This window comes from Roseobacter sp. MH60115, assembly GCF_015644665.1.
Classification (GTDB): domain Bacteria; phylum Pseudomonadota; class Alphaproteobacteria; order Rhodobacterales; family Rhodobacteraceae; genus Roseobacter.
Genome location: NZ_JADOBQ010000003.1, coordinates 446864 through 502509, shown reverse-complemented (window position 1 = coordinate 502509; position 55646 = coordinate 446864). Strand labels below are relative to the sequence as shown.

At 60.7% G+C, this 55646-nt stretch carries 55 protein-coding genes and 1 tRNA gene (2 of these 56 running past the window's edge); 32 read left to right on the top strand and 24 right to left on the bottom strand.

Features of this window, described 5'->3' with window-relative positions; translation table 11 throughout:
* The 4 genes from ISX84_RS12870 to ISX84_RS12855 all read left to right on the top strand — a co-directional run.
* On the top strand, positions 1–486 hold the 3' portion of the coding sequence (locus ISX84_RS12870; RefSeq protein ID WP_195820764.1) for a beta strand repeat-containing protein. It extends 2973 nt beyond the left edge of the window; the window shows 486 of its 3459 coding nt (coding positions 2974–3459); the start codon falls outside the window, past its left edge; its stop codon occupies positions 484–486.
* Positions 487–610: 124 nt separating this feature from the next.
* Positions 611–3046: a hypothetical protein gene (locus tag ISX84_RS12865; protein WP_195820763.1), complete on the top strand. Its 2436-nt coding sequence runs from the start codon at positions 611–613 to the stop codon at positions 3044–3046.
* A gap of 432 nt (positions 3047–3478) precedes the next feature.
* Positions 3479–5344, top strand: coding sequence for a type I secretion system permease/ATPase (locus ISX84_RS12860; protein WP_442800626.1), 1866 nt, complete (start codon positions 3479–3481; stop codon positions 5342–5344).
* Positions 5337–6677: an HlyD family type I secretion periplasmic adaptor subunit gene (locus tag ISX84_RS12855; protein WP_195820761.1), complete on the top strand. Its 1341-nt coding sequence runs from the start codon at positions 5337–5339 to the stop codon at positions 6675–6677. Before ISX84_RS12860 ends, ISX84_RS12855 begins: the two co-directional genes overlap by 8 nt.
* Positions 6678–7288: 611 nt before the next feature.
* Here ISX84_RS12855 and ISX84_RS12850 read toward each other — a convergent pair.
* Positions 7289–8149 (bottom strand): LysR family transcriptional regulator, encoded by an 861-nt coding sequence (locus ISX84_RS12850; protein WP_195820760.1) that lies wholly within the window; start codon positions 8147–8149, stop codon positions 7289–7291.
* A gap of 109 nt (positions 8150–8258) precedes the next feature.
* Here ISX84_RS12850 and ISX84_RS12845 point away from each other — a divergent pair, with 109 nt between their 5' ends.
* Positions 8259–8681 (top strand): globin domain-containing protein, encoded by a 423-nt coding sequence (locus ISX84_RS12845; protein WP_195820759.1) that lies wholly within the window; start codon positions 8259–8261, stop codon positions 8679–8681.
* A gap of 25 nt (positions 8682–8706) precedes the next feature.
* Entirely contained in the window at positions 8707–8994 is a 288-nt protein-coding gene (locus ISX84_RS12840; protein WP_195820758.1) for a DUF1330 domain-containing protein, read from the top strand.
* 260 nt (positions 8995–9254) lie between these two features.
* Here ISX84_RS12840 and ISX84_RS12835 read toward each other — a convergent pair whose 3' ends face one another.
* From ISX84_RS12835 to ISX84_RS12815, 5 genes are all read right to left on the bottom strand, one after another.
* Positions 9255–10310, bottom strand: a complete 1056-nt coding sequence (locus ISX84_RS12835; RefSeq protein ID WP_195820757.1) for an Ldh family oxidoreductase — start codon at positions 10308–10310, stop codon at positions 9255–9257.
* Positions 10303–11175, bottom strand: coding sequence for an ABC transporter permease (locus ISX84_RS12830; RefSeq protein WP_326838736.1), 873 nt, complete (start codon positions 11173–11175; stop codon positions 10303–10305). The genes ISX84_RS12835 and ISX84_RS12830 overlap by 8 nt, the downstream gene beginning before the upstream one ends.
* Positions 11172–11981 (bottom strand): ABC transporter ATP-binding protein, encoded by an 810-nt coding sequence (locus tag ISX84_RS12825; protein WP_195820756.1) that lies wholly within the window; start codon positions 11979–11981, stop codon positions 11172–11174. The genes ISX84_RS12830 and ISX84_RS12825 overlap by 4 nt, the downstream gene beginning before the upstream one ends.
* Complete coding sequence (locus tag ISX84_RS12820; RefSeq protein ID WP_195820755.1) at positions 11978–13003, bottom strand: ABC transporter substrate-binding protein; 1026 nt, start codon at positions 13001–13003, stop codon at positions 11978–11980. Before ISX84_RS12820 ends, ISX84_RS12825 begins: the two co-directional genes overlap by 4 nt.
* Before the next feature lie 62 nt (positions 13004–13065).
* Complete coding sequence (locus ISX84_RS12815; protein WP_195820754.1) at positions 13066–13959, bottom strand: fumarylacetoacetate hydrolase family protein; 894 nt, start codon at positions 13957–13959, stop codon at positions 13066–13068.
* Positions 13960–14133: 174 nt separating this feature from the next.
* On the opposite strand from ISX84_RS12815, the gene ISX84_RS12810 reads away from it, so the two are divergent.
* Positions 14134–14826 (top strand): FadR/GntR family transcriptional regulator, encoded by a 693-nt coding sequence (locus ISX84_RS12810; RefSeq protein WP_195820753.1) that lies wholly within the window; start codon positions 14134–14136, stop codon positions 14824–14826.
* Positions 14827–14907: 81 nt separating this feature from the next.
* On the opposite strand, the gene ISX84_RS12805 is transcribed toward ISX84_RS12810, so the two are convergent.
* From ISX84_RS12805 to ISX84_RS12795, 3 genes are all read right to left on the bottom strand, one after another.
* A complete protein-coding gene (locus ISX84_RS12805; RefSeq protein WP_195820752.1) occupies positions 14908–15591 on the bottom strand; it encodes a fumarylacetoacetate hydrolase family protein in 684 nt (227 codons plus the stop codon).
* A gap of 138 nt (positions 15592–15729) precedes the next feature.
* On the bottom strand, positions 15730–16416 hold the full coding sequence (locus ISX84_RS12800) for a GntR family transcriptional regulator (protein WP_195820751.1): 687 nt from the start codon (positions 16414–16416) through the stop codon (positions 15730–15732).
* 9 nt (positions 16417–16425) lie between these two features.
* Positions 16426–19341 carry an FAD-binding and (Fe-S)-binding domain-containing protein gene (locus ISX84_RS12795; RefSeq protein ID WP_195820750.1) on the bottom strand — a complete coding sequence of 972 codons (2916 nt, stop codon included), beginning with the start codon at positions 19339–19341 and terminating at the stop codon, positions 16426–16428.
* A gap of 123 nt (positions 19342–19464) precedes the next feature.
* Between ISX84_RS12795 and ISX84_RS12790 the strand changes: the two genes are divergently transcribed.
* From ISX84_RS12790 to ISX84_RS12760, 7 genes are all read left to right on the top strand, one after another.
* Positions 19465–20622: a pyridoxal-phosphate-dependent aminotransferase family protein gene (locus ISX84_RS12790; RefSeq protein WP_195820749.1), complete on the top strand. Its 1158-nt coding sequence runs from the start codon at positions 19465–19467 to the stop codon at positions 20620–20622.
* Between the two features lie 72 nt (positions 20623–20694).
* The gene (locus ISX84_RS12785; protein ID WP_195820748.1) at positions 20695–21675 is read left to right on the top strand and encodes a TRAP transporter substrate-binding protein; all 981 of its coding nucleotides are present in this window, start codon (positions 20695–20697) and stop codon (positions 21673–21675) included.
* A gap of 119 nt (positions 21676–21794) precedes the next feature.
* Positions 21795–22361 carry a TRAP transporter small permease gene (locus ISX84_RS12780; protein WP_195820747.1) on the top strand — a complete coding sequence of 189 codons (567 nt, stop codon included), beginning with the start codon at positions 21795–21797 and terminating at the stop codon, positions 22359–22361.
* A complete protein-coding gene (locus ISX84_RS12775) occupies positions 22361–23641 on the top strand; it encodes a TRAP transporter large permease (RefSeq protein ID WP_195820746.1) in 1281 nt (426 codons plus the stop codon). The genes ISX84_RS12780 and ISX84_RS12775 overlap by 1 nt, the downstream gene beginning before the upstream one ends.
* Complete coding sequence (locus ISX84_RS12770; protein ID WP_195820745.1) at positions 23638–24423, top strand: enoyl-CoA hydratase/isomerase family protein; 786 nt, start codon at positions 23638–23640, stop codon at positions 24421–24423. Before ISX84_RS12775 ends, ISX84_RS12770 begins: the two co-directional genes overlap by 4 nt.
* Positions 24420–25625 (top strand): CaiB/BaiF CoA transferase family protein, encoded by a 1206-nt coding sequence (locus tag ISX84_RS12765; RefSeq protein ID WP_195820744.1) that lies wholly within the window; start codon positions 24420–24422, stop codon positions 25623–25625. The genes ISX84_RS12770 and ISX84_RS12765 overlap by 4 nt, the downstream gene beginning before the upstream one ends.
* Before the next feature lie 277 nt (positions 25626–25902).
* Positions 25903–26190, top strand: a complete 288-nt coding sequence (locus tag ISX84_RS12760; RefSeq protein WP_195820743.1) for a hypothetical protein — start codon at positions 25903–25905, stop codon at positions 26188–26190.
* Positions 26191–27119: 929 nt separating this feature from the next.
* On the opposite strand, the gene ISX84_RS12755 is transcribed toward ISX84_RS12760, so the two are convergent.
* The 5 genes from ISX84_RS12755 to ISX84_RS12735 form a co-directional block, all read right to left on the bottom strand.
* Positions 27120–27194: transfer RNA gene (locus ISX84_RS12755), tRNA-Glu, on the bottom strand.
* 84 nt (positions 27195–27278) lie between these two features.
* Positions 27279–29024 (bottom strand): single-stranded-DNA-specific exonuclease RecJ, encoded by a 1746-nt coding sequence (gene recJ, locus ISX84_RS12750; protein WP_195820742.1) that lies wholly within the window; start codon positions 29022–29024, stop codon positions 27279–27281.
* A gap of 48 nt (positions 29025–29072) precedes the next feature.
* The gene (gene glpX, locus ISX84_RS12745; protein WP_195820741.1) at positions 29073–30038 is read right to left on the bottom strand and encodes a class II fructose-bisphosphatase; all 966 of its coding nucleotides are present in this window, start codon (positions 30036–30038) and stop codon (positions 29073–29075) included.
* A 71-nt stretch (positions 30039–30109) separates the two neighbouring features.
* Positions 30110–31396: a homoserine dehydrogenase gene (locus ISX84_RS12740; protein WP_195820740.1), complete on the bottom strand. Its 1287-nt coding sequence runs from the start codon at positions 31394–31396 to the stop codon at positions 30110–30112.
* An 85-nt stretch (positions 31397–31481) separates the two neighbouring features.
* The gene (locus ISX84_RS12735; RefSeq protein WP_195820739.1) at positions 31482–31766 is read right to left on the bottom strand and encodes a hypothetical protein; all 285 of its coding nucleotides are present in this window, start codon (positions 31764–31766) and stop codon (positions 31482–31484) included.
* 97 nt (positions 31767–31863) lie between these two features.
* Here ISX84_RS12735 and ISX84_RS12730 point away from each other — a divergent pair, with 97 nt between their 5' ends.
* Positions 31864–32466, top strand: a complete 603-nt coding sequence (locus ISX84_RS12730) for a TetR/AcrR family transcriptional regulator (RefSeq protein WP_195820738.1) — start codon at positions 31864–31866, stop codon at positions 32464–32466.
* 114 nt (positions 32467–32580) lie between these two features.
* Positions 32581–32790 carry a hypothetical protein gene (locus ISX84_RS12725; protein WP_195820737.1) on the top strand — a complete coding sequence of 70 codons (210 nt, stop codon included), beginning with the start codon at positions 32581–32583 and terminating at the stop codon, positions 32788–32790.
* 4 nt (positions 32791–32794) lie between these two features.
* Here the strand turns inward: ISX84_RS12725 and ISX84_RS12720 are convergent, their stop codons facing one another.
* The gene (locus ISX84_RS12720; RefSeq protein WP_326838735.1) at positions 32795–33946 is read right to left on the bottom strand and encodes a 4Fe-4S double cluster binding domain-containing protein; all 1152 of its coding nucleotides are present in this window, start codon (positions 33944–33946) and stop codon (positions 32795–32797) included.
* A 125-nt stretch (positions 33947–34071) separates the two neighbouring features.
* Here ISX84_RS12720 and ISX84_RS12715 point away from each other — a divergent pair, with 125 nt between their 5' ends.
* Complete coding sequence (locus tag ISX84_RS12715; RefSeq protein WP_195820735.1) at positions 34072–35016, top strand: NAD(P)-dependent oxidoreductase; 945 nt, start codon at positions 34072–34074, stop codon at positions 35014–35016.
* Between the two features lie 53 nt (positions 35017–35069).
* Here the strand turns inward: ISX84_RS12715 and serS are convergent, their stop codons facing one another.
* Both serS and ISX84_RS12705 read right to left on the bottom strand, forming a co-directional pair.
* On the bottom strand, positions 35070–36362 hold the full coding sequence (gene serS, locus ISX84_RS12710; RefSeq protein WP_195820734.1) for a serine--tRNA ligase: 1293 nt from the start codon (positions 36360–36362) through the stop codon (positions 35070–35072).
* Positions 36363–36438: 76 nt separating this feature from the next.
* On the bottom strand, positions 36439–37167 hold the full coding sequence (locus tag ISX84_RS12705; RefSeq protein ID WP_195820733.1) for a trypsin-like serine peptidase: 729 nt from the start codon (positions 37165–37167) through the stop codon (positions 36439–36441).
* 213 nt (positions 37168–37380) lie between these two features.
* Here ISX84_RS12705 and yajC point away from each other — a divergent pair, with 213 nt between their 5' ends.
* Genes yajC through ISX84_RS12655 form a run of 10 tightly spaced genes read left to right on the top strand, consistent with a single transcriptional unit; the run spans position 37381 to position 44269 of the window.
* Positions 37381–37659 carry a preprotein translocase subunit YajC gene (gene yajC, locus ISX84_RS12700; RefSeq protein WP_195820732.1) on the top strand — a complete coding sequence of 93 codons (279 nt, stop codon included), beginning with the start codon at positions 37381–37383 and terminating at the stop codon, positions 37657–37659.
* A 34-nt stretch (positions 37660–37693) separates the two neighbouring features.
* Positions 37694–39355, top strand: a complete 1662-nt coding sequence (gene secD / locus ISX84_RS12695; protein ID WP_195820731.1) for a protein translocase subunit SecD — start codon at positions 37694–37696, stop codon at positions 39353–39355.
* Position 39356: 1 nt separating this feature from the next.
* Positions 39357–40325, top strand: coding sequence for a protein translocase subunit SecF (gene secF / locus ISX84_RS12690; RefSeq protein ID WP_195820730.1), 969 nt, complete (start codon positions 39357–39359; stop codon positions 40323–40325).
* Positions 40318–41070, top strand: a complete 753-nt coding sequence (locus tag ISX84_RS12685; protein WP_195820729.1) for a sulfite exporter TauE/SafE family protein — start codon at positions 40318–40320, stop codon at positions 41068–41070. Before secF ends, ISX84_RS12685 begins: the two co-directional genes overlap by 8 nt.
* Before the next feature lie 9 nt (positions 41071–41079).
* Positions 41080–41433, top strand: a complete 354-nt coding sequence (locus tag ISX84_RS12680; RefSeq protein WP_195820728.1) for an Mth938-like domain-containing protein — start codon at positions 41080–41082, stop codon at positions 41431–41433.
* A 55-nt stretch (positions 41434–41488) separates the two neighbouring features.
* The gene (gene ccmA / locus ISX84_RS12675; RefSeq protein ID WP_195820727.1) at positions 41489–42106 is read left to right on the top strand and encodes a heme ABC exporter ATP-binding protein CcmA; all 618 of its coding nucleotides are present in this window, start codon (positions 41489–41491) and stop codon (positions 42104–42106) included.
* A complete protein-coding gene (gene ccmB, locus ISX84_RS12670) occupies positions 42103–42759 on the top strand; it encodes a heme exporter protein CcmB (RefSeq protein ID WP_195820726.1) in 657 nt (218 codons plus the stop codon). The genes ccmA and ccmB overlap by 4 nt, the downstream gene beginning before the upstream one ends.
* A gap of 58 nt (positions 42760–42817) precedes the next feature.
* Positions 42818–43579, top strand: coding sequence for a heme ABC transporter permease (locus tag ISX84_RS12665; RefSeq protein ID WP_442800623.1), 762 nt, complete (start codon positions 42818–42820; stop codon positions 43577–43579).
* On the top strand, positions 43579–43734 hold the full coding sequence (gene ccmD / locus ISX84_RS12660; RefSeq protein ID WP_195820724.1) for a heme exporter protein CcmD: 156 nt from the start codon (positions 43579–43581) through the stop codon (positions 43732–43734). The genes ISX84_RS12665 and ccmD overlap by 1 nt, the downstream gene beginning before the upstream one ends.
* On the top strand, positions 43727–44269 hold the full coding sequence (locus ISX84_RS12655; protein ID WP_195820723.1) for a DsbE family thiol:disulfide interchange protein: 543 nt from the start codon (positions 43727–43729) through the stop codon (positions 44267–44269). The genes ccmD and ISX84_RS12655 overlap by 8 nt, the downstream gene beginning before the upstream one ends.
* A 49-nt stretch (positions 44270–44318) precedes the next feature.
* On the opposite strand, the gene ISX84_RS12650 is transcribed toward ISX84_RS12655, so the two are convergent.
* Positions 44319–45197 carry a DMT family transporter gene (locus ISX84_RS12650; RefSeq protein ID WP_268247475.1) on the bottom strand — a complete coding sequence of 293 codons (879 nt, stop codon included), beginning with the start codon at positions 45195–45197 and terminating at the stop codon, positions 44319–44321.
* Positions 45198–45519: 322 nt separating this feature from the next.
* Here ISX84_RS12650 and ISX84_RS12645 point away from each other — a divergent pair, with 322 nt between their 5' ends.
* Positions 45520–45804, top strand: coding sequence for a hypothetical protein (locus ISX84_RS12645; protein WP_195820722.1), 285 nt, complete (start codon positions 45520–45522; stop codon positions 45802–45804).
* 86 nt (positions 45805–45890) lie between these two features.
* Here the strand turns inward: ISX84_RS12645 and acnA are convergent, their stop codons facing one another.
* On the bottom strand, positions 45891–48659 hold the full coding sequence (gene acnA / locus ISX84_RS12640; RefSeq protein ID WP_195820721.1) for an aconitate hydratase AcnA: 2769 nt from the start codon (positions 48657–48659) through the stop codon (positions 45891–45893).
* 229 nt (positions 48660–48888) lie between these two features.
* On the opposite strand from acnA, the gene ISX84_RS12635 reads away from it, so the two are divergent.
* Positions 48889–49584, top strand: a complete 696-nt coding sequence (locus ISX84_RS12635) for a DUF1223 domain-containing protein (RefSeq protein ID WP_195820720.1) — start codon at positions 48889–48891, stop codon at positions 49582–49584.
* A gap of 301 nt (positions 49585–49885) precedes the next feature.
* On the opposite strand, the gene ISX84_RS12630 is transcribed toward ISX84_RS12635, so the two are convergent.
* The 4 genes from ISX84_RS12630 to purB form a co-directional block, all read right to left on the bottom strand.
* A complete protein-coding gene (locus tag ISX84_RS12630) occupies positions 49886–50944 on the bottom strand; it encodes a flagellar motor switch protein FliG (protein ID WP_195820818.1) in 1059 nt (352 codons plus the stop codon).
* Positions 50945–51016: 72 nt separating this feature from the next.
* Positions 51017–51538 carry a tetratricopeptide repeat protein gene (locus ISX84_RS12625; RefSeq protein ID WP_195820719.1) on the bottom strand — a complete coding sequence of 174 codons (522 nt, stop codon included), beginning with the start codon at positions 51536–51538 and terminating at the stop codon, positions 51017–51019.
* 101 nt (positions 51539–51639) lie between these two features.
* Positions 51640–51801, bottom strand: a complete 162-nt coding sequence (locus ISX84_RS12620) for an adenylosuccinate lyase (protein ID WP_195820718.1) — start codon at positions 51799–51801, stop codon at positions 51640–51642.
* A gap of 96 nt (positions 51802–51897) precedes the next feature.
* Complete coding sequence (gene purB / locus ISX84_RS12615) at positions 51898–53202, bottom strand: adenylosuccinate lyase (RefSeq protein WP_195820717.1); 1305 nt, start codon at positions 53200–53202, stop codon at positions 51898–51900.
* An 83-nt stretch (positions 53203–53285) separates the two neighbouring features.
* Between purB and ISX84_RS12610 the strand changes: the two genes are divergently transcribed.
* The 3 genes from ISX84_RS12610 to ISX84_RS12600 all read left to right on the top strand — a co-directional run bounded on the left by ISX84_RS12610 (position 53286) and on the right by ISX84_RS12600 (position 54707).
* Positions 53286–53624, top strand: a complete 339-nt coding sequence (locus ISX84_RS12610) for a hypothetical protein (RefSeq protein WP_195820716.1) — start codon at positions 53286–53288, stop codon at positions 53622–53624.
* Entirely contained in the window at positions 53614–54027 is a 414-nt protein-coding gene (locus ISX84_RS12605) for a DUF6314 family protein (RefSeq protein WP_229884282.1), read from the top strand. Before ISX84_RS12610 ends, ISX84_RS12605 begins: the two co-directional genes overlap by 11 nt.
* Before the next feature lie 74 nt (positions 54028–54101).
* A complete protein-coding gene (locus ISX84_RS12600; RefSeq protein ID WP_195820714.1) occupies positions 54102–54707 on the top strand; it encodes a biotin transporter BioY in 606 nt (201 codons plus the stop codon).
* An 84-nt stretch (positions 54708–54791) separates the two neighbouring features.
* Here the strand turns inward: ISX84_RS12600 and ISX84_RS12595 are convergent, their stop codons facing one another.
* A protein-coding gene (locus ISX84_RS12595; protein WP_195820713.1) for a bifunctional alpha/beta hydrolase/OsmC family protein crosses the window boundary here: on the bottom strand, positions 54792–55646 show its 3' portion. The gene runs 360 nt beyond the window's last position; the window shows 855 of its 1215 coding nt (coding positions 361–1215); its start codon lies beyond the right edge, outside the window — the gene reads right to left on this strand; the stop codon is at positions 54792–54794.

The window sequence follows — 55646 nt, the reverse complement described above, 5'->3', positions numbered from 1 at the left end:
GCTCTGGCCGACTCCATGACCGACAATGATACCGACGTATCAACCGGTGCTGGTGGCGGCGCGGGCAACATGGCGGATGCGGCAAGCGATGCCTCTGCGACTGGTGATGCGATGGCCACCTCCGGTGACGGCGGTATGGGCGGCGCGGCAACAGGTGCCAGCGGTGCGTCCGGCCAGGCGATGGGCGGTACATCCACCGGCGGTGCGGCTGATGGCGGCACCAACACCGGCGGCATGGGCGGCACGGCAACCAACGGCGCCGGTGGCGCGGGCGGTGACGCCGGAAGCTGGGGATCGGGTAACGGTGACGACGGTTATGTCACTGGTGAATCCTACGCCTCAGCCGCGGCCCAAGTCGATGTGGCGGCCTTCAACCAAAGCATCGTGATGGGCGCCAACGTGTTGGGCAACACCGTCGACATGAACGTCGTCGGCGGCTCGTTCAGCTCGAACTACGTCGGCGACGACAGCAGCGACGGCTCCTAAGCCTCGATAGCAACGCCCAGGGCCGGGTCAAAGCGGCCCTGGGATATGACCAAAGTAATTTTAACGAGATGCAGGCGCGCATTTTTTCATCTGAGCCGCCAAAAATTCGGGGATGCAAACGGTAATGTCACTAGACCCAATCACCGAAAAAATCGCACATTTCATTGGTTCCTTTAACATGCTCGACGAGCAGGCGCGCATGCGTGCCGAATATGAAGAGTTTCGCGCCCTCCGCGCCGCCGAAGAAGAGGCGGCAAGACTGGAGTTGGCGACGGCCCATGCCAAACAATCGTACAAACTCAAAGACTATGACCCCGAACTGAAGTACAAGGTGCCTCCCCAGGCGCTGACGCCACCGGAGCGACATGCCGACACCGATCTACTGCCTCTGGATGTTGCGCCTGAAATCGGCCCGATCCCGATGTTCAAGGAGGCGGCTGAGTTCCCGATACTGGGCGTCCAACAGGGTGGCGCGGTCAGTTTGAACTTCAACCTGCCGCTGCCAGCGGCTGTGGCAACTGTCACCTATCAGGTGATCAAACTTTTCGACAATGACATTTTCGGCGAGGTGGCAGCCTATGGGGTGTTGCCGATTGCGCAACTGACACAGGCACTGGAACAGTTGGGTGTTCTGGCCGAAGACCTGAGCCTGATCCCCTTTGACCAGCTTTCGATCGACGCGGATTGGTTTGAAATCGTCGCGGACGTTTCACAGGCGGCGGCAGATGTGGTGCCGGGCTCCGACGGGCTGATGAGCGTCGCCCTCTTTCAGGGGGAGGCGGCGCAGGCGATGTATGTCAACGGCGTGGAAGTGGAGAGCCTTCCTGAATGGAAAGATATCGTCCCCGCCTATCATGCCGAGAGAATTGCACAGGCGGAGGAGGAGGATGCAGAGGCCGAAGAGATGGCCGCCAAAACGCATGGGCCTCACGATTTTGACCGTGATTTCGAGGAAGACGCGCCCAACCCTTTCAAAGTCGATGCCGGTCACGAAGTGGTTGCGGGGGCAAATACCCTGATCAACACCGTGGCGATCAGCTCCAGCTGGCTGGATGCGCCGGTGTTTGCGGTCTCCGGCGATGTCCTCAGGTTCGACGCCATTTCGCAGGTCAATATTCTCGTCGAAAATGATCTTTCATTTGGCGAGAAGGTTCTGGACGGAACCGCCTCCAAGACCATCAACGCCGCATCGATAGATGCAATGACCCGTGACGAGGCCAGAATCGCCGCTGCGGCAGAGGCGGAAGACGCCGGCCCATCTGACATCGAAACTGTCGAAGAAGACGCGAGAGCCGACAGTGGCAGTCCCGCGAATTGGGTTGTTGTGCGCCACGAGGGCGATATCGATCAATTCAACTGGGTCAAGCAGTACACGTTTTCGACTGATATGGATCAGGCTGTTCTCTCCTTTAGCGGGGCAGCAACGTTTCTGGGCCTGGGGGAAAACGCGATCGCGAATAGCTTTACCACCCAGCAGTTCGGTTTTGGATACGACCTGATTGTGGTTGGCGGTGACATGATCGACGTCAGCCTTGTCAATCAGCACAACGTGGTTCTCGACAGCGATACGCTTGCGGCCACGTCACCGGTCACCGCGCCTTCAGCGGGCGTTGCCCAGAGTAACGGTCTGCATCAGGCGGCATTGGCGCAGGGCGTGGCGAGTACGGGTGCTACTGCAGCCCCCGCGCACCCCATGAATTTCGACGTGGCCATGCATCCCACGGGTGCTCTGTCGACCCCTGCACCTGCCGAAACTACGGATATGGCTGCACAGGGTTCAGCGGACGGGTCCAGCCATCGCGATCCGCAAGGGCTGATAGAAGCCTCAACACATGCTGCTCCCGGGGAGAGTATGGCTCAGTTGTCGGCTCAGGGTTTGGTGTCCGAGAATTCGGATGACCCTGGGCCGCCACCTGATGTCGGGGAGCCGGCCGCAGAAACAAAGGGTTCATCCAGCGCTGATAACCTTCTCTACAACAAGGCCAGCATCGAAAAAATCGGCGTTGATATCGACGCCGAGGTTACACAGAATTTTGCAGACGCGATCAGCGCCTTGTCGGAGGGCGCAGAGGATGTCAGCGAGGCGATCGTCGAGGATGATCTCTTCAACGGGACAGAGCTGCTGCGCGTGCTCTATATCGACGGGGACTTCACCACCGTAAATGCGCTGGACCAGACCAATATCCTTGGGGATTCCGATCAGGTTCACATTGCCCGCGATGATTTTGCAGCCGCCCTACAGGAAGAGATCACGGTGACAACCGGGTCTAACATCGCAGCCAACTTTGCCGCGATCAGGGACAATGGCGTCGACAGCACGGTCATGGCGCAGGGCGATACCTATTCTGACGCGCTCATCCATCAGGCCAATCTGGTGGAAACAGATGCCATGCCGACCGACGCCACGAGTATTTCGGCCCTGGCAAATGAAGCTGTTGCGTTTCTGGCGGAGGATCTGATCGACCCGGGCCTCGCAGAAAACATCGTGGCAAATACGAACCATATGATCGCCGACGCGATGAGCCAGCAGACAGACGGCATGGAAACCATACTGACCTGAGGTCGGACGTAACTGGAAAGGCCAGTACTAGTGAACGATGTTTCTTACCCTTTTGCGCGTCCGCGCGACGACCAAACTTCAAAGGCCGAAAAACATACCTGTTTTCCAAACCATGTAAGGCGACCGCTCTACCTCAAGGTGGAGCAGCGCGCCGACCTTGGCGATGACACGGCACCTCGATCTGCTGAGGCAGTTGCCAGGCAACCGGAAGGCCGCTCTCAGGCTGCCCCGGAAATTGGGGCCAGCACTATGCCGGGCACATCTGCCGCAAAGGCGGAAACGACCCTGGAAAAGCCGGATACCGCCGCATTTGATGCGGTGGAGCCCCCTGGATTTCAGAGTGTCAGGAACGACCGTGGCGACCCTGAGAGTGATCCTCAGCCATCCGCAACCGCGACGGGCGAGCAGCTCCGGCAAAAGACGGTAGACAAAATGCCGGACGCAAAGGAGATGCCGGGTGTGACGATCGAGGGTGACCTTGGCCCTCTGAAAAAATCGGTGGATCACCGCGGACCCACGCCCCCCGCCGGGCGCGGAGGAGGCGGCGGAAAAGGCGGCCCACCGCCCAAGTTTCATAAGAGAAAAGGCCCCGATGACTTCTCAGACAGCCTGAGAAAAGGGGTGCTGGCGGTGCGCGGGAACTTGGCATTTGTCCTGCTTTTGACCTGTGCCACAAACCTGCTGATTCTGGCGATTCCGATCTATCTCTTTCAGATTTCCGACCGGGTTTTGACCAGCCGGTCCGTGGATACCCTGGTGATGCTGACGGTGATCATTGCCGGTGCCGTGATCCTGCAGGCAACTTTCGATGCGGTACGCCGGTTCATGCTGATGCGAACGGCCGTGGAGGTCGCCATTCGCTTGGGCGCGCCGATCCTCAGCGCCGCGTCCCATGCCTCGCTGCACGGCACCGGGCGCGAGTATCAGACATTGGGAGACCTTCAGCAGTTGAGAGGCTTTCTGGTGTCGGGGACGTTAATATCCTTCCTGGACGTGCCCTTTGCCCCGCTGTTCATTGCCTGCATTTTTTTCATCCACCCGCATCTCGGGTCCATTGTCGTCGGCACCTCGATCCTGTTGTTGATCGTCGCAATCGTGAACCAGAAGATAACGGCCAAACCCTTCGCTGCGGCCAATCTGGCGCAGTCCAAAGCCAATATGCATCTGGATTCCATGGCGCGAAACTCCCAGATCATCAACGCGCTGGCCATGATCCCGGAGGCCGTTGTGATCTGGGGCAGGGACACCGCCAAATCGCTCACCGCACAGGTTTGCGCACAGGACAGGAACATCGTGACCGCTGCTGTGTCCCGCGGAATACGCCTGTTGACGCAGGTCGCGATGCTGGGGTGGGGGGCCTATCTCGCCATTGATGGTCAGATCACCGGTGGGATGGTCATCGCCGCCTCCATCATCGCGGGGCGCGCATTGGCACCGATTGAAGGGTCAATCGAGGGCTGGAACGGTTTTTCCCTGTCGCGTTCGGCCTATGAGCGGATCAGGAATTTGCTGCAGTCGTCCAAAGTGCAGTTTGAGCGTCTGCAATTGCCGAAGCCTCAAGGCCGCCTGGATGTGGAACGGCTGCTCTATGTCCCCGGCGGCACGAAACAGGTCATTCTGAATGGTATCAGCTTTTCGCTCAACCCCGGTGAGGCGCTGGCCGTCATCGGTAACTCTGGCGCGGGGAAGACCACACTTGGCAAAATGCTGGTCGGCTCCATCCTGCCAACGTCGGGGAACGTGCGGCTGGACCTGATGGATCTGCGGAACTGGGACCAGCGTCAGTTTGGCGAAAACATCGGCTATCTGCCGCAGGACGTGCAGCTTTTCCCGGGCACCATAAAGGACAACATTGGCCGCATGCGCGCGGATGCAACCGACGAGCAGGTTTTTGCAGCCGCCAGTCTGGCCGACGTTCATGAGATGATCGCCAACCTGCCGCAGGGCTATGAAACCGTGGTTGCAGCCGATGGCGCGCCCCTGTCAGGCGGGCAAAAACAACGCATCGCTCTGGCGCGCGCGTTCTTTGGCGGGCCACGCTTTGTTGTTCTGGATGAGCCCAATTCAAATCTCGATACCACCGGGGACAAGGCGCTGGCCCGTGCCATCAAACATGCGCAGGACAACAAGATCACGGTTGTGGTCATCACGCAAAAACCCTCGCTGCTCTCCGTGGTGGACAAGATAATGCTGCTGGCGGATGGCACCGTCCAGATGTTCGGCGAGCGGCAGAACGTGCTCGAGAAACTGGCGGGCCGCAAAGTGAACCCCAACAAGCAGGTGTCTAAAGATGACTAGTTTACCGGCGCCCATCCAGCATGACGAATGGTATGCGGAAGTGCCGCGCTCGGTCACCAGGCAGATCGTCTTTGGCCTCCTCCTGATGGCTCTTTCTTTCGGCGGGTTCGCGCTCTGGGCCTTTCGCGCGCCGCTTGCAGCGGCGGTGATTGCACAGGGTAGTTTTGTGGCAACCGGGCAGAACAAGATCGTCCAGCATCTTGAGGGCGGTATCATTGAAGATATCATGATCAACGAAGGCGACCGGGTGACCGCCGGGCAGCTGCTGCTGCGCCTTGATCAGACGTCGGCGGCGGCCAGTGAGCGGGAACTTCACCTGCGGCAGATGCGGCTTGAGGCAACCGAAGCGCGCCTGCTGGCCCAGTACAATCGGGAAACGGTGCTGGAATTCCCGCAGCATCTCACCTCTGCCCGTGCCGATTATGAAATCAGTTCGATCCTTGACGGGCAAATGCTGACGTTCCAGGTGGCGGAGTCCTCGCTGGAGGAAGACCTTGCCCTCTTCCAGCGCAATCTTGATGCGCTGGAGATCCGCCGGGCGGGGTATGAGACGCAATTGGTGTCACACCAGCGGCAGATCGAATTGCTGAACGACGAGTTGGAAACCAAAAGCACGCTGCTGGATGAAGGGCTGATCCGTCGATCCGAGCTGTCGGCGGTGGAACGCACCTCCATCGAAGCAGAGGGGCAGATCGGGCGTCTGCTGGCGGAGGTCAACGAGATCGAGACCATCAAGCTGAAGTACATGCAGCAGATCAACCAGACGCTTGCCCGCTATCGGCAGACCGCGTTGGATAATCTTCAGGTTGTTCAGGGCGAGCTTGATGGCGTCCGCGAACAGGCTCGCGCGGCGCTCAATGTCAAGCAGCGCTCGGACGTTGCGGCCCCGGTGTCCGGCACCGTCGTGCGTCTTTACTATCATACCGCCGGCGGGGTGATCGAGAGTGGCCGGCCGATCCTGGAGATTTTGCCGGGAGAGCAGCCGCTTATTGTCGAAGTGCAGATCCCCAGGGCAGACATTGACAGCGTCCGCACCGGGCAACCGGCAACCGTCAGGCTGACCGCGCTCAACCAGCGGACAACGCCGGTTCTGGATGGAGAGGTCTTCTACGTTTCCGCCGATGCCATCACGGACAGTTCATCGGGCGTTGCCAAGGAGGTCTATGTCGCACGGATTTCGATGAGTCCGAGGGAGCTGCAGCGGGTTGCCAATTTCACGCCGACTCCGGGCATGCCAGCCGAGATCATGATCCAGACCGAAGAACGGACATTTGCGCAGTACATTGCAAAGCCGATTGTCGACAGCATGACCCGCGCTTTCCGCGAGCAATAGAGCTTTCGTTTCTTGCGCTGGCCCGGACGGCTTCAGCACCACCGCCCAGCGAATCCGCCGCTGTGTTTGACGCGCGTTTCGGCTGAAGTCAGGAGGGGAGCGCGCGGCCATCCAACCTGTGCAAAACCTTGTCAGATCATGAATAGCCGCCGGTGGTGTGGAATACTTGGAATCAGGTGAAATGGGCTCATTACAGGCCTCAGAGCGTGCGCAACATGCCCGTGATATGATGCTGCGTTAACGTGGGGTTGTCGTTGCGGGAGGGGAGGGCGGATCGGAGGGGCAATCATGCAAACACCAAACTGACCTGCCACGCACGCCGTGCACCCGGCCTGGACCAAGGCGGCATTGTCGGTCAGAAGCGACCACTGAACCCCATCGTGATCTGATATCATTCAACGTGGTCATCAACAGCACCGTGCGAGTTCTTGGCATAGAACTCGGAGATCCATTGGTCATCGTTTAAGTAATTGGAATCTCGTCCAAAAGGGTCGTCTTCGCAGATGGCCCGTTGCAGACTCTTATTGCGGCGGCGAAGTCACATGGCAGCTCACGTCAGGCCGGAGGGAGCGTCTCGCTCTATCCCCTGCAAAAATACCGGTTTCGGACAATCAATGTGCACCGTTCGCGATAACGTTTCTGAGCGCTGCAATCGTGGGCGAGGAAACACCTTTTCGCCAGATCAAAAGCGTGCGCAGCTTATCGCTGCCTTTGGGCAAAGGGGTAAGGCGCAGCCTGCCTGCTTCCGAGAATGTGCTCAGCACACTTTTCGGCACCAGCGCTGCCCCCATGCTGGCAAGGACACACCCCAGCATAGCATGGTAGGAACCCATCTCGATGGTTCGCTCTGGTGTATCCTTTTGTTGTGCATACCACTGTTCTAACAGCTTGCGATGCGGGCAGCCATGTTCAAAGACCAACACGGTCCGGGGGCATCCGTGATCGCCGCCGATGGGGGGATGCGCCTCCGAGGTCACGATGACGGGCGACTCCTCGAAGGCCGCAATGTGGTCAAAGCGCTTCTCTGCGATGGGTTCCGCGACAAAGGCCGCATCGATGTCTCCGCGCAGCAATGCATCGGCCAGCATCACCGGATTGCCGGTCTGCATTTCCAGCACCACCTCCGGATAGCGTTCGGAGAACTCAGCCAGGGGCGCCGGCAGGCGCACGGCTGCCGTGCTCTCCATAGACCCGATGCGCAGAACACCGCGCGGCGTTTCTGAATTCAGGGCCGCCTCCGCCTCATCTGCCAGCGCCAGCAACCTCTCCGAGTAGTCAAGCAACGTGCGGCCTGCGGGCGTGAGCACCATCTTGCGGCCCTGACGGGAAAACAGCGGCTGCTCCAGACGGTCTTCAAGCTGTCGAATGCGCGACGTGACCGCTGACTGCACTCGTCCCAGATGGTTCGCCGCGCGGGTGACGCCGCCTTCGCGGACGACGGCACGGAACACACGCAAATCGGAAAGCTCCATCTCACATCTCCAAAATCGATCGATTTAATCGATATTTCTCATTTTTTGTGATGCTACATTTGCCATAGAGCAGCAGTGCAAACAAGAAGCAGACGTAAGGAGATTTGAAATGACGGAAGATGACGTAGCACTTGTCCAGGAAAGCTGGGCACAGGTTGTACCCATCGCCGACGCCGCGATGAAGCAGTTCTATTGTCGGCTTTTTGATGCCGATGCTGGTTTGGCAAAGCCGTTCGCGGACACGGACATGGCATCGCAGAGGTCGCATCTCGCAAGCGCAATCAATCTGGTTGTCGGCAATTTGCACCAACCCGAAACACTGGTACGCCCTTTGCAGGACTTGGGTGCACGCCATGCAAGTTACCGGGTCGCCGAACGCGACTTTGATCTGGTTGGTGAAGCTTTGCTGGCGACGCTGGCAAGCGGATTGGCCGATCACTGGACCGAAGCGCATCTGAACGCCTGGGCGGCGGCTTGGCAGGCAATTCTGTCCCATGTCCTGGTTGGGTTCCAGACCCAACGCGCCGCCTGATTTTAGAGACATATGGAGAGAAAGAATGTCAAAGGGATATTGGGTGGTGCGCGTATCGGTTCACAATACCGAGGCGTATCCTGACTATCTGGAAGCGGCCCGGCCCGCGTTTGAGAGGTACAACGCGCGATTTCACGTGCGTGGCGGACGCTACATTGCGCCGGAAGGCGTGGCGCGTGATCGCAACGTGGTCGTTGAGTTCGAGGATTTCGACACAGCAGTGGCCTGTTACGAGTCGCCCGAGTACAGCGCGGCGCGCGTCATCCGGCAAGCGAACGCCGACGCGGATTTTCTGATCGTTGAAGGGGCTTGAGCGCCTTCTGGCTGCACGGAGAGAAGGGGCCCTTCCAGACATGCTGCCAGTGTTTTCTGCGAGCAAACAGCCGGCTGGAGTTGTTCGGAGGGCCGTCAGGCGATGGCCCCATGAACAAAACGCCGGACATCGTGTTCAATTGACGCTGCGCGCCTGTCAAGATCGCGGCCCTTGTCGCAGACGACAAATGAATGGTCTTCATCAGCTGGTGTTTGCGCCGCTTTGCTGAGGCCGCCTTGTACAGGTCCAAAATGCACGCGTCAGATGAAGGAGGCTTCGAATTCGTATTCCGCCTTCAGGGCTTCCAGATCGCGTCGCAAGGCGGGCTTGAGATCAAGGCCTCGGTCCTTGCGTGCCTTGGCCATTGCCGTCTTGCCATCTCCCGGCAGGCGCACAGGGGCGTGGCCAGGCAGAGGTTCTGATGCGCGCATCTCGTCAAACACACGTTCAGCGCGCGGTCCAAAATCTGCAATGCCGAAGGCCACAGGATTGAGAGCCATTACAAACTGTCCTGTGTTTGTCGAAGAGGTGGTGTCGCTGGTGAAATCAACCACGTCTGAGCCAAAGGCCGCTCCATTGAGAACACCAGCCATAAGGCCAATCGCAACCGACAATCCAAAACCCTTGGGGCCGCCAATAGGCAGCAGAAAGCCTTCGGATTTGCGGGCCGGGTCGGTCAGCGGGCGGCCATCGCGGCCAACCATCCACCCCTCGGGCATGGGGTCACCTTGCTGCAGAAGTGTCTTGATCTTGCCCATCGCCGCGACGGTCGTTGCCATGTCAAAGACAAAGGGATCGGTGCCATCGCCTGGGGCGGAAAAGGCGATCGGGTTGGTCCCCAAAAGCAGGTCTGAGCCGCCATAGGGCGGCACGTGGTTGGCACTGCCCACAGCCGCGGCCATGCCCAGCAAACCCGCCTCCGCCTGCGGGCGCACATAGAGCGCCAATGGCCCCGCGTGGTTGCCGCGCCGCACACCGACCCAGCCTATCCCGGCCTCGCGCGCCTTTTTCATGGCAAGGTCGCGGGCTGCAGCCATGGCCAGATGCCCCAGACCGTCATCCCCGTCTATCACAGCCGTGGCAACCGTTTCATGCGCCACTTTGACTGCAGGCGTGGGGTTGCAGCCGCCGCCTGCAAGACGGGCCAGATATTGCCGCAAGCGGAACACGCCATGTGTTGCGTAGCCGTAGACATCGGCCTCAACCATCAAGGAGGCGACCTTTGCCGCGTCACCTGACGGCACGCCCTGGGATGCAAGAGCCTGTGCAACAAAGCGGCGCAAAGCCTCGGGCTTGATCGGCGCGGTCTCAGCCATCGTAGGATCCCACGCGTTCCTTGTGCCAGAACACGACCTTGCGCTGTGCGAACTGAACCAGAAGATAAAGCGCCAGACCCACAAGGCTGAGATACAGGATCAACGAGAAGACCCGCGGTGTGTTCAGCTGCGAGGCCGCGACACGGATCAATTCCCCGAACCCTTTTCCGCCACCCAGAAATTCACCGGTGATGGCCCCGGCCATCACACCCACTGCGCCAATTTTCAGACCTGTAAAGATCTGCGGCAGACCGGTGGGCAGTTTCATCTTGATCAGGGTCTGCATGCGGCTGGCACCCATTGTCTTGAACAGCATCCTGGCGTTTTCGTCAGCGGCGTGAAGGCCTGCGGCGGTGCCCACCACAATCGGGAAGGTCGCGATGAAGGCGGCCAGGGCGACTTTGGATTCGATCCCGAACCCCAACCACGCCACAAACAGGGGCGCAAAGGCCACTTTGGGCATTGTATCAATGGCCACGAGATAGGGCATGACGGCCTTCTCCCCAAAGGCGGTTTCGCCGACCAGCACGCCCAAAGTGAAGCCGATGGCAATGGCCAGGGCGAAACCGTAGATCACCTCCAGAATGGTGATCCAGAGCGCGGTCAGCATGTAGCCGCCGGTGGCGAGGTTCTTGCCGACGAAGATCATGTCTTTGAGTGTTTCCCCCGGCGTGGGCAGGATGATGGGGGAGACGAAGCCAAAGGCGGTCACGACCCACCACGTGCCTATAAAGACAAAGGCCACGAAGCTCATCGCGATCCAACGCGGCATGGAGTCGATAAACGCGACTTCCTGCGTCCAGACGGTGTCTTCCAGCAAGTCCGTGTTGGTGGTGGAAGATGAGTTGTTCGACAGATCGGTCACATGTCTTCTCCCTTGTCCAATTGTCCGCGGATGTATTCGACGATCTCACCAAACTCCGGGGTCGTCATCATGTCGAGCGTGCGGGGCCGCGGCAGGTCAACCTTGACGACCTCCGCCACACGACCCGGGCGCGGCTTCATCACCACAATTTCGTCCGACAGGATCACCGCCTCCTGGATCGAGTGGGTCACGAGAAAGGCGGTGGCCTCCTGCTCGCGGCAAATCCGCTGCAATTCCATGTTCATCATATCACGGGAAAGCTCGTCCAGCGCGCTGAACGGCTCATCCAACAGCAGCACCGCCGGTTCGGTGATCAGCATCCGGCAAATCGAGGCGCGTTGCGCCATGCCGCCCGAAAGCTCGTTGGGGTAGACGTTTTCAAATCCCTTGAGCCCGACAATGTCCAGAAGCGCATGGGCCTTCTCCAAAGCCGTCTTGGCGGCAGCTTTGCCGTCGCGGATTTCGATGGGCAGCACGATGTTCTCGACCGCCGTCTTCCAGGGAAAAAGCGTTGCTTGCTGGAACATCATGCCGATGTCGCGGCGCGGGCCGGTCACAGGTTCGCCTTGCAGGACGACACGACCCTGAGAGGGCGGAATGAGACCGGCCATGATCTTGAGCAATGTGGACTTCCCGCAACCGCTCGACCCGATCACAGAGGTAAAGCTGCCTTTGCGCAACGTCAGATCGACCCCTTCGAGCGCCACAACGAGATTGCGCGCATAGGTCTTGCTGACGCGGCTTAACTCGTAAACCGGCGCACCGAAAGGGGCGCCAGTTTGCGTTTCTGCCAACCCGGTGTTCATTCGCCGACGGCCGCGTTTCCTATGGCTGCGAACTCATTGGTCCAGGCGGCGCTCAGATCGTCAAGCGGGGCAGAGATTTCGCCGCCGGTGACCAAGGCATCCTGCCATTCGGCCCAGACTTCGGCGGGGTACCAACCCAGACCGTTTTCCGGGCTTGTCGAAATGGTCTTGGAGCGAACTGCATCAAACAATGCCGATTGGAACTCCTTGTCTTCGCCTTCCTGCGGGTTGCCATCGGCCAGGTGCTTCAGGACCGCCTCGCGGTTGGCATCATCCAGCGCAAAGGCATGGCCTTTGGCGAAGGCACGGCTCCAGGCTTCAACCAGTTCACGATCATTGGCGATGATGTCGGCCATTGTGGCGATGCCATTGCCGAAAAAGCGACCGAACTCGGCGGGCGTGATGTCCCGCACGGCCATGCCACGCTGATTGAGAATGGCGGTGTCGGCGGTGGAGGCGGAATAGGCGACGATCTCGTCATTGAGGAAGGCCGCCGTTGCAGGACCGCCATCGCCAACGGTCAGGAATTCATAATCCGTACCTTCTGTCATGCCCGCGCCCGACATCACATTGCGGGCAAATCCAACTTCCGCACCATCGGCGGTGCCGGTGCCAATCACCTTGCCGCGCAAATCTTCGATGCTCTGGATGTCAGAGCCTTCCTGCACCGCAATCCCGAAGTTGCTGCGCGCGGCTACGTTGTAAATGTGAACGACCTCAACGCCACGCGAGCGTGCTGCAAGGATCGGGCCCGGACCGGGGCGGCCGAACTGAGCCTGACCGGCCGACAAGGCCTGAATGACGGCACCCGAGCCATTGATGGCCTCGACGGTGACGTTGAGGCCCTCGTCCGCGAAAAATCCCTCGCCGATGGCCACAAAGACCGGGAACGAGTTGATGGCCGATGGGCTGGGCTGCACAAAGGTGATGTCACGCATATCCTGCGCAAGTGCGCCGGTGCTCAAAAGGCCGGCTAGTGGAACTGCTGCAAGAAGCTTTGCAAAGGTTCTTCTGGTTGTCATTTCGGGTCTCCTCCCTAGATTGATTTCGTTCTGAAGTCTCTGCTTATGGAGCACGGCCTGGGTCAGGCGATGCGGACAGAGTTGCTCAGGTCACCGATTTCCGAGATGGTGCACACGACGGTATCGCCTGCTGCCAGAAAGCGGGGTGGGTCCATCGCGTATCCCACGCCAGAAGGCGTGCCGGTTGCGATGATGTCACCGGGTTCCAGCGTCATACCCTCCGACAAGGAGGCGATAAGCGTTGGGATATCAAAGATCATATCCGCTGTGGTGCCATCCTGACGCTGCGCGCCATTGACGGTCAGGCCAATCGACAGCTTGTGGGGATCGCTGATCGCGTCGGCGGTCACGATCCATGGGCCAAGCGGGCAAGAGCCATCAAATCCCTTGCCCTTGAAGTACTGCCCGCCATGACGTCGCTGTACGTCGCGCACAGAGATATCGTTCAGGATCGTGTAGCCAAAGATGTGATCGAAGGCGTTTTCCTTGGCGATGTTGCGCCCGGGCTTGCCGATGACGACCGCAAGCTCGACTTCGTAATCGAAACAGGTGGAGACCTGTGGGAACAGCAAGATGTCGCCACCGGGCGGCACAATCGATGTGGGCGGCTTGGTGAAATATACCGGGTGCTCTGTGACCCCGACATTCTGCTGCTGCGCTCGGTCTCCCTCGGCGATGTGTTCGGCGTAGTTTCGTCCGACGCAAAAGACATTCTTGCGTGGCTGGGGAATGGGGGCCAACAAGTCAGGATCAGAAACCACCGCATCCGCATGTTGGCCAGCCTCGGCCTGCGACACCAAGGCGCGCAGCGCGGCCATGGCATCAGCGCCCTCCTCGATGATGGCCAGAAGGCTGTCCCAGCCAGTGCCCGCCTGCGCAAGATGGAGCCAGCTTCCATCTCCAAGTTGGACCGCTGGGCAGGGTTTGCCGTCCATTGAAAGTGTCGCCAATTTCATGTCGCCTCTCCCTTCGGCCCCCTCGCATACTGTGCTGCTTAGGGTGGCCTTTCGCGCGCCTGAGGATCCATTCCTCAACGCAGCAGGCTCACCACAGACACGTCCCCATGTATTGACAAAGCGCGCTCGGCACCGTGAAATCAACTGACCAATTCACCAATTGGGTGGGTCTCAATGGCGAAAACAGAGCTTCTTGTGCAGCGCATCAGGCAGATGATTGCGTCTGACGGCTATGTTCACAACGACCGACTGCCCCCCGAGCGGGTGATGTGTGCGATGCTGGGGGTCACGCGCAATCAATTGCGGTCCGCGCTGGCCAGGCTTGAATCGAGGGGCCTGATATGGCGCCATGTGGGCCGTGGCACATTTGTCGGCGAGCGTCCTGTTCTGAACCTTGAGGACGTCACATACCTTCGGGACCAGGTGACACCGCCGCAGGTCGCGACCGTCCGGCTGGCCATTGAACCGGAACTGGCGCGTCTTGCAGCATTGCATAGCGCGCCCGCTGATCGCGAAGAGCTTCGCACCTGTGCCGAGCGTTGCCGCGAAGTTCCTGACTGGCGCAGCTATGAGGCGTGGGATAACAAGTTTCATTTCGCGGTTGCTCGCAGCGCAAAGAACAAGCTCTTCCTGTACTATTTCGAGACGCTGAACGTGGTCAGGCGCTCTATGGTCTGGGGCCAGCCACGCACGACGCTCAAGCCCGCGAAAAACTACTCAAGCTTTCTGGAACATGATCTGATCGTTCAGGCGATCGAAAAGAATGACGGCGACGGTGCCGCGCAACTCATGAGGGAGCATCTGCATTCGGTCTACGGGCGCATTCTGCCGTCACTGGACAAGACTGCGACGCCAAGAACGGATTGACGCGCTGTACTCAAGCGGCGGTCCCCGCAGGACAAGAGCCTCTGTGACGGCCCCATTGATGCGAGGGTGCGGATTGGTAACCTAGGTTACAGTGACGGAGAGCGTGCCGAGTGGCGAGACTTCGACTTCCATCACATCGCCTTTGACCACAGGGCCGACCCCCGAGGGTGTTCCGGTCATGATCACGTCGCCCGCTGCCAGTTCAAAATACTCCGACAGGTAGGAAATCATCTCGGGCGTTTTCCAGATCAACTGATTGAGATCGCCTTCCTGACGCAGGTCACCGTTCACTTTCAATGTGATCGCGCCCTCCTCCAGGTGACCAACCTCTTCGACGGTGTGGATCGGGCCGATGGGCGCCGAGCGCTCGAATGCTTTGCCGATTTCCCAGGGGCGGCCCGCCTTTTTCATCTCGCCCTGAAGATCCCGGCGGGTCATGTCCAGGGACAGTGCGTAGCCGTAGACGTGATCCATTGCACGCTCGACCGGGATGTTCTTGCCACCGGATTTCAGCACGACGGTCAATTCCGCTTCATGATGCACGTCAGAGGTGTGTGGCGGATAGGGAAAGTCCCCCGTTGTGTCGAGATTGTCGGGGTTCTTCTGAAAGAAGAAGGGAGGCTCCCGGTCCGGGTCATGACCCATCTCAATGGCGTGCGCTGCATAGTTGCGGCCAATGCAGTATACCCGACGCACCGGGAAAGCGCCGCCCGATGCGACGGGGATCGACGTAACGGGTGGCGTGGGGATAACGTAGTCAGACATTGAGCCGCTCCATGCTTTGGGTCCCGTTTGGCATAGAGGCTGACATCTGAGAGATCAATCTGACCAATGGGCGGATTGGTTCGGCAATACCTGCTCTGGCTGTCGAGTGACGAGGGACACCGTAAGCAGATCCTATTGCTAGATGGCGTCCGTGGTCTCTTGCGATTGCAGCCATTTCACCACAGATGCGCGCTTTGCATCCATGTGATGGAGCAGCGTAGCCGCGAGATTGGGGCCATCCCGTGCGACAAGACATTGCAGGATTTTCTCATGCTCCTGCACCGCGTCATACCACCGGCCTTCGGACATGTTGGCCAGGTAGCGTGCGCGTTGCATACGCAGGGACAGCGCCTGACAGGACGTCGTCAATGTCGCGTTGCGCGCCGCCAGCAGGATGGCGCGGTGAATCTTTTGGTTGACGCTGAAGTAGGCGTCCAGATCCCGGCTTTCATAGCTCCGGATCATCTGCGCGTGCAGCGCGCGCACCTCCTCGATCTCAGCGTCGGTGATATGTTTGCAGGCCAATTCGCCGGATAGTGCTTCGAGTGCGCCCAGTACAGGGAAGACCTCGTCGACTTCCTCCTGCGTGACTTGTGTCACCCATGCGCCACGGTTTGGCTCCAACCGGACCAACCCGTCGGATGCCAGCACCTTCAGCGCTTCTCGCAAAGGGGTGCGGGATACCCCGAACCGTTCGCAGAGCTGTTTTTCCGGGATCTTGGTGCCTGGCTTCAATTCCGAATTGATGATCAGAGGTTGCAGGCGGTCGACCAGCTCATGATGCAGGGATTTGCGCAGGATTGTTTGGGATGTGTGCAATGTCATCGCGTCACCTCATTGCGTCAGGGCACGTTCGAGCAAGCGTGCAATATGTATAGGTTTTCGGTCCGTCAGATCTGCCACTTGATGACGGCAAGAGGTGCCATCCGCAACAATTATTGTATCTTGTGCTGCGTCCTGTACGGCAGGCACAAGATCAAGTTCCGCCATTTTGCGCGATATGTCGTGTGTTTCGACGCCATAGCCGAAGGCACCCGCCATGCCGCAACAGCTCGTCTCGACCACCTCGATCTCTGTGCCGGGCAGGCGCGTCAGGGTCTTTTCGATGGAGGACATCACCCCCATCGCCTTTTGGTGGCAATGGCCATGCAGCAGCACTTTTGGTGCAGGCGAAGACAGAGGCAGTTTGAAATCCGGGTTGTCGTCCTGATCCGCGATGAATTCCTCCAGCATCCGGGCGTGCTGGGCCAGTACTTCGGTCTCTTTGCCGGGCAAAAGCGCAGGGATTTCATCGCGCAGGGTCAGCAGGCAGCTGGGCTCAAGACCAATGATCGGAATGCCTTGCTGGGCAAAGGGCAGCAGCGCCTCAACAAGACGTTGCGCCTCTCGCTTTGCTTCATCCACCAGACCTGCGGACAGGAAGGTGCGGCCACAGCACAAGGGGCGTTCACCTTTGGGGGCGGTCGCCACATGCACGGGGACATCTGCGGCCTTGAGCACCTTTGCGGCCGCGCGCAGGTTCTCTGGTTCAAAATACCGGTTGAAGGTATCCGCAAAAAGAACCGCTTTCGGCGTTTGCGGTAGGGCGATTTCGCCATCCTCAAAGGGTCGCCCATGCCATCTGGGCAAATCGCGCGTGGCGGTGAAACCGGTCAGTTTTTCAGTCAGCCGGGCAAGACCGGGCACGCTGTTGCGCATATTCATCACGAAGGGCACCCGCGCCGCCCAGCGGGCGTAGCGTGGCAGATAGGCGACCAGACGGTCATGCAGACGGAGCCCGTGTTTTTTGAGGCGCGCGGATTGGACCTCGATCTTCATGCGGGCCATGTCAACGCCTGTGGGACACTCCCGTTTGCATCCCTTGCAGGACACACAAAGCTTCATTGTTTCGGCCATCTGATCCGAGGTCAGCGCATCCGGCCCCAACTGCCCCGAGATCGCGAGACGCAACGTGTTCGCGCGCCCCCGCGTCAGGTCCTGTTCCTTGCGCGTCACCCGGAAAGAGGGGCACATCACGCCGCCTTTCAGCTTGCGACAGGCCCCGTTGTTGTTGCACATCTCAACGGCGCCCTGAAATCCGCCGCCGCTGCCGGTCCATTCGGACCAGTCGAGCCCGGTCTGAAACTCCGGTACCTTATAGTCAGGGCTGTAGCGAAAGAGCGACCGGTCATCCATTTTGGGCGCATCCACGATCTTGCCGGGATTGAACAGACCATCAGGATCAAACCGCTGCTTTACCTCAGCGAAACTGGCCACCATCCGAGGGCCAAACATCTTCTCGTGAAACTCCGACCGGACCAGCCCATCGCCGTGCTCGCCCGAGTGCGAGCCCTTGTAGCGCGCCACGAGGTCAAAGCATTCCTCGGCGATCGCGCGCATCTTTTTGACGTCCTGGTCCAGCTTCAGGTTCAGGACCGGGCGCACGTGCAGACACCCAACGGAGGCATGGGCATACCAGGTGCCGCGCGTGCCGTGTTTCTCAAAAATCTCGGTCAGACCAGCCGTGTAGTCGGCAAGATCGGGCAGTTCGACGGCACAATCCTCGACAAAGGACACCGGTTTGCCATCTGCTTTCATCGACATCATGATGTTCAGGCCTGAGCTGCGCAGCTCCGCGATCCGCGCCTGCATCTTGGGGTCAGGCACAGCCGTGACACCGCCCCAGCTCTTCCCGCTTTTATCCCAGGAAAATCCAAGATCGCCCATCATTTCCTTAAGCTCTCTCAGCTTTTGGGGATGCTTGCTGGTGTCTTCTTCAGCGAATTCCACCAGCAGCAGGGCCTCTGGCTTGCCGGTCACAAATTCTTCGATGGTGTCGCGGAAGATCGGGATGTCGCGGGCCAGCGCGATCATCGTGGCGTCCACCAGCTCAACCCCTTGCGGGTTCAGTGTGACCAGATGTTGTGCGGCATCCATGGCCTGATGGAAGGTGGGGAAGTGGCAAACGCCCAGCACCTTTTCCGACAGGACCGGCCAAAGCTTCAATTCAATCGCCGTGGAATAGGCCAGTGTCCCTTCGGAGCCGACCAGCAGATGGGCAAGGTTGTTGGCCGTGTCCCTGGGCACCAGCGCATCAATATTGTAGCCACCCACCCGCCGCATCACATTGGGGAATCGCGCATCAATCTCGGCGGCCTCGCGCGCGCCCAGTCTCAACAGGTCGTCTTGCAGTGCGGTGAAATCCGCCGCGCTGCCCGCGCCAACAGGGCCAAAGCGGTGCTTGCTGCCATCCGCCAGAAACCCCTCGATGGACAGGACATTGTCACGCATCATGCCATAGCGCAGTGATTTGCCCCCGCAGGAGTTGTTGCCGGTCATCCCGCCAATGGTCGCGCGGGACGCGGTTGAGACATCCACCGGAAACCACAGACCATGGGGTTTCAACGCGCGGTTCAATGCGTCAAGCACAATGCCAGGCCGCACGACGCAGCGCATGCCCTCCACATCCAGTTCGAGAATATCATTGAAATACTGAGTGTTATCAAGAACCAGGGCATTGTTTACCGTCTGGCCGCATTGCGATGTCCCGCCACCACGTGCCAGCAGGGGCACGCCCTGGTCACGCCCGATGTCGATGGCTGCACGAATGTCGTCTTCGGATTTCGGGGACAGCACGCCCAGCGGCATCATCTGATAGAGCGAGGCATCCGTCGCATAGCGCCCGCGTGAAAAGCTGTCGAACAGGACGTCGCCCTCGATGCGGTTTTGCAGGGCGTCGGCGAGGTGCTGCATGGATTTGTCCAATGTCATGGGTCGTCTTTTCGTTTGACTTAATTATGAATTCAAAATTACGCTGGTACAACAAAAATCAAAATTCCAGGACACGCTGCTGTGTGATGTCCACTCAAACACCTGATTGTGAGACCTGCCGTTATGAGAAAAGCTGGCCGCCATTTTCTGCAAATACCCGGGCCAAGCGCTGTGCCGGACCGGATTCTCAGCGCGATTGGCCAGCAGACCATCGACCACCGAGGCCCCGATTTCGCCAAGGTTGGCCTGCGCGCGCTGGAGGGCATGAAGTCGATCTTCAAGACCGAGGAACACGTCTTTATCTATCCTGCCTCCGGCACTGGCGCTTGGGAGGCGGCCTTGGTCAACACCCTGTCTCCCGGTGATCGCGTCCTGATGTTCGAGACCGGCCACTTTGCGACCATGTGGAAAAAGCTGGCCGAGAAGCTGAGCCTGAAAGCCGAGTTCATCGAAGGCGATTGGCGCGGCGGTGCCGATCCCGATCAGATCGAGGCTTACCTTGCCGAAGACAAGACCCATGAGATCAAGGCGGTCTGTGTGGTCCACAACGAGACGTCCACCGGGTCGGTGTCGCCGATTGCCGAAGTGCGCAAGGCGATTGACCGGGCGGGGCACCCCGCCTTGTTCATGGTCGACACGATCTCTGGTCTGGCGTCACTGGAGTATCGCCATGATGAATGGGGGGTGGATGTCACGGTATCAGGCTCCCAGAAGGGTCTTATGTTGCCGCCGGGCCTGTCGTTCAACGCGGCAAGTGCCAAGGCGATGGCGGCCAACACGACAGCAAAACTGCAACGGTCCTACTGGGACTGGGCCGACATGGTCGGGCCGAACAAGACCGGATATTTCCCCTACACGCCGGGCACGAACCTGCTCTATGGGCTGAATGAAGCCATTGATATGCTGCACGAAGAAGGGCTCGACAATGTCTTTGCCCGTCATGCGCGCCACGGTGCTGCGGCGCGGGCAGCCGTGCGCAAATGGGGGCTCGAGGTGCTCTGTGCCACCCAAGGTCAGGAAAGCGGCGTGCTGACAGCCGTGAAACTGCCGGACGGTCACAGCGCGGATGCGTTCCGTGCCACCACGCTGGAGCATTATGACGTGTCGCTGGGCAATGGGCTGTCCAAGGTGGCGGATAAAGTGTTCCGCATCGGGCACCTGGGCGACTTCAACGATCTGATGCTGATTGCGACCCTTGCAGGGGTCGAGATGGGGCTGAAACAGGCGAATGTTCCGCATGAGACAGGCGGTGTGCAGGAGGCGATGGCACACCTGAGCTGACTGAACTGCCCGCAAGACGGGCCAAGATCAATAAGAACCAAGAAAACTGAAAATCTCTGGGAGGAGAACATGATGAAAGTAGTCTCAAGAATACTTGCAGCCACCACAGCGATTGGCATGGCGACGGGCGCCCTTGCGGCGGACGTGACCATGAAATTTGGTCACGTTGGTGCGCCGGGCTCGCTGTTCGAAGCGACGGTCGACAACTTTGCGGCCTGCGTGAATGGCGCGATGGGCGACAAGGTCGAGGTCCAGACCTTTGGATCGTCGCAATTGGGTAAGGACAAGGAACTGCTGCAAAAGCTCAAGCTGGGTCAGGTCGATTTCTCACTGCCGTCCTCCGTCATGTCTTCGGTGGACGATGCCTTTGGCATTTTCGAGATGCCCTACATCATCTCGGATCGCGACCATATGCGCCGCGTGCAGGGCGAGATGATGGATGTCTTTCAGGATGCGGCCAACAAGAATGGCTATCACATCGTGGGTCTGGCCGAGAACGGCTTTCGCAACATCACCAACAACACGCGCCCGATCAACGTGCCTGCGGATCTTGAGGGCATCAAGCTGCGCACGCCAAATGGTGTCTGGCGTCTGAAGATGTTCCAGGAATATGGCGCGAACCCGACACCAATGGCGTTTTCCGACGTGTTCACCGCCTTGCAAACCGGCGTGATTGACGGGCAGGAAAACCCATATGCGCAAATCGCGTCGGCCAAATTTCAGGAAGTGCAGAAATACCTGTCGGTGACAGGCCACGTCTACACGCCTGCCTACATTCTGATGTCCAAGAAAAAATACGACAAGCTGGATGCCGAGGTACAGGCCGGTCTGACGGATTGCGCGAACCAGACACAGGATTTTACCTATGAAAAGGCAGCAGAGTTGGAAGCCAGCCTGCTGAAGGTGATCGAAGATGCGGGTGTTGAGGTGAACACCGCCGACAAAGCCGCATTCATTGAGGCCTCTGCACCGATCTACAAACAGTTCGCGGATGAGGTCGAAGGCGGTCAGGACATGATCGACAAAGTTCTGGGTCTCGGCACCTCCGGTTGATCAAGGGGAGGTGCGACGGCACCGTTTCGCCGCGCGTCATTCTCGTAAGTCCAATATGGTCCTCCGCCCGTGGTTTGCGGGCGGAGGCGACCCGATAGAGTTCCAACAGGTCTGCCAGCATGGAAAATGACGCCTACCCGACCTTGTCGCGAATAAATCGGGGATTTAGCAAAATCCTCGAATGGGTCACGATCAGCCTGATGATCCTGCTCACGCTTGTGGTCACCGCAGCGGTCCTTGCGCGCCTGATGGGGCAGAGTTTCTCATGGTACGACGAGGTGGCCGCCATCATGTTGGCCTGGATCACCTACTACGGATCGGCGCTTGCGGCTCTGCACCGACGCCACATCGGTTTTGATACGGTTCTTTTGAAACTTCCGCCCAATCTGCGGATTGCGGCAGTGTTCTTTGGCGAAGCGATAGTGCTGATCTTCTTCTTCCTGATGGCGCGCGCCGGACTTCAGGTGCTCGAAGTGCTGGCGGGCGACACGTTGATCTCGCTCACCTGGGTGCCGATCCAGGTCACCCAGTCCATCATTCCGATTGGGGCCATTCTCTTTATCCTGTGTCAGCTGCTCAGCTTGCCGGGTTACCTCAAGATCACGGCCGCGGGCGTCTCGCTGGAGCATGCGGAGATCGAAGAAGAGGTCGAAACTGAGCTTGAAAAGAACAAGGATCGCGTCTGATGCTGATGGCCGGTATTTTCATCGCGATGCTGATCATGATCTGCATCAACATCCCCATCGCCGTGGCCTTGGCGATGAGCGGCGTGCTTGGCCTGCTGCTCACCGAAGGGACCGACAGCCTCGTGACCATCGCGCTGGACATGTACGACGGGTCCACCAAGTTTTCGCTGATCGCGATCCCGATGTTCGTGCTGGCCGGGGCCATCATGAACGCGGGCGGGATTACGGACCGGCTGATCAACTTCGTCGGCGCCATCATCGGCTTCATTCGCGGCGGCCTTGCCATGGTCAACATCGGTGTGTCGCTGTTCTTTGCGGAAATCTCCGGCTCAGCCGTGGCGGACGTGGCCGCCATGGGCTCCATCCTGATCCCGCAGATGAAAAAACGCGGCTACAGCAAGGAATTCTCGGCAGCGGTCACATCATCGTCTGCTTCGCTTGCCATCATCATTCCGCCCTCGATCCCGATGATCTTATACGCTGCTTCGGCCAACACCTCGGTAGAGCAATTGTTCGTGGCGGGCATTGTGCCGGGGTTGTTGGGGGCTGGCGGGTTGATGACCGTCGCCTATCTCTTTGCCAAGCGCTACAATTTCCCGACCGAAGACGCCTTTCGCCTTGCCCGCCTGCGCGAGACCTTTGTGGATGCGCTGCCGGCCTTCACGCTGCCGGTGATCATTCTGGGCGGTATCTTTGGTGGCTATGTCACGGCAACCGAGGCGGCAGGTCTTGCCGTTCTGGCCTCGCTGGCGGTGTCGGCCTGGTACGGCAATCTTGACTTCAGCCATCTGCGCCGCGCGATGCTGGATGGGGGCATCCAGACAGCCGTTGTCATGCTGTTGGTTGCCGCCTCCGTACTCATGGGCGGCTTCCTGACACGCGCACAAATCCCGCAGCAACTGGCCGAAGGCATCTTGTCGATCACCAACCAGCAATGGGTGATCCTGCTGATCCTGAATTTCTTCTTTCTGATCGTCGGGTTTTTCCTGCATTCCGCGGCCGCCATCATCCTGGTGATCCCGATTGTGATCCCGCTGATCACAGCTGCTGGCATTGACCCGGTGCACTTTGGGCTGGTGGTCACGCTGAACCTCGCCATCGGTCAGCAGACCCCGCCCGTGGCATCGGTATTGATCACAGCCTGCTCGGTTGCACGCGCCAATATCTGGGAGGTGTCCAAGGTCAACATCTGGTTTGTCGGCGTGCTTTTGGCCGTGCTGATGTTGTGCACCTATGTGCCCTCCGTGCCGATGTTCCTTGTGGAGTATTTCTACCGATGACCGACCAGCCTGCAGAAATCACCGATGTGCTGCGCGATGGCATCCTGTGGATTACATTCAACAGGCCCGGGGCGCGGAACGCGCTGACCTTCGGCATGTATGACCGGCTTGCCGAAATATGCACCCGGATGCCAACGGACGGGTCGGCGCGGGCCGTCGTGATCTCGGGCGCGGGGGGCAAGGCCTTTGCTGCCGGGACGGACATGACCCAGTTCCGCGCCTTTGAAACGCCGCAGGATGCGCTGGATTATGAGCAGCAGATTGATGCGGTGCTGGACGCGGTTGAGCGCTGCCCGGTGCCCACCATCGCCGCGATCAACGGGGCCTGTACAGGAGGCGGCGGATCCATCGCTGCGGCCTGTGACATCCGGATCGCCTCGGCCAGCCTGAAGTTCGGATTTCCCATCGCCCGCACCCTTGGCAACTGCCTGGCGGCGGGTAATCTTGCGCGATTGTCAGAGCTCATTGGCGCCGGACGGGTCCGGGAGATCATCTTTACCGCACGCCTGATCGAAGCCGATGAAGCACTTACGACAGGACTGGTGAGTGAAATCCTCCCCGATGAGGACGGCCTGATGGCGCGCGCAGCCGAGCTGGCCGACAAGATCGGGTCAATGGCTCCGCTGACCCTGCGCGCCACGAAAGAAGCCCTGCGCCGCAACCGGTCAGCGTTGCCGGTGGACGATTCCGATCTGATCGTGTCGTGTTACATGAGCGATGATTTCCGCATTGGCATGGAGGCGTTCCTGGCCAAGAGAAAACCCGTGTGGACAGGCAAATGAGCACCAAAACGGGTCCGCTCAGCGGTATGCGTGTCATCGAACTGGCCCATATCATGGCGGGCCCGGTCTGCGGGCTGATGCTGGCCGATATGGGGGCTGATGTCATCAAGGTCGAAAAGCCCACCGGCGATGACAGTCGCCGGTTTGTACCGCCGGACATTGGCGGCGAGGCGGCGGCCTATATGATGATGAACCGCAACAAGCGCGGCATATCGCTCAACCTCAAAGATCCCGCCGGTGTCGCAGTGCTGCGCAAACTGTTGGCCGAGGCGGATGTGGTGGTCGAGAACTACCGCATGGGCACGATGGAGAAACTCGGCCTGTCTTACGAAGATCTTGCAGCGGTCAACCCACGCCTGATCTATTGCGAAATATCCGGATTTGGCCGCACGGGTCCCTACGCGGATCGCGGCGGATTTGATCTGATCGCGCAGGGCATGTCCGGGCTAATGTCAATCACCGGCGAAGGGCCGGGCCGCCCGCCGGTCAAAGTCGCCGCACCGATTTCGGACATCAACGCGGGTATTCTGGGGGCAATGGGCGTCTCTGCAGCCTATGCGAACATGCTGCAAACGGGCCTTGGTCAAAAGGTGGACACATCCCTCTTTGAAGCGGCCATCGTGCAAACCTATTGGCAATCGGCAATTGCCTTTGCCACAGGGGACACGCCCCAACCGCTCGGCTCTGCACACCCGCTCAATGCGCCCTATCAGGCTTTCCGAACCAGCGATGGCTGGATCAACGTCGGCGCCGCGAACCAGAGCAATTGGCTGCGGTTTCTGGATGTCATCGCCGCACCGGAGCTGGACGGGGATCCGCGGTTTAATTCAAACGCGGCGCGTATTCAGAACTTGCCCGCTTTGATCGACATTCTGAGCGGCTATCTTGCGCGGGACACAACCGAGAACTGGTTGGCACGTATGGACGAGGCAAAACTTCCCGCTGGGCCGGTCAACGATATCCTGCAGATGCACGCAGACCCTCAAGCCAATGCGCGCGATATGATCGTTGATGTCGATCACGCCACGGCGGGCCAGGTCAAAACCATTGGCCATCCGGTCAAATACAGCCGAACGCCCGCTAAGGTGGATCAGGCCGCCCCGGTTCTGGGCCAACACAGCCGCGAAGTGCTGGCCGAGATTGGGTATGACAGCTCGGATATTGAAGCGTTAATCCAATCAAAAGCGGTGATTGCGTCATAGGTTACGAGTGCGCCAAATCACATTTTGCATCAAGTGCTTTTTCTTTGTGACAAACCGAGCTGCTTCTAAGAAACCATTGATGAATCCAAGACTCAAACACGCCCGGAGCCTCATTGACGATTCCCTGGAATGGCGCCAAGTGCATGGGATTGGCATATGTCGTGGCACCGGCATCAGGCCAGAACGATCACAGTTCGCAAAGTGAAAATGGCGACGGGATTGGGTTGAGAACGTCCGCTTAGATGCAGCTGATGCAGTTGCTCCGCAAATGCCGCGAATGATCGCTTCCCGCCCATTCTGTGGAAAAAAACGCATTGCTGGTGCTGAAAGCCGGGCTTTGAACACGGCAATAGCGCCTTTTGTCAGCCTTTGCGTGGTGTGGAGGTTGCCCGCTATTCAATCCTCCTTGGTGGCAAAAACTGAAATTCTCTTTGCACCACCGTCCGAGTTGTCACCTTCGGTTCAATCAGGGAGAAATGGCACAATAACAGATTCAATCGATATCAAAGCAGCCGACCCGCTCGCCCTTGTCCAGGGCATGGATGCGATCCAGTCCGAATTGTAGCGGCGGGGCGTAATACGGGGTGCCAATGTCATCGGGGATCTCGTTGAAACGATGTTCGCCCGACCTTCGGCTGGACGCTGGCCCCGGCATCGGAGAAGGCTTTCGATGCTACTGACCAAGCGGGGGCGTCATATAGATCAAGGACCGTAAGCGCGTAAAAGCCAGCGCTGTGCGGGTTCAGCTTGGCGCGGTCCGGGACTTACAAGGTTTCGATTTCGTCGCTGCAGCGGTCCTAAGTCCGTCTTATGAGGTCGAGTGTTTTGGCATCACATGGCAACTCGGAGATCAGCTGGCTAGTTGAGATCGGAATAGAAGGCTCACCCTAAGAGAAGTCGTTGAGTTTTGAGGGAATAAATGAACTATTGGTACACAGCAGACAGGTACTTCGGGCGTGAGAGCATCATCAAACATGGCGCTCGCCCCTTCAAATCAGCGAGGCATATGGATGCCGTGCTTTTGCAGAATCTGTCGTCCAAAGTTGGCCCCGATGACGTGCTTTGGATCATTAGAGACTTTGCTTTCGGTCAACAGGCCAAAGATCAACGGTGGTTTGCCAGCCTATTTGTACGGTTGCCGGGAGCGGAGCGGCTCTGGTCATTGAAAATCGCGATGGGGAGACGGACCAAGAGCTTCCCGAGACCATGGTCACTGACCTAACTGAAGTCACCGATCGCAAGGGGCTAAATCCGGTGCTTGCGACTATCCCATGATCACCTGGCATCGAGCGAGAAAGGGAGCGCTGCAACTCTTCGGCCATGTTCACGGCCAATGGTTCAGTAAGGGGCCAAAGAAATGAGGCGCTGTTGCCTCGCACCGGTCAGGTAACTGCATGTTGCGAGCAAGCGACTGCTCGATGTTGGGACAGTTGTTGGTAAGGGCGATGCAAAAGAGCTATTCGCGCGTATATTTCAACATCATGTCTGAAAAAGTGGCAGCCCGTAGGGGAATCGAACCCCTCTTTCCAGGTTGAAAACCTGGCGTCCTAACCGATAGACGAACGGGCCACTTGGTCGTGAGCGGTTGATTAGGCAATCCGCGCCCGGCGCGCAAGCGGAAATTTCGCGTCTGACAAAGAAACTTTGCCGCAGTCAGCGTGCAACCGGTGCGGCGTCTTCAAGCCGTAACTGAACGCTTTGCCGCCCCCGCCATGTGTTGATGTCCAGCCGTCCGGCGAGGTGAAAATGCGCCCCGCCGTGGTTTTCCAGAGCCGGGCCCAGAGGGCTGTCAAAAGCCCCGAAACAAATGGCGTCCAGGGGGGGACTACCCTGCTCGCCAAAGCTGATCTTGAGGTGGTTCTCGCCGACGCGCTTGGCAAAGCGGATCGCCATGTCGGCAAAGACATAGCGCGGCGCGGGGGCGCTGGCCCCGAACGGGCCCGCCTGTTCAATCAGCTCCGACAGCTCAACCGTGGCAGCAGCGGGCATGAGCAACCCGTCGAGCTTCAGATCCGCAGCACCCGCCAGATGCGCGCCTTGCTTTTCCAAAAGCTCTGTCAGCCGCGCCATGGCCTCTTCCAGCTTGTCTTCGGCGACCGTCAGGCCCGCTGCCATCTTGTGACCGCCGCCTTTCAACAGATATCCTTCGCTGGTCAGCCGCTGGATCGGCTGGCCAAGATCAATGCCCGATATGGACCGTCCGGAGCCTTTGCCGATGCCGTCTTCCAGCCCGATCACGATGCTGGGGCGCCCGGAGGCTTCCTTGAGCCTCGAGGCTACGATCCCCACCACACCTGGGTGCCAGCCGGGGCCTGCCGCCCAGACCAGCGCCTTGTCCAGACCCCTGGTTTCCGCCTGCGCCAGTGCAGCCGCGCGCACGCTCGCTTCGATATCGCGCCGTTCGGTGTTTAACGCGTCCAGGTGCTCCGCCAGAGCTGTCGCCTCATGCGGATCATCCGTGGCCAGAAGCCGCGCGCCCAGATCAGCGGCCCCGATGCGCCCACCGGCGTTGACCCGGGGGCCGAGAAGGAAGCCAAGGTGGTAGGCCGTGGGGGCGGTATCCATCCGCGCCACATCCGACAAGGCTGCCAGGCCGACTCGTGCGCGCCGGGCCATGACGCGCAGGCCCTGCCGGACAAAAGCGCGGTTTACGCCAACAAGCGGGGCGACATCGGCCACCGTGGCCAGGGCGACCAGATCCAGCATCCCCATCAGATCCGGGCCGGACTGTCCGGCGCTGCGCAGCTGACGACCCAACTCCACCAGCAGCAGGAACACCACGCCCGCCGCGCAGAGATGCGCCAGATCGCCGGTTTCATCTTGTCGGTTGGGGTTCACCACGGCGCAGGCATCGGGCAGCGTTTCGGCGCCCAGGTGGTGATCAAGCACCATGACATCGGCGCCGACAGCCGCGGCGATGGGGTCATGGGAGAGGGTACCGCAATCGACGCAGACGATCAGATCATGCGTGCGGGCGAGATCGGCCATCGCCTCTTCGTTGGGGCCATAGCCTTCGTCAATCCGGTCGGGGATGTAGAGCGTGGCTTGCCGCCCCATTTGCCGCAGCCAGACCAGCAGTAGGGCGGCAGAGGCGCCCCCATCCACATCGTAATCCGCAAAGATCGCGATTTTTTCCTTGTGCTGCACCGCGTGCAGGAAACGTGCCGCCGCTTTTTCCATGTCCTTCAAGGCATGGGGATCGGGCAGGAGGTCGCGCAAGGACGGTGTGAGATAGCCCTTCGCTTCGGCAGGGGGCACCGCGCGGCGGGCCAGTACCTGCGCCACCGCATCGGGCAGGCCGCTCTGTTGAGCGATGGCTTCGGCGGCACGGGCAATCTCGACGGGCGGGCCAATCCACCGCCGCCCTGTCAGGCTTTGCTCCACGCCGAGAAAACTCACCGCATCTCCCATATCAAGAGCAGCGGCAGGCGGGCCACTGCAGAGATCTCAGGCCTCAACCGGCGTGCGGTAGTTGATCCGGCGGACGGAGCCGGTCTTGGACCGCATGATAAGCGTTTCGGTTGTCATCCAGCCGGGTTCGCGTTTGACGGCGGGCAGGATGTTGCCATCGGTGACGCCGGTGGCGGCAAAGATCACGTCTTCGGTGACCATGTCGTCGCGGCTGTAAATGCGGTCGAAATCGGTGATGCCGGCCTTGCTGGCGCGGCCCTTTTCGTCGTCATTGCGAAAGAGCAGGCGGCCGTACATCTGCCCGCCCATGCATTTCAACGCCGCAGCGGCGAGCACACCTTCGGGCGCGCCGCCCGCGCCCATGTACATGTCGATGCCGGTGCCCGGCTCGGCGCAATGCATGACACCAGCGACGTCACCATCGGTAATCAGACGGATGGAGGCACCGGTTTTGCGCACCTCGGCAATCATTTCCTCGTGCCGGGGACGTTCCAGAATGCACAGCGTGATGTCAGAGGCGCTGCAGCCCTTGGCCTTGGCCAGGGCCGCGACCCGTTCGGCGGGGCTCATGTCCAGCGTGACCACATCCTCCGCATAGCCTGGCCCGATCGCGAGCTTGTCCATATAGACATCCGGCGCGTGCAGCATGGAGCCGCGCGGGCCCATGGCGATGACGGTGAGCGCGTTGGGCATGTCCTTGGCGGTCAGCGTGGTCCCTTCCAGCGGATCAAGCGCGATGTCCACGCCGGGGCCATTGCCGGTGCCGACCTCTTCGCCGATGTAGAGCATCGGTGCCTCGTCCCGTTCGCCTTCGCCAATCACCACGACGCCCGCGATGTCCAACATGTTGAGCTGTTCGCGCATCGCGTTGACCGCTGCCTGATCCGCCGCCTTTTCATCGCCGTTCCCCACCAGCCGTGCAGAGGCCAGCGCCGCCGCCTCGGAGACGCGGGCGAGGCCGAGTGAGAGCATACGATCCTGAAATTGAGCGTTGGCTGGCATGAAACTGTCCTCTTTGGGCTTTTAAATTTGGGCTAGGTGTATCGTTTGACTTTGCTGCGTACAAGCGCCGGTCAGACCGCTTCGATGCGCAGGGCGACGGGCGCGCCGGAGAGCACGCTGGTGGTTTCCATGGCGGCGAGTGCGGCGTTCAGGGCATCGGGCGTGGTCTTATGGGTCACGATCAGCACCGGCGCCGAGGTGTCGTCATGGCCGTACTGGCGCATCCGGTCGATGGAAACGCCCGCGTCGCCCAGTACCGTGGCGATCTTGGCCAGCGCGCCGGGTTTATCCTCAAGCGACATGCGCAGGTAATAGGGCGCGGGCATTTCCGCACGGGCCGGGTTTGCCGTTGTCAGGCTGTCGGCGGGCAGGCCAAAGACCGGTCCGCGCCATCCCTTGGCGATATCGCAGATGTCGGCCATGACGGCGCTGGCAGTGGGGCCTTCGCCCGCTCCGGGACCGCGCAGGACAATCTGGCCCACGGCGTCGCCGTCCAACACCACCATGTTGGTGCCGCCCTCCAGCTGCCCCAGCGGCGAGGTGTCGGGCACGAGGCAGGGCTGCATGCGCTGCTCCAGCCCGCGCCCGGTTTTCTGAGCCACGCCCAGCAGTTTGATCTTGTAGCCCATGTCGGCGGCAGCGTGGATGTCATCGATGCTCACCCGGTCGATGCCTTCCAGCGTGATGCCGTCGAAATTCACCTTGGTGCCAAAGGCCAGCGAAGCAAGGATCGCCAGCTTGTGGGCTGCATCGATACCGCCCACGTCAAGCTGCGGATCGGCCTCCAGATAGCCCAGCCCGTCAGCCTCGGCAAAGACCTCTTCATAGCTGAGGCCCGCGCTCTCCATGCGGGTCAGGATGTAGTTACACGACCCGTTCATCACCCCCATGACCCGGGTAATCTCGTTCCCGGCAAGCCCCTCGGTCAGCGATTTGATGACCGGAATGCCGCCTGCCACCGCCGCCTCATAGCGCAAGACACGCCCGGCCCCTTCGGCCTGTTCCGCCAGCGCCTGACCGTGGATCGCCAGCAGGGCCTTGTTGGCGGTCACCACGTCCTTGCCCGCCGCCAGCGCCGCCTCGACGGCTTGCTTGGCGGGGCCTTCATCGCCGCCGATCAGTTCGACAAAGACATCCACATCATCGCGCGTCGCCAGAGCAACCGGGTCATCTTCCCAGGCATAGCGGTCCAGCGGCACACCGCGATCCTTGGCTCGGTCGCGGGCTGAAACGGCGGAAATGACGATCTCGCGCCCGCTGCGCGCCGCCAGCAGAGCGGCATGTTGCCGAATGATGCGCAGAACGCCGATCCCAACCGTGCCCAGACCAGCAATTCCAAGACGCAGCGGCGCAGACATAACGGCAATTCCTTTGAATTTCAGGGCGAAGCGGTTGTTTTTCGCCATGTAGCGGGTTCGGCCGCGACGTGCAACGCGCTTGGTGCTATTGCACCTCTTCTTCCAGCCGGTTCCGCTCCTGACCGCTGAGCACCGATCCGCGCAACCCTGCGGCGCGCGCCTGCAAACCGGCGACCCGGGCCTCGATCTGCTCTTGTGTCCCGGCGCTCTCGGTTTGCGATGCTTCGGTGGAGGCCAACAGCGGATCAAAGGGAATCAGATCCGGAAAATCCGCGTCTCGCGCTGCCTGCCCGGTTGCATCATCGATTTCGGGGAACTGCACACAGCCGACGGCGCCGAGGATGAGCATCAAAAGGGCGGCAAGGCGCATGAAAGGGCTCCTGTTGGTCGCAATTGTTGTGCCCCAAGCGCCCGACGCGCGCAAGGAGGGTTTGTTTTGAACGCTTGTTCAGATATCCTGCGCCATCATGGCCCGTACCGCAGGTTCACATTCAGGTATCACTGGTCCGCGCGTACGCGCAGCGGCGCAAAAGCTCTTTGCCCGTCAGGGCTTTGCGGCGGTTTCCATGCGTGAAATCGCGCGCGAGGTCGGGGTCCAGGTCGGCGCGCTCTACAACTACACACCGGACAAGCAAAGCCTGCTTTTTGACCTCATGCAAAGCCACCTGGATGCGCTGCTGGCAGCGTTCCAGGACGATATCGAGGCTGATCCGGTGGTGCGGCTGGAGCAGTTTGTCCAGTTTCATATCCACTTCCACCATGATCGCCCGGATGCGGTTTTCATCGCTTATATGGAATTGCGCAACCTGACCCCGGCGAATTTCGCGCAGATCGAAACCCTGCGCCGGGCCTATGAAGACCGGCTGGAGGCCATATTGCGGGCAGGTGTGATTACCGGTGATTTTGCCGTGGCCGATACCAAGATCGCAACGCGCGCGGTGATTGCCATGCTGACCGGCATCAACACGTGGTTCCGCGCGGATGGCAGGTTGTCGCTGGACGATGTCACGGCGCAGTATTGGCAGATGGTGTGCAAATCGGTGTCGGCATCGGGCGGCTTGGAGCCGTAACATCAGACATCACGATATGTGATGCATGGCATGTCATATATTCGTTTACATTATTTCTGATGCGCCTCTATATCGGCATAGGCCCCGAGCGGGCTTAGCTGAAAGGAGGCTCAGATGGTTTACGAAACAGCGATTGAAGAACGTCACAGCCCACTGCGGAGTGTCACCCACACGCTCTTGCTTCTGGCAACAGGCGTATTTCTTGGCATCATGCTGGCGGAGCTGCGCGATGTTGCGATGGACAGCGATGCGCGCGCAGCCTTCGAGGCACAACCGATTGCGGGCGAAGACTGGCACGGCAACGTGCGCCGGTCGATCCCCTGATGGCCTAGGGGGCGGACCACCAGGCGCCCGGCTTCTTCCGCCCCCCACGCCCCTTATCCAGCCAAAGCGCCACCTGCCTGAGGGGTGATAGCGCAAGGCGCAGCCAGAGCCGGTGATACCATTTGCGAAAATCCCGATTGAACGGACAGACCCGCAGGCAGATCGCGCAATCGGAGGCCAGCTTGGCCCAGAACCCAAAGCATTTCTCCGCGTCCGACGTCCACTTGCGCACCCCCTTGAGCGCGGAGATGTTGTGACCCCCGACCTCCGGCGGACCGAAGGGCAGGGCCTTGACCGGGCAGGCCTCGGCGCATTTGGTGCAAATGTCGCAAAATGCCCGGACGCCCAGTGGTCTGGGGGCGTCATGCGCCAGGGGCAGGGACGTGAAAATCTTCGAAAACCGCAGCCGCGGCCCAAATTCCGGCGTGATCACCATCTGATTGCGCGCATATTCCCCCAGCCCCGCCTGCAGCGCATAGGGAATCACCAGCGCCGTGTCGTTCATCGACGGGACGGCCTCATACCCAAGATTGCGGATGTAGGCGGCCAGCTGCATCACGGTGGCAACCTCCTGACTGTAGGCACGCCCGGTGGCCGCACCCGCGGTTGCTGCCGGGTAGGTATCGACAAGATCGGCGTCCATTTCATGCCCCAACACGATGACAGACGTGATCCCCTCCGGCAGATCGTTCGGCGCGTCAGAAAGATCGCGCGTGTCGATACGGGCGCTGTAGTGCCAACGCGGATCAACCCCGGTGATCCCGCAGAGATCGGCCTTGAAAAAACGCGCCACCTTTTTGATCTCATGTGACATCGCGCCCACGTTCGGGACGTCGAGGGCCACCGGGGCAACGGGTGTGTCCGCACTGATCGGGGCCTGAAACCCTTCGCGACGGCCCTGATCGGCAAAGCGGTCCGTCATCACATCCGAGATCAGCCAGGACGCATTGCGCAGCGCAAAGTCCCGCTGACCAAACCCGTCGCCCCGGCGCGGGATTGCCTCCATCCGGTAAGAGGCAAAAAACGCATCCGACCGCGCGTTACGCACCGCGGGATCCCAGAACGCCCGGGTGAAAATGTCATTGCGCTGCGCAAAGGGTTCAAACCCGTCGGTGACCTCGATCCCGGCGGCCTTGTCCGACGCTTTTTGCTGCACCCTCTCTGCCATTGCCTCAGGGTACGCCGCGCATTTCACGGGTCAATCGCAAAGGTCGCAAACAGACGCGACCCCGTCCACACCGATGCGCAGGCTGCCCAAAATAGACGGCGAGGGAATACGACATGAAAATCGGTTTTATCGGGCTGGGCAATGTCGGCGGCAAGCTCTGCGGCTCGCTGATCCGCAACGGGATGGACGTGCAGGTCTTTGATCTCAATGCGAAACTGATGGCGGCAAAGGTCGCTCAGGGCGCGACAGAAGGGCAGAACCCGGCCCGGATGATGCAGGACTGCGATGCGGTGATCACCTGTCTGCCATCGCCTGCGGCCTCCGCCGCGGTGCTCGAGGAGATGCTGCCCCACGTCGCACCCGGTAAAATCTGGATGGAGATGTCGACAACGGATGCTGCCGAAGTCAAACGCCTGGGCGCGCTGGTCATCGCTCGGGGGGGCGCCGCCGTTGACTGCCCGGTCTCAGGCGGATGCCACCGCGCGGACACCGGCAACATCTCGATCTACGCAGGCTGTGACAGGGCCACCTTCGAGCGCGTGCTGCCGGTCCTGACCGCTATGGGGCGCCGTATCCTGCATGTGGGCGAGATCGGAAACGCCAGCGTTCTCAAAGTGATGACCAACTATCTTGCAACGGCTAACCTGCTGACCCTGTGCGAGGCGCTCACGGTCATGAAAGCCGCAGGAATGGACATGGGTACTACCTACGAGGCGATTGCGATGTCGTCAGGCACCTCCTTTGTGCATGAAACAGAAAGCCAGCTGATCCTGTCGGGATCCCGCGACGTGAACTTCACCATGGATCTGGTGCAAAAAGACATCGGGCTCTTCCAAAAACTGGCCGATGTACACGGGGTCCCGCTCGAACTCTCCCCCAAGGTGATCGAGATGATGGCGGATGGACAGGCGCGCTACGGCGCCCGCGCGCAGTCCGACCGCATGATCGAACGGCTGGAAGAGGCCACCGGCCTCGAGATCCGCGCCCCCGGATTCCCGCTGGAACTGATCGATGACGAACCCGAAGCGCGCGGCTACGAGGTCACCCCCAACCGCTGATCTTCATTGTTCGCCAAATATGCCGGGGTTTGGGGCAGCGCCCCAAGCCTGTTTCAAACCAGCTGACCTTCCGGGGTCAGTGTCGTCTTGCCGCCAAGATAGGGCGCCAGCACGCCGGGCAAGACAACCGCGCCATCCTCCTGCTGCCCATTCTCGAGCACGGCAATCAGACACCGCCCGACCGCAAGACCCGACCCGTTCAGCGTATGCACGAACCGGGGCTTGCCGCCATCGGCAGGCTTGTAGCGCGCATTCATCCGCCGCGCCTGGAAATCGCCGGTGGTGGAGACCGATGAAATCTCGCGGTAGCTGTCCTGACCGGGCAACCACGCCTCGATATCGTAGGTCCGCTTCGCCCCAAACCCCATGTCACCAGTGCAGAGGATCACGGTGCGATAGGGGATGCCCAACCGCTCCAGAATATCCTCGGCACAGCGCAGCATGCGCTTCTGCTCCGCATCCGATTGATCGGGCAGGGTGACGGACACCATCTCCACCTTCTCGAACTGATGCTGGCGCAGCATGCCCGCTGTGTCCCGGCCCGCACTGCCTGCCTCGGACCGGAAACACAACGTATGCGCGGTCATCCGGCGCGGTAAATCCGTCTCCTCCAGCACGTCGCCCGCCACCGAATAGGTCAGCGTGATCTCGGAGGTCGAAATCAGCCACATGTCTTCGGTGGTCTTGTAGCTGTCTTCGGAGAATTTCGGCAGCTTGTCGGTGCCATACATCGCCTCATCGCGCACCAGCACCGGGCAGTTCACTTCCGTCAACCCGTTGTGATCCACATGCGTGTCGATCATGAACTGCGCCAGCGCGCGGTGAATGCGTGCCACAGCCCCTTTGAGCATCACAAACCGCGCGCCCGAGGTCTTGGCAGCGGTTTCGAAATCCATCGACGCGGCAACGCCTGCGATCTCGTAATGCTCCTTCGGCGCGAATGCGAAACTCGGCACATCGCCCCAGCGGTTCACTTCGACATTGTCCTCTTCATCCGCGCCATCCGGCACATCCTCGGCGGGCAGATTGGCGATCCATCCCAGTTTCTCGGTCAGCTGGGCGTCAAGCTCTTTGGCTTCCGCCTGCATGGCGGCGACTTCGGCCTTTTTCTCACCGACCAGCGCGCGCAGACGTTCGAACTCCGCTTCATTGCCTGCGGCCTTTGCGGCACCCACTTCCTTGGAGGCCTTGTTCTGATCTGCCTGTGCGGTCTCCGCAGCCTTGATCTTGGCCCGGCGCGCCGCGTCCAGCGCCAGAAGCGCAGCCGATGCAGGCGCTTCTCCGCGCCGCGCCAATGCGGCATCGAAAGTATCGGGATGTTCACGAATGGCACGGATATCATGCATGTCGGCAGTCCTTGGTCTGAGTCGTCCAGTTCCCATGCTTATGACCGATCTTGCGCCGACACGTAACCATGAGAATTCAGCGCGTGGCGGATGTTCCGGCCCGGTCAAGGGCTGCCTGCCATTGGCCGATCAGCCAATCATCAACCGGGGCCGCCAGGGCCAGCGGCACCTCGCCGCCGACACGGCCCGAGACAATTGCAACAATCGTCCAACCGTCGCCATCAGCAGCCAGCACCGGCCCCCCTGAATTGCCGGGTATGACCTCGCAATCGAGCACCAATATGGAAGGTCCGGCATTTTTTGCCGACGCGCAATCCGAACGCCCGTTCAGAATGTGCGGGCGTTTGCGATGGTAACCCAGAACGGTAAACGGGCCGACACGCCGCGCGGGCTGGGCATTCAGGGAAACCGGGTCCAACTCTGCCGGGCTGATAGGGTCGGCCAGCCGCAGCACCGCCACATCGTATCGGAAGCGGTCATTGCCCTTTGCTGTCCGGTAGTTGGGGTGCACCACGGCCTCCGCAGACCTGCGGTGCGCGGCGAAGGTGCCGCGATCCCAACCGGCGACGAAATGGCGATCATCGCCTGCGCAATGCGCCGCCGTCACCACAAGGTCGGGCGCAATCAGGGTGCCGGTGCAGGATGATTTTGTCCGGTGTCCGGCGACATTCACAAGGCCCACGGTGGTCCAGAACTTGCGCGCGTCTTCCGCAAGGGCGGGCATCGGTTCGGCCTGCGCCGCCACGCCCCCGAGGCAAGCGCAGACGCACAGGAAAATCAGGGTGGACAGGCGGACAGGCGGCATTCGGACAGGGGCTTTCACAACGCTTCATCGCGCTGACCATGACGCCTTTTGCGCGTTTGGCCAAGGCCCGGCTGCAAGGGATGCGCCTTCGGGGCAAAACAAACGCGAAACCTGCGCTGTCTCCCTTGCAAAGCGCCTTTTCAGCCCATAGGTTCCGCCAAACTTTGCGGCCCGGACAGAGGCGGCCGCATTCTACCCGGAAGGACCATTTTCATGGAAGCGTTCGCGCAATTTGTGCCCCTCATCCTGATCTTTGCGATCATGTATTTCCTGCTGATCCGCCCCCAGCAGAAAAAAGTCAAAGAGCATCAGGCGATGGTGGCCGCGCTGCGCCGCGGCGATCAGGTGGTGACCCAGGGCGGGATCATCGGCAAGGTGGCCAAGGTCAAGGAAGACGGTGAGTTGGAGCTGGAAATCGCCGACGGCGTGAAGGTACGCGTGGTGCAATCCACCATCGCCACCGTTGTTTCCAAGACCGAACCGGCGAAGTAACAACGCCTCCTGACGCGTTCGAAAAGGCGTAGACATGCTGCAAATCGATCTTTGGAAGCGGATCACCATCTGGCTGACCTGTGCGGTGGGCCTGTGGCTTGCGATGCCCAACGCCTTCTACACAAACGTTGAAAAACACAATGACGCGGTTCAGGCCATTGAACTGGGTGCCACCACGCCGGAAAATCTGGCGGATCAGGCCCGGTGGCCGGATTGGATGCCCTCGGGGCTGGTGAACCTCGGGCTCGATCTGCGCGGCGGCGCGCATCTGCTGGCAGAGGTGCAGGTCGAGGATGTCTACACCGCGCGCATGCAGGCGGCCTGGCCGGAAATCCGCAACGCTCTTGCACAAGAACGCGCCATTATTGGTGGGGTCGTTCAACAACCGTCTGCCGCAGATGAGGTGCGCGTTCGTATTCGTCAGCCGGAGGGCATGCCACGCGCGCTGGAAATCGTGCGCGGGCTGGCGCGCCCGGTGCAAACCCTGACCGGGGTGGGTGCCAATGACATTGAGGTGCGCGCGGAAAGCGACCTGATCATCGTCACCCTATCGGAGGCTGAAAAGCTCGCGACAGACGAACGCACCGTTCAGCAGAGCCTTGAAATCATTCGCCGCCGCATCGACGAGGTCGGCACCCGCGAGCCCACGATCCAGCGTCAGGGTGCGGACCGTATCCTCATTCAGGTGCCCGGCATCGGGTCGGCGGGCGAGTTGAAAGAGATCATCGGCACCACGGCGCAACTGACCTTCAACCCGGTGGTGACGCGGGGCACGAACCCTGACGCCTCTGCCGGGATCGGCAACAAGATCGTGCCGTCTTTGGATGAACCCGGCGTTTTCTACACCATCGAAGCGGCGCCCGTCGTGACCGGCGAGGAACTGGTGGACGCGCAGCCTGCGTTTGATCAGAACGGTCGCCCGGCGGTAAACTTCCGGTTCAACACCTCCGGCGCCCGCAAGTTCGGCGATTACACAGCGGAGAACATCGGATCGCCCTTTGCGATCATTTTGGACGACGAAGTGGTCAGCGCCCCCACGATCCAGAGCCATATTCCGGGCGGGTCCGGCATCATCACCGGGCGCTTCACGGTGGAGGAATCGACCAATCTCGCGGTGCTTCTGCGGGCAGGGGCCCTGCCTGCGGGGCTCGAATTCCTCGAAGAACGCACCATCGGTCCGGAACTGGGCCAGGACAGCATCGACGCGGGCAAGATCGCGACCATCGTGGCCTTCAGCGCCGTGCTCGTCTTCATGTTCCTTAGCTATGGGCTCTTCGGTGTCTTTGCCAATATCGCGCTGATCATCAACATCGGGCTGATCTTTGGGCTGCTGAGCCTGATCGGCGCCACGCTGACCCTGCCGGGGATTGCCGGGATCGTGCTGACGGTCGGGATGGCGGTGGACGCAAACGTGCTGATCTTCGAACGGATTCGCGAGGAATTGAAGACGTCCAAAGGTCCCGCCCGGGCGATTGAGCTGGGCTATGAAAAAGCGCTCAGCGCGATCCTCGACGCCAATATCACCACGTTCATCACCGCCACGATCCTCTTTGCCATGGGCTCTGGCCCGGTGCGCGGCTTTGCGATCACGCTGGGTCTGGGCATCCTGACCTCGGTCTTCACAGCGATCTTCGTCACGCGCCTGCTGGTGGTGATGTGGTTCGAGCGTCGCCGCCCCAAAACAATCGAGATTTGATATGCGCCTGAAACTGGTCAAACAGAATACGAATTTCGATTTCTTCAAACGCTGGAAGCTCTGGCTGGGCATCTCCGGTCTAATGATGGTGGTGGCCTTTGCTTCCTTCATGATCCAGGGGCTGAATTTCGGCATCGATTTCCGGGGCGGCACGACGATCCGTACCGAAAGCCCGCTGCCGGTCGAGATCGGCGTCTACCGCGACGCCATTGCCGTGCTGGAGCTGGGGGACGTGTCGATCACCGAAGTGTTCGACCCGACCTTCGGACCCGATCAGAATGTGGCGATGATCCGCATTCAGGCGCAGGACGGGCAGGAAGCGGTGACAACCGAAGTGATTGCCGCCGTGCAGGAGGCGCTGAGAACGGTGCGGCCGGATATCAAATTCGTTTCCGTCGAATCCGTCGGGCCAAAAGTATCCGGTGAATTGATCCAGACAGCGGCGATTGCCGTCGTGCTCGCCATCGGGGCGGTGCTGATCTACATCTGGCTGCGTTTCGAATGGCAGTTTGCCCTGGGCGCGGTGCTGGCGCTGGTGCATGACGTGATCCTGACCATTGGCGTCTTTTCCGAACTGCAGATCCGCTTTGACCTCGCGATCATCGCGGCCTTGCTGACCATCGTCGGCTATTCGCTGAACGATACCGTGGTGGTCTTTGACCGGGTGCGGGAAAACCTGCGCAAATACAAGAAACGCCCGCTGAGCGAGGTGCTGAACATCTCCATTAACGAGACCCTCAGCCGGACATTCATGACCTCCGTGACCACGCTGTTGGCGCTGATCGCGCTGTTTGTGCTGGGCGGTGACGTGATCCGCGGCTTTGTCTTTGCGATGATCTGGGGCGTGATCGTGGGGACCTATTCCTCGATCTTCGTGGCCTCTGCCGCGCTGCTCTATCTGGGGGTGAAACGCGACTGGTCCAAGCCGGATGCCAATTCCGGCAACCAATACGCCAACATAGATGCTTGAGGCGCTCTCAGGTGGTGTCGATACAAGCGGACTGATCTGGCTGACATTGGGCGTCCTCGCGGCCGGGTTGGTGCGGGGATTTGCGGGCTTCGGCAGCGGCATGATCATCATGCCCGTCGCGGCCTCCGTGCTTTCTCCGGTCGAGGCGGTGATTTTCATGATGATGGCGGAACTGGTCGGCCCGATACCGAACCTGCCCGCAGCCTGGCGCGACGGTGCCCCGCGTGATGTGGGGCGGCTGATGCTCGGCGCGATCCTGACCATTCCTGTCGGTGTCTTCTGCTTGTCGTATATGGACACAACGTTCTTTGGCTGGGTGGTGTCGATCTGCGTCATGGTCCTGCTGGTCCTGGTCATGTCGGGCTGGCGCTACAAAGGCGTGCTGGCCCGCCCCATGACAGTCGCAACCGGGGGCTTGGGCGGGTTCATGGGCGGCTTTGCCGGGGTGCCCGGGCCCCCGGTGATCATGCTCTACATGTCCAGCCGCCTGCCCATTGCGGTCATCCGCGCAAATTTCCTGCTCTACCTGCTGGCGTTCGATGTGGTCCTGATCACCACCTTCGCGGTGCTGGAGCTTTTCGTGTGGAAAATCGCTCTGCTGGGTCTGTTGGCGGGCATCCCGAATATCATCGCCAATGTGATCGGCGCCCGGCTGTTCGATCCGACGGCAGAGGTTCTTTTTCGCCGGGTGGCCTACCTCATCATCGCGACATCGGCTATTCTGGGGCTACCGATCTGGGGCTAGGAGACCGGCATGCGCCTGAACGAAATATCATTTACCGACGCCAAGCCGATCGAAGGATACGGCGCAGGGTTCTTCCGCATCGGCGGCGAGGTCTTCCAGGGCCCGGTGATCGCGGGGCCCAAGGGGACCACCGGATGGCAAGGATATGAGGATGTCGATGCGCTGCTGGCGTTGAAAGACGACATCGACGTGCTTTTTGTCGGCACCGGGGCGGATACCGCGCACTTGCCGTCTGACCTGCGCGCCACGCTGGAAGACGCCGGCATGGGCGTCGAGGTCATGGCCTCACCCGCCGCCTGCCGGACCTACAACGTGTTGCTCAGCGAAGGCCGCCGCATCGCGCTGGCGCTGATCCCCGTCTGATCATAACCGCCTGATCGGGCTTTTGGTTGCGCGGGCAATCGGTTAACGCTGTCTCATGACATTGACGATCCGTGATCTTTGCGTGGCGCGCGGCGGTCTGCCGGTTCTGCAGGGGCTGAGCTTCACACTCGCGCCGGGGCAGGCGCTGATCCTGCGCGGACCAAACGGATCGGGCAAGACCACCTTGCTGCGCACGCTGGCCGGGCTGCAACCGCCGCTTGCCGGGCAGATCGATGGGGCAGAGGAGCAGATCGCCTATGCCGCGCATTCCGATGGGCTCAAGGCCATGCTTTCCGTGCGGGAAAATCTGACTTTTTGGGCCGATGTGTTTGGGCAGACTGATATTGCACCCGCCCTCGACGCCTTCGCTCTGACACCGCTGATCGACCGGCTGGCGGGCACACTGTCGGCGGGGCAGAAACGCAGGTTGGGGCTGGCGCGCCTGCTGGTCACGGGGCGGTCGATCTGGATGCTGGACGAGCCGACCGTCTCGCTGGACGTGGACGCCGTGGCGCAATTTGCCGCCGCCGTGCGCGCCCATCTGAGGGCTGGTGGCGCAGCGCTGATCGCCACCCACATCGACCTTGGGCTGGAATCTGAGGTGTTGGATGTCACGCCCTTTCGCGCGACTCAGGACACACGCGCGGGCGCCAGCGACGAGGCGTTCCTATGACAGCGCTGCTGCGTCGCGATTTGAAACTGGCGGTGCGGGCCGGGGGCGGCTTTGGCCTGGGGCTTGCGTTTTTCCTGATCGTGACGGTGCTGGTGCCCTTTGGCGTGGGCCCGCAGTCGGAGCTTTTATCCCGCATCGCGCCGGGCATTCTCTGGCTTGGTGCCTTGCTGGCTTGCCTCTTGTCGTTGGACCGGCTGCTGGCGCTCGACTGGGAAGACGGCACACTCGACTTGCTCGCCACCTCGCCGCTGCCGCTGGAGGCAGCACTCAGCATCAAGGCGCTGGCCCATTGGATCACCACCGGGTTGCCGCTGGTGCTGGCCGCGCCGGTGCTGGGCATCCTGCTGAATCTCCCTACGGCGGGGTATGGCTGGCTGGTCCTGTCGCTGCTGCTCGGGACCCCGGCGCTCTCGGTCATCGGGACCTTCGGGGCCGCGCTGACGGTGGGGGTGAAACGGGGCGGGCTCTTGATGTCGCTCTTGGTGCTGCCGCTCTACGTGCCGACGCTGATCTTTGGCGCAGAGGCTGCGCGGCGCGGCGCGACGGGGATGGACCCGCTCACGCCGCTCTTGATGTTGGCGGGGATCACGGCAGGCGTTGTGGCCATCATGCCCTTCGCCTCTGCCGCCGCGCTGCGGGTGAACTTGCGGTGAGCAGGACCATTTGCCCATTGAGCCAAATGGCCGAAAGGCTTAGATCAGTGCCATGTCCATGACCGAAGACACAGCCACACCCAAACGCCCCTCCGGCTTTTGGAGCTATGCAAACCCGGTGAAGTTCCTGGGCCTCAGCGAACGGGTGCTGCCCGCGCTTTGGGGTCTGGCGGCGCTTTCGCTGATCGTTGGCCTGATCTGGGGGTTTTTCTTCACGCCGGATGATTTTCGGCAGGGCTCCACCGTCAAGATCATCTACCTGCACGTGCCATCGGCAATGATGGCGATCAATGCCTGGGTGATGATGCTGGTGGCCTCGCTGATCTGGCTGATCCGGCGCCACCATGTCAGCGCTTTGGCCGCCAAGGCCGCGGCACCGGTTGGTGTTGTGATGACGCTGATTGCGCTTTGTACGGGCGCGATCTGGGGCCAGCCGATGTGGGGCACGTGGTGGGCGTGGGATCCGCGCCTGACCTCCTTTCTGATCCTGTTCCTGTTCTATCTGGGCTACATCGCGCTTTGGGAAGCCATCGAGGACCCGGACACGGCTGCTGACCTCACCTCCGTACTGTGCCTTGTGGGGTCGGTCTTCGCGGTGTTGTCGCGCTATGCGGTGAACTTCTGGAACCAGGGGCTGCACCAGGGCGCGTCCCTGAGCCTCGACAAGGAAGAGAACGTGGCGGATGTCTTCTACATTCCGCTGCTGGTCTGTATCGCAGGTTTCGTGCTGCTCTTTCTGGCGCTGGTGCTCTACCGCACGGGCACGGAAATCCGTCTGCGCCGCACCCGCGCCCTACAGGCCCGCGAGGCCCGTCTGTGATGCCTGATCTTGGCAAATACGCCGATGCGGTGCTGTCCGCTTACGGGGTGTCCATTCTGCTGCTGGTCCTGCTGGTCGTACTGAGCCTGCGTCAGGGCCGCCGCGCCCGCCGCGCGCTGCAGGACGTGGAGAAGAGGAGCAAGCCAAATGCCTAAAGTCTCGCCCCTGATGATCGCCCCGCCGCTGATCTTTGCCGGGTTCGTCGCGCTTGCGGGGATCGGCATGTTCCGCGACAACCCGAATGATCTGCCCTCCACGATGATCGGCCAGGCGGCGCCCGCGATCACCACGGATGCGTTGGGCGACTATCCGGCAGTCACGCCAGAGGCGATGGCCACGGGCGAGGTGACGCTGGTGAATTTCTGGGCCAGCTGGTGCCCGCCATGTCGGGCGGAGCATCCAAACCTCCTGCGCATGGCCGCAGAGGGCATGCCGATCATCGGTGTGAACTTCAAGGATCAGGAAGCCACTGCGACGCGCTATCTCGATGATGACGGCAATCCCTTTGAGGCGGTCGCCTTCGACCCGCAGGGCCGCACTGCAATCGACTGGGGCGTAACCGCCCCGCCGGAGACCTTTATTCTCGACGCCGAAGGCACCGTGCTTTTCCGCTTTGCCGGTCCGCTGATCGGTAGCGATTATGAACAGCGGTTCCTGCCGGAACTGGAAAAGGCACGCGCGGCGCAGTAAGCGCACCCGCGCGGGCAAGGGGTGTCGGTGTGCTGTGCAAATCCGGGTGTCAGGACGGCGCGCCAGCCCGTTTGCCGCGCCATAGGATAAACAGGCCCGACAGAACAATCACAGCCGACCCAAGCAGCATCGACGCGCTCAACTGCTCGCCAAAGAAGATCACGCCAAAGCCTATGCCGAACAGCAGCCGTACGTATCGGAAGGGCGTTACGGCAGAGACTTCACCGGTGCGCATCGCCTTCATCAGGCAGGAATACGCGACGACACCGGCCAGGATTGCGCCTACCAGGAAAACCGATGCACCTGCGGTTGGCACAACGAACGGCGCCCCCTGCCAGATCGCAAAGATCACACCGGCAACCACGACAGACAAAAACCCGTAGAGCCCCAGGACCGAGGTGCCGAGCGATGCCGGCGCGGCCCGGCTGGCCAGATCGCGCCCGGCAAATCCGACCATGCCGATGATGGCCAGAACCGACAGCGTGGAGAAGCTTTCCGTGCCCGGCTGCACGATGATCACGACCCCAACCAGCCCAATGAGAATGGCCGCCCATCTGCGCCAGCCAACCTTTTCGCCAAGGACCACGGCCGCCCCGGCAACCACGACAAGCGGTGTCGCCTGCAGGATCACCGTGGCCGAAGACAGCGGTGTAAGCGAAATGGCAAGTATGAAGAAAAGACGCCCGACAATTTCAAAAAGCACACGGATGCGCATCGGGCGCGATACCACCTCTGGCGGGGCCAGCGGTTCCTTTTGCAGCAGGGCCAGACCGGCAAAGACAAAGGCGCCGCCGAGGCCAAAGATGATCAGGATCTGCCCCACCGGCAGCGTGGCAGAGGCCGCTTTTATGAAGCTATCCTCGACCGTGAAAGCTGCCATGGAGGCGATCATCCACATACTGCCGATCAGATTGGCCCTGGTATCCATTGCGATGCCGGTGATGAGAGAAGGTCCAATGCTGTCAGCGGTTGCCTGCCTGTGATCGCTACCCCACTGAATCGCCGCGGTCCAGAGGCTCTGCGCCGGATTTTCTTTGTTATGGAAACGGTTGGGGGCATCGCAAGTGTGCCTTTGGCGCTTTGCTTGTGGCAGTTCTCAACCATTGGAAAGTGATTTCGAGCGCTGTGGATGGCGTCTTTTCGCGTCTGCATATCCGGTCAGATCACCCGTTCTTAATCATGATTTAAGTCCGTCACCGCTATTGCAGTGAAGCATGCTATGTTTTGGTTTCTGTTGGAAAGCTTATCCCATGATGTCTGTGAGATACTTCTTTTGCGGTTTTTGCGCGGCCTTGCTGGCCAGCGTCGTTCAGGCCCAGACGGTGCCGGAACCGCCACGCTTTGACGGCAGCCGTTCGACCGCCTCCTCAAGCAGGGTCATAAATCCCGCCGATCCACAGTACGGGCTCCAGGGTCAGGGCGGTCCACTGCCCAGAGCATTGATCGGGGCAGCCGCGCTTGAAGCCGCGCGTGAAGAAGGCCGCCATTTTATCGAAGAACGCAGACAGGATGCCGCCGAACCTGACGGTGACTAGGGAGCGTCTCTTCCTGAGAAAAGGTGCACATGAAAAAGGCCCCGGAGCATATCCGGAGCCTTTCTGACGTTCTGGGATGGCCGTAATCAGGCCGCTTGGGCGAGGTTCCGCAGCACATAATGCAGCACGCCACCGTGTTCGATGTATTCAATCTCGATCGCGGTATCGATCCGGCATTTCAGCGTGATTTCCTTTACCGAGCCGTCGGCCATGGTGATGGTGCAGGGCACTTCCTGCAGGGGCTTGATGGTGTCCAGACCGGCAATGGAGACAGTCTCTTCCCCGGTCAGGCCCAGCGATTTGCGTGTATCGCCGCCAGTGAATTCGAAGGGAATGACACCCATGCCAACGAGGTTGGACCGGTGGATACGCTCAAAGCTCTCCGCGATCACCGCTTTGACGCCCAGCAGCGCAGTGCCCTTTGCGGCCCAGTCACGGGAAGAGCCCGCGCCATATTGCTCGCCACCAAAGACCACCAGCGGGGTGCCCGCTTCCTGATAGGCCATCGCCGCGTCATAGATCGACGTCTGGTCGCCGTCGGGGCCCTTGGTATAGCCGCCTTCGACACCGTCCAGCATCTCGTTCTTGATGCGGATGTTGGCGAAGGTACCGCGCATCATCACCTCGTGGTTGCCGCGGCGCGAGCCGTAGGAGTTGAACTCGCGCACGGGCACCTGACGTTCGATCAGGTACTGACCGGCGGGGGTGCTGTCCTTGAAGGACCCGGCGGGGGAGATATGGTCGGTGGTGATCATGTCGCCCAGCACGGCCAGCACCTTGGCGCCGTCGATGTTGCTGATGGTGCCGGGCTCCTTGCCCATGCCCTGGAAGTAGGGCGGGTTCTGCACATAGGTCGAGGACACCGGCCAGTCATAGGTTTTGCTGTCGGTGGTCTCCACACCCTGCCATTTGTCATCGCCCTTGAAGACGTCGGCGTATTTCTCCTGGAAGGAATCGCGCGTGACCGTGGCCTCGACCAGTTCCGCGATTTCCTGTGACGTGGGCCAGAGGTCTTTCAGGTAGACGTCCTTGCCGTCCTTGTCCTGGGCAATCGGGTCCTTGGCGATGTCGATGTTCATGTCGCCCGCCAGCGCATAGGCCACCACCAAAGGTGGCGAGGCCAGGTAGTTGGCACGCACGTCGGGGCTGATCCGGCCTTCGAAATTGCGGTTGCCCGAGAGCACGGAGGTCGCAATCAGATCGCCCTCTGCAATCGCTTCGGAGAGCTCTTTCTGGATCGGGCCGGAGTTGCCGATGCAGGTGGTGCAGCCGTAGCCCACGAGGTTGAACCCGATGGCGTCGAGATCGTCCTGCAGTTCAGCCGCTTCCAGATAGGCGGAAACCACCTGGCTGCCCGGCGCCAGCGAGGTCTTGACCCAGGGCTTGCGGGTCAGACCGCGTTCGCGCGCCTTGCGGGCCACCAGCCCCGCGCCGATCATCACATAAGGGTTGGACGTATTGGTGCAGGAGGTGATCGAGGCGATCACGATGGAGCCGTCATGCAGCTTGTAGTCCTCGCCTTTGACGGCGGCGGAGTTGTGATGCCCGATGTCGCCTGGGATATGATGCGGGTCGGGCGCGCCGCCCTCTGCCGTCATCTCGGCCTCTTCGTCGGGTCGCGCGGCGGGCTCGGGGCGCTGGCCTTTCACGTAGGCGCCAAAGGCTTCGGCTGCTTCGGTAAGCGCGATGTAGTCCTGAGGGCGTTTGGGCCCGGAGATTGCGGGGACAATCGTACCCATGTCCAGATGCAGCGTGTCGGTGTAGATCGGGCTGTAATCGGCGCCCCTCCAGAACCCGTTTTCCTTGGCATAGGCTTCGACCAGCGCGACACGGTCTTCGTCACGACCGGTGTTGCGCAGATACCGCAGGGTCTCGTCATCGATGGGGAAAAACCCGCAGGTGGCGCCGTACTCAGGGGCCATATTGGCGATTGTCGCGCGGTCCGCCAGCGGCAGATTGTCGAGGCCTGCGCCATAGAATTCAACGAATTTGCTGACCACACCTTTTTCGCGCAGCATCTCGACCACCTTCAGCACCAGATCGGTGCCCGTGGTGCCTTCCATCATCTGGCCGGTCAGCTCGAAACCGACAACCTCCGGGATTAGCATCGAGATCGGCTGGCCCAGCATCGCCGCTTCGGCCTCAATCCCGCCGACGCCCCAGCCCAGAACAGCGGCACCGTTGACCATGGTGGTGTGGCTGTCGGTGCCGACAAGCGTATCGGGGTAGGCAACCTCGGCGCCGTTTTGATCGGTGTCAGTCCAGACGGTCTGCGCGAGGTATTCCAGGTTCACCTGGTGGCAGATGCCGGTGCCGGGGGGGACAACGCGGAAGTTGTTGAACGCCTTCTGACCCCATTTCAGGAAGGTGTAGCGTTCCATGTTGCGCTCATACTCGCGGTCCACGTTCATCTGAAACGCGCGCGGATTGCCAAATTCGTCGATCATGACCGAGTGGTCGATGACCAGATCGACCGGGTTCAGCGGGTTGATCTTCTCCGCGTCCCCACCCAGGCTGATGATCGCGTCGCGCATCGCGGCCAGATCGACCACCGCCGGCACGCCGGTGAAATCCTGCAGCAGCACGCGGGCAGGGCGGTAGGCAATCTCGCGGGGGTTCTTGCCGCCCTTTTGCGCCCATTCGGCAAAGGCCTTGATGTCGTCGGTGGTGACCGTCTTGCCATCCTCGAACCGCAGCATGTTTTCCAGCACCACTTTCAGGGCAGCGGGTAGGTTTGCAAAGTCCCCCAGACCGGCCTCGGTGGCGGCTGGAATGGAGTAATAGTCGACGCTCTGTGCGCCAACACTCAGGGTTTTGCGGGTTTTGGAAGTGTCGTGACCAACGGTAATGGGCATAAGGGGTGTCCTCTGGCTTGGGCTGGATCATGTCTTGGGTTGCGCGTTCAATGCCCTATGGAGCAAGGCAGTTCAACTCAAATCCACCCGGTTGGTTGAAAATTGTATACCATTGTGTACCGTTTCAAGTGGATTTGCCTCGCAATCTCTCAAGAAACCTTGATTGGTCATTACAGTCGGGAGATTCTACGGTGCATGAAACGGCTCTGACGGCCGCAAGAGGAATCACATGAAACGAATGTTGCAGGCCTTTGCCGCGCTTTGGTTGCTGGCCACGCCCGGTGTTGCGCAAAACTCGCCGGTTGTCGTGGAGCTGTTCACGTCGCAGGGATGTTCGTCCTGCCCGCCAGCGGATGAGTTGATGCACGCGCTGGCCAAGCGCGATGACGTGATCGCACTGGCGCTGCACGTGGACTATTGGGACTATATCGGCTGGAAAGATGAGTTTGCCGATCCGCGCAATGCTGAGCGCCAGCGGGCCTATGCAACGGTTGCCGGGCGGCGGTCGATCTACACGCCCGAAATGATCGTGAACGGTCTGACGGATATCGTCGGCGCCAAACCGATGCAGATTTCGGAAGCGATTGCGATGCACAAGGAACAGTCGCAACCGGTCACGCTGTCGCTGACGCGCCACGGTGATGAGGTGCAGATCGAGGCCTCTCGCCTGCAGGGCAACAGCGAGGCAATGGTGGTACAGATGCTGCGCTACAGGCCTCAGCGCAAGGCGCGGATCACGCGCGGCGAAAATGCGGGCCGGACGATTAAGTATGCCAATGTGACCGAGGACTGGAAAGTGCTTGGAGAATGGGACGGTCGCGCGCCGCTCTCCCTCTCTGCTGCCGCACCCGGCGATGCGCCGGTGGTGGTTCTGATCCAGGCGGCCAGGATGGGACCCATTCGAGCCGCCGCGCAGTTGAAGTGATGAGGTGGCGTTGCACCGTCGGATGATGTCCTCCGACGGTGTCGCCAATCTTTGTCAAAAGGTCAGGCCAGTCGCCGATCCAGCATGACTGCTCAATACCTCGCGCGTTTTCACCCGCGCCTGGAAATCGCTTTTGCGCGTCGGCTTGGCCACAGCGAGCATGTGACACATCCATGGCAAACCGTTCGGCGCATCTTTCGGCGCAGGCAAACGGACGGCGCAGAACAACCGGTGCACAGGCAAACGTCTCGAAGCTGCAGTTCCCTGATTAAATCAGACAACCGGTTCCGAGTGCCCACCGTCAGTCGTCGTCGCTGTCCTGCACCACCAGCAACAGGTCGCCAGAGGCCTCCATGTCGCGAATCTGCGTCACGATCGTTGCCATTGCCTCTTCGCACTCGGCGGGCTTGACCTTCTCGCGCTCAGAGACTTCCTCGCGCAGCTGATCGGCCATGCGCCCCGACATATTCTCCAGAATGAAATCGGCGCTGTCTTGCATGCCGGCAGCTTCTGATCCGGCCAGCGCGGTGACCAGCACCTCCTGATCCAGCTCGCGAATGACCCGGGGGATGTCGCGGGCTGCAATCCGTTTCGGAATGTTGGCGAAGGTAAAGATCGCCTTGCGCACCAGATCCGCAAATCCGGCGTCAGTCTCGTCCAGACCTTCCAGCACGTCGTCGCGCGTCACGGATGGGGTGGAATTCAGGATCGCGCCGACCCGTTCCACCGGTCCGTCGTCGAAGGCTTTCATCGGTTCCGCATCCAGCTGTGCCGCCAGCGACAGGCCGATACGGTCCACCGCGTCAGGCGTTACGGCACTGGTCTGGGACACTGCATAGGTGATACGCCGGGCCTGCGGTCCGGGCAGCTTGCTCAGCAACTCGGCAGCCCGCGATACGTCGATTTTCGACAGCAGCACGGCCGCAACCTCGGTGCTTTCATTCTCCAGCACCGGCAGGAGCTTTTCCGCGCCCATGTCCCGCAACCGTGCCCATGGGTCGCCATATTGGCGCACACCTGCCTCTTTGCGCAGGCGCGCTGCGGTATGTTTGGAAATCCGCCCGTCGAGCGAATCCAGCGCGCCTGCGATCCCACCAGGGAAAGAGAGACCTATGCTTTCGAGTTCATCGGCAAATTCGGACGCCACGCTGCCCAGCGTGCCACGGTCGACCAGCCGCATGGATCCCATCTGCTTGGTCAGTTGCGCCTGAAGCTCCTCGGGCAGATCTTCAAGCGGGATATCTGCCCCTTCGTTCAACAGCAGCCGCACCACAATCGCCGCCTTTGCCTTACGGCTCAAGGAGACCGGAGCCTTGTTTTCCGTCTCCGGCAAAGCCGGAAACGGAGCCATTGGAACCATATCTGTCATCTTCACCTGCCTGAACCTGATCTCTCTTTGTTCTCGCAGATAAAGGTTAAGGATTGGCTGAAGTCAGTAGTTGTATGTGGTGCCCGTCGCGATGGCATTGCGCAGCGACGCCTCGGACCATGTGCCTGCGCCACCGTGGGCACGAATGGCCCGCAATTGCACCATGGCGCCTTTGACATCGCCCGCCTCGACAAGGCCCTGGCCCATGTAGGAGCGTGCCAGAATATTGCCTGGGTTCTCGGCAATCGCCTGTTCGTAGAACATCATGCCCAGATCGACATTGCCCATCTTGCGGTGGGTGAAGCCCATGTAGGTGAGGCGCCCGGCATGATCGCGGGGCAGTGCCTGCGCGACGGTCTGGGCGTCCTGGTAGCGGCCTGCATAGGCCAGCTGGCGCACGGCCAGATAGAGCTGTTCGCTTTCGAGGCTGCTTTCCTGAGCATCCACACAGGTCTTTGTTTTCTTGTCATAGATCTTTGCGCCGTCGCAGCTCACAGCCGGTTTTGGGGGCGGAGCATCATCGTTGCCCCCATTGGCCAGAACGGCGGTGGGCAACAGGAAGGCTGCTGTCAGAAAAATACGCATTTAAGAAATCTCCTTGCACGGGTTAATTACTGTACGCCGATAACAAGGCAGAGGGTCATTTTATGCGATCACAGAAGCGTGATCGCATAAAAAAGTTGAAATCAGGTGGTCGTGGCCACGCAGGATTTGCTGTCGGTATCATAAACCGTGCCTGCAGCGCAGGACATGGTGATTTCTTCTTTGCCGTAATTGCACCCGGCGGCAAAAGCCAGGGCAGGGGCAAGCGTGAGGGCCACCGCGGCGGCCAAGGTCTTGATCGTCATTGCGGGTCTCCTGTGTTGAATACCCTCCAAGGTAGCAGCGGTTGACGTATGGTCAACAAAAATGCCGGGTCCGCTCTGGCGGTAACGGCGCTTTGCCTAGTCCTTGAACACCCGCGCAAAGATCGTGTCGACATGTTTGGTGTGGTAGCCGAGGTCGAATTTCTCTTCGATCTCCGCCGGGCTGAGCGCCGTTGTCACATCCGCGTCTGCCAGCAGTTCCTCTTTGAAGTCCGTGCGATGTTCCCAGACTTTAAGCGCGTTGCGCTGCACGAAAGTGTAGGCGTCCTCGCGGCTGACACCGGCCTGTGTGAGCGCCAGAAGCACGCGCTGGCTCATCACCAGACCGGGGAATTTGTTCATGTTGTCCAGCATGTTCTCCGGGAAGATCAGCATCTTGTCGATCACGCCCGTGAGGCGGGCGAGGGCAAAGTCGAGCGTGATGGTCGCATCCGGTCCGATCATGCGTTCGACCGACGAATGCGAGATGTCGCGTTCATGCCAGAGGGCCACATTCTCCATCGCCGGGATCACGGCAGAGCGGACCATGCGCGCCAGCCCGGTCAGGTTTTCAGTCAGCACCGGGTTCTTTTTGTGCGGCATGGCCGAGGAGCCCTTTTGCCCCATGGAGAAAAACTCCGCGCCTTCCAACACCTCGGTGCGCTGCATGTGACGGATTTCGGTTGCAATGTTCTCTATGGAGCTGGCAACCACGCCGAGGGCGGCAAAGAAGGCGGCGTGCCGGTCGCGCGGGATCACCTGGGTGGAGATCGGCTCCGGCTCCAGCCCCAGTTGCTTGCAGACGTGCTCTTCCACCGCCGGGTCGATATTGGCGAAGGTGCCGACGGCCCCCGAGATGGCACCCGTGGCAATCTCGTCGCGGGCTCTTTCCAGACGGTCCAGGTTGCGATCCATCTCGGCGTAGAAGCGGGCGAAGGTCAGGCCCATGGTTGTGGGTTCCGCGTGAATGCCGTGGCTGCGCCCGATGCGCACGGTGTCCTTATGCTCCAGCGCGCGGCGCTTCAGCGCGGCGAGCAGGGCCTTCACATCCTCGATCAGCAGGTCGGCGGCGCGGGTCAGCTGCACGTTGAAGCAGGTATCCAGCACATCCGAGGAGGTCATGCCCTGGTGCACGAAACGCGCCTCGTCGCTGCCCACATGTTCGGCCAGATGGGTCAGAAAGGCGATCACATCGTGCTTGGTCACCGCCTCGATCTCGTCGATGCGGGCGACGTCGAACTCAACATCCTTGGCTTTCCATACGGCCTCTGCATTCTCGCGCGGGATCACGCCCAGATCTGCCATCGCGTCGCAGGCATGGGCTTCGATCTCGTACCAGATGCGGAATTTCGTCTCCGGAGACCAGATGGCAACCATGTCGGGGCGGGAGTAGCGGGGGATCATCGGCGCACCTTTTCGTATTTGTGTCGGCTCGCCTGCGCTCATAGACTGACGGGCATGGCGCTACAAGATGGGAGCCGGGGTTTATGCGTTTGGTGTGGATCGCTCTGATGGGGCTGTGGCCTGCTCTGGCGGCGGCGGAGACGGTCGTCTGGACCCCGCTGACGGGCGATGAGGTGCAGCAGGCGCTGACGGACCGCAAGCTACAGTATGACAGCGCCTGGCAGGAGTTTCGGGCCTCGGGCCGCACGCTTCACAATGCCGGGGTCGACAGCTGGGGCTATTGGCGGGTTGAGGGCGACCGGTATTGCAGCCAGTGGCCGCCGTCCGATCTCTGGGCCTGCTATGACATGATGCGGTCCGGCGATAGGATACGCTTTATCGGGACGGGTGGCGACATCACCGATGCGGTCTATGCAGACTGAGGCCGCAGAGCGCGTGCTGGCGGATTTCGAAGGCCGGTGGGACCTGCACCGCCAGATCGAACACGAAGGCGGCCAGACGGCACAGTTTGTCGGGCAGGCGGTCTGGACACCGGCGTCGCAGGGCATGGTCTACCGCGAGACGGGACAGCTGGAGATGGCAGGCGGACCGACCCTGCAGGCAGAGCGGGTGTACCTGTGGGGCGCGGATCTGGACGTCTGTTTCGAGGACGGTCGGTTCTTTCACCGCGTGCCTGCCGAGGGCGGGACTGCAAGGCACTGGTGCGACCCTGACAGCTATGTGGTGCACTATGATTTTACGCGCTGGCCCGCGTTTTCGACGCTCTGGGAGGTGACGGGTCCGCGAAAAGCCTACAGCATGGTCAGCCAATACAGCCGCCGTTAGCGCAACAGGTCTTGCACCGGGCGGGTGGCTGCGGCATTCAGGGGCCAAGCATTCTCAACAGGAGACCTCTTCTCATGCAATTGTCCGCCTCACATTCTGTTCTGGCAGATCATTTCGTATCCTCCGAGGGCACCGCGCGTCGGATCAAACAGGCTGTGCTTGTGGCTCTGGGCATCGCGCTGCTGACCATTGCGGCGAACATCAAGGTGCCGGTGCCGGGATCGCCCGTGCTGATGAACCTCGGCACATTCGCCGTGCTGACCATCGGGGCCGCTTATGGTGCGCGGCTCGGTCTGGCGACGATCCTGGGCTACATGATCATCGGCGCGCTGGGATTTGATGTCTTCCAAAGCTCCACTGCCGATCTGAACGGCATCGAATACATGATGGGGGGCACCGGCGGCTATCTGGTGGGCTACGTGATGGCCACGGTGCTGCTGGGCGCGCTGGCGCAGCGCGGCTGGGACCGCTCCATGGTCTGGATGGCGGTGGCGATGTTGCTGGGCAACATCCTGCTCTACGTGCCCGGACTGCTGTGGCTGGGCCAGCTTTACGGTTGGGACAAGCCGATCCTCGCATGGGGTCTGACGCCCTTCCTGCTGGGCGATGCGATCAAGCTGGCGCTGGCAGCGCTGGTTCTGCCAGCGATCTGGAAAATGGTCGGCGACGCGCGCCGCTGAGCGACCCGCAGCTTTGTTAAAATACGAGGCGCAGCCGATGGCTGCGCCTCATTTCATTCTGGCGCCTGAGGCACCCTGAGCCCGTCACTCCGCCAGTTCGGTGATGACGGTGGAACTGCGCTCCAGCGTGCGGTGCACCGGGCATTTATCGGCAATCTCCAGCAGGCGCGCGCGTTGTTCGGCATCCAGATCCCCGGTCAAAGTGATGCGCCGCCGCCACGTGTCGATTTTCTCGCCAACGGCGGTTTCAGCGTCCTGGGCGTGCATCTTGTTGTGGCTCACATCGACGGAGACATGGGCCAGCGGCCAGCCCTTACGGCGCGCGTACATGCGGAGGGTCATGGAGGTGCAGGCCCCCAGACCGGCAGAAAGAAATCCGTAGGGGCTGAGCCCCTTGTTGGTGCCGCCATAGGCCAGCGGTTCATCCGCCAGCAGGTGGTGCCCGTCCGACGAGGTGATGTCGGTCAGATAGCCCTGCGGATCGGCTTCGGAGACCCGCAGCACGCCTTCCGGCGCGCCTGGGGGCGGGGCGGGTGGTTTCAGCGTAATATAGCGCCGCACCCAGGTGGCGATCACATCTGCCGCATATTCCGCGTCCTCGCCGCGGGTGATCAGGTGATCGGCGCTGTCGAGGGTCACAAAGCTTTTGGGATGTTTTGCGGCTAGAAAAATCTGGCCCGCGTTGTCGATCGATACGATTTCGTCGCGCGGGGCGTGCAGGACCAGCAATGCGGCGTTCAGGGCAGCGATGGCCGGGCTCAGTTTCTCCTGGGCGACGTCCTCCACGAACCCTTTGCCGATCTGGAAAGGGCGACCGCCCAGCGACACCTCGGCCACGCCTTTGGACATGATCTCGGGCAGGGCGTCGGCGAAGTTGTGGGTGACGTGTTCGGTATCAAAAGGCGCCCCCAGCGTGGCGACCGCCTTGATGGTGTCGAG

What these genes read in the sequence shown, in the direction of transcription:
- ISX84_RS12865 (WP_195820763.1), top strand. Translation starts at nt 611, where the DNA reads ATGTCACTAGACCCAATCACCGAAAAAATCGCACATTTCATTGGTTCC.
- ISX84_RS12860 (WP_442800626.1), top strand. Translation starts at nt 3,479, where the DNA reads ATGCCGGACGCAAAGGAGATGCCGGGTGTGACGATCGAGGGTGACCTT.
- ISX84_RS12855 (WP_195820761.1), top strand. Translation starts at nt 5,337, where the DNA reads ATGACTAGTTTACCGGCGCCCATCCAGCATGACGAATGGTATGCGGAA.
- ISX84_RS12850 (WP_195820760.1), bottom strand. Translation starts at nt 8,149, where the DNA reads ATGGAGCTTTCCGATTTGCGTGTGTTCCGTGCCGTCGTCCGCGAAGGC.
- ISX84_RS12845 (WP_195820759.1), top strand. Translation starts at nt 8,259, where the DNA reads ATGACGGAAGATGACGTAGCACTTGTCCAGGAAAGCTGGGCACAGGTT.
- ISX84_RS12840 (WP_195820758.1), top strand. Translation starts at nt 8,707, where the DNA reads ATGTCAAAGGGATATTGGGTGGTGCGCGTATCGGTTCACAATACCGAG.
- ISX84_RS12835 (WP_195820757.1), bottom strand. Translation starts at nt 10,310, where the DNA reads ATGGCTGAGACCGCGCCGATCAAGCCCGAGGCTTTGCGCCGCTTTGTT.
- ISX84_RS12825 (WP_195820756.1), bottom strand. Translation starts at nt 11,981, where the DNA reads ATGAACACCGGGTTGGCAGAAACGCAAACTGGCGCCCCTTTCGGTGCG.
- ISX84_RS12820 (WP_195820755.1), bottom strand. Translation starts at nt 13,003, where the DNA reads ATGACAACCAGAAGAACCTTTGCAAAGCTTCTTGCAGCAGTTCCACTA.
- ISX84_RS12815 (WP_195820754.1), bottom strand. Translation starts at nt 13,959, where the DNA reads ATGAAATTGGCGACACTTTCAATGGACGGCAAACCCTGCCCAGCGGTC.
- ISX84_RS12810 (WP_195820753.1), top strand. Translation starts at nt 14,134, where the DNA reads ATGGCGAAAACAGAGCTTCTTGTGCAGCGCATCAGGCAGATGATTGCG.
- ISX84_RS12805 (WP_195820752.1), bottom strand. Translation starts at nt 15,591, where the DNA reads ATGTCTGACTACGTTATCCCCACGCCACCCGTTACGTCGATCCCCGTC.
- ISX84_RS12800 (WP_195820751.1), bottom strand. Translation starts at nt 16,416, where the DNA reads ATGACATTGCACACATCCCAAACAATCCTGCGCAAATCCCTGCATCAT.
- ISX84_RS12795 (WP_195820750.1), bottom strand. Translation starts at nt 19,341, where the DNA reads ATGACATTGGACAAATCCATGCAGCACCTCGCCGACGCCCTGCAAAAC.
- ISX84_RS12790 (WP_195820749.1), top strand. Translation starts at nt 19,465, where the DNA reads ATGAGAAAAGCTGGCCGCCATTTTCTGCAAATACCCGGGCCAAGCGCT.
- ISX84_RS12785 (WP_195820748.1), top strand. Translation starts at nt 20,695, where the DNA reads ATGAAAGTAGTCTCAAGAATACTTGCAGCCACCACAGCGATTGGCATG.
- ISX84_RS12780 (WP_195820747.1), top strand. Translation starts at nt 21,795, where the DNA reads ATGGAAAATGACGCCTACCCGACCTTGTCGCGAATAAATCGGGGATTT.
- ISX84_RS12775 (WP_195820746.1), top strand. Translation starts at nt 22,361, where the DNA reads ATGCTGATGGCCGGTATTTTCATCGCGATGCTGATCATGATCTGCATC.
- ISX84_RS12770 (WP_195820745.1), top strand. Translation starts at nt 23,638, where the DNA reads ATGACCGACCAGCCTGCAGAAATCACCGATGTGCTGCGCGATGGCATC.
- ISX84_RS12765 (WP_195820744.1), top strand. Translation starts at nt 24,420, where the DNA reads ATGAGCACCAAAACGGGTCCGCTCAGCGGTATGCGTGTCATCGAACTG.
- ISX84_RS12760 (WP_195820743.1), top strand. Translation starts at nt 25,903, where the DNA reads ATGATCGCTTCCCGCCCATTCTGTGGAAAAAAACGCATTGCTGGTGCT.
- glpX (WP_195820741.1), bottom strand. Translation starts at nt 30,038, where the DNA reads ATGCCAGCCAACGCTCAATTTCAGGATCGTATGCTCTCACTCGGCCTC.
- ISX84_RS12740 (WP_195820740.1), bottom strand. Translation starts at nt 31,396, where the DNA reads ATGTCTGCGCCGCTGCGTCTTGGAATTGCTGGTCTGGGCACGGTTGGG.
- ISX84_RS12735 (WP_195820739.1), bottom strand. Translation starts at nt 31,766, where the DNA reads ATGCGCCTTGCCGCCCTTTTGATGCTCATCCTCGGCGCCGTCGGCTGT.
- ISX84_RS12730 (WP_195820738.1), top strand. Translation starts at nt 31,864, where the DNA reads ATGGCCCGTACCGCAGGTTCACATTCAGGTATCACTGGTCCGCGCGTA.
- ISX84_RS12725 (WP_195820737.1), top strand. Translation starts at nt 32,581, where the DNA reads ATGGTTTACGAAACAGCGATTGAAGAACGTCACAGCCCACTGCGGAGT.
- ISX84_RS12715 (WP_195820735.1), top strand. Translation starts at nt 34,072, where the DNA reads ATGAAAATCGGTTTTATCGGGCTGGGCAATGTCGGCGGCAAGCTCTGC.
- serS (WP_195820734.1), bottom strand. Translation starts at nt 36,362, where the DNA reads ATGCATGATATCCGTGCCATTCGTGAACATCCCGATACTTTCGATGCC.
- ISX84_RS12705 (WP_195820733.1), bottom strand. Translation starts at nt 37,167, where the DNA reads ATGCCGCCTGTCCGCCTGTCCACCCTGATTTTCCTGTGCGTCTGCGCT.
- yajC (WP_195820732.1), top strand. Translation starts at nt 37,381, where the DNA reads ATGGAAGCGTTCGCGCAATTTGTGCCCCTCATCCTGATCTTTGCGATC.
- secD (WP_195820731.1), top strand. Translation starts at nt 37,694, where the DNA reads ATGCTGCAAATCGATCTTTGGAAGCGGATCACCATCTGGCTGACCTGT.
- secF (WP_195820730.1), top strand. Translation starts at nt 39,357, where the DNA reads ATGCGCCTGAAACTGGTCAAACAGAATACGAATTTCGATTTCTTCAAA.
- ISX84_RS12685 (WP_195820729.1), top strand. Translation starts at nt 40,318, where the DNA reads ATGCTTGAGGCGCTCTCAGGTGGTGTCGATACAAGCGGACTGATCTGG.
- ISX84_RS12680 (WP_195820728.1), top strand. Translation starts at nt 41,080, where the DNA reads ATGCGCCTGAACGAAATATCATTTACCGACGCCAAGCCGATCGAAGGA.
- ccmA (WP_195820727.1), top strand. Translation starts at nt 41,489, where the DNA reads ATGACATTGACGATCCGTGATCTTTGCGTGGCGCGCGGCGGTCTGCCG.
- ccmB (WP_195820726.1), top strand. Translation starts at nt 42,103, where the DNA reads ATGACAGCGCTGCTGCGTCGCGATTTGAAACTGGCGGTGCGGGCCGGG.
- ISX84_RS12665 (WP_442800623.1), top strand. Translation starts at nt 42,818, where the DNA reads ATGACCGAAGACACAGCCACACCCAAACGCCCCTCCGGCTTTTGGAGC.
- ccmD (WP_195820724.1), top strand. Translation starts at nt 43,579, where the DNA reads ATGCCTGATCTTGGCAAATACGCCGATGCGGTGCTGTCCGCTTACGGG.
- ISX84_RS12655 (WP_195820723.1), top strand. Translation starts at nt 43,727, where the DNA reads ATGCCTAAAGTCTCGCCCCTGATGATCGCCCCGCCGCTGATCTTTGCC.
- ISX84_RS12650 (WP_268247475.1), bottom strand. Translation starts at nt 45,197, where the DNA reads ATGGATACCAGGGCCAATCTGATCGGCAGTATGTGGATGATCGCCTCC.
- ISX84_RS12645 (WP_195820722.1), top strand. Translation starts at nt 45,520, where the DNA reads ATGATGTCTGTGAGATACTTCTTTTGCGGTTTTTGCGCGGCCTTGCTG.
- acnA (WP_195820721.1), bottom strand. Translation starts at nt 48,659, where the DNA reads ATGCCCATTACCGTTGGTCACGACACTTCCAAAACCCGCAAAACCCTG.
- ISX84_RS12635 (WP_195820720.1), top strand. Translation starts at nt 48,889, where the DNA reads ATGAAACGAATGTTGCAGGCCTTTGCCGCGCTTTGGTTGCTGGCCACG.
- ISX84_RS12630 (WP_195820818.1), bottom strand. Translation starts at nt 50,944, where the DNA reads ATGGTTCCAATGGCTCCGTTTCCGGCTTTGCCGGAGACGGAAAACAAG.
- ISX84_RS12625 (WP_195820719.1), bottom strand. Translation starts at nt 51,538, where the DNA reads ATGCGTATTTTTCTGACAGCAGCCTTCCTGTTGCCCACCGCCGTTCTG.
- ISX84_RS12620 (WP_195820718.1), bottom strand. Translation starts at nt 51,801, where the DNA reads ATGACGATCAAGACCTTGGCCGCCGCGGTGGCCCTCACGCTTGCCCCT.
- purB (WP_195820717.1), bottom strand. Translation starts at nt 53,202, where the DNA reads ATGATCCCCCGCTACTCCCGCCCCGACATGGTTGCCATCTGGTCTCCG.
- ISX84_RS12610 (WP_195820716.1), top strand. Translation starts at nt 53,286, where the DNA reads ATGCGTTTGGTGTGGATCGCTCTGATGGGGCTGTGGCCTGCTCTGGCG.
- ISX84_RS12605 (WP_229884282.1), top strand. Translation starts at nt 53,614, where the DNA reads ATGCAGACTGAGGCCGCAGAGCGCGTGCTGGCGGATTTCGAAGGCCGG.
- ISX84_RS12600 (WP_195820714.1), top strand. Translation starts at nt 54,102, where the DNA reads ATGCAATTGTCCGCCTCACATTCTGTTCTGGCAGATCATTTCGTATCC.